This window comes from Microvirga pakistanensis, from assembly GCF_004458765.1.
Classification (GTDB): Bacteria; Pseudomonadota; Alphaproteobacteria; order Rhizobiales; family Beijerinckiaceae; genus Microvirga; species Microvirga pakistanensis.
Map to the genome: position 1 here is coordinate 111032 of NZ_SPJX01000410.1, position 40542 is coordinate 151573.

General features: G+C 63.6%; 32 protein-coding genes (1 of these 32 running past the window's edge). 11 read left to right on the top strand and 21 right to left on the bottom strand.

Translation table 11 applies throughout. From position 1 onward, the window contains the following. Positions 1–626, bottom strand: the 5' portion of a protein-coding gene (locus E4K09_RS19510) for an ABC transporter substrate-binding protein (protein ID WP_134499400.1). It extends 580 nt beyond the left edge of the window; 626 of the gene's 1206 nt are visible here — the first part of the coding sequence; its start codon is at positions 624–626; the stop codon falls past the left edge of the window. Positions 627–769: 143 nt separating this feature from the next. Here E4K09_RS19510 and E4K09_RS19515 point away from each other — a divergent pair, with 143 nt between their 5' ends. From E4K09_RS19515 to E4K09_RS19530, 4 genes are all read left to right on the top strand, one after another. Beyond that, positions 770–1972, top strand: a complete 1203-nt coding sequence (locus tag E4K09_RS19515; protein ID WP_342211359.1) for an amidase — start codon at positions 770–772, stop codon at positions 1970–1972. A gap of 76 nt (positions 1973–2048) precedes the next feature. After that, the gene (locus E4K09_RS19520; protein ID WP_134499401.1) at positions 2049–2930 is read left to right on the top strand and encodes an SMP-30/gluconolactonase/LRE family protein; all 882 of its coding nucleotides are present in this window, start codon (positions 2049–2051) and stop codon (positions 2928–2930) included. Positions 2931–2933: 3 nt separating this feature from the next. Beyond that, the gene (locus tag E4K09_RS19525) at positions 2934–3947 is read left to right on the top strand and encodes an aldose epimerase family protein (RefSeq protein WP_134499402.1); all 1014 of its coding nucleotides are present in this window, start codon (positions 2934–2936) and stop codon (positions 3945–3947) included. Between the two features lie 83 nt (positions 3948–4030). Further along, entirely contained in the window at positions 4031–4228 is a 198-nt protein-coding gene (locus E4K09_RS19530) for a hypothetical protein (RefSeq protein WP_134499403.1), read from the top strand. Positions 4229–4255: 27 nt separating this feature from the next. Here E4K09_RS19530 and E4K09_RS19535 read toward each other — a convergent pair whose 3' ends face one another. Continuing rightward, positions 4256–6316 carry a M3 family metallopeptidase gene (locus tag E4K09_RS19535; RefSeq protein WP_134499404.1) on the bottom strand — a complete coding sequence of 687 codons (2061 nt, stop codon included), beginning with the start codon at positions 6314–6316 and terminating at the stop codon, positions 4256–4258. Between the two features lie 48 nt (positions 6317–6364). Continuing rightward, positions 6365–7057, bottom strand: coding sequence for a dienelactone hydrolase family protein (locus E4K09_RS19540; RefSeq protein WP_134499405.1), 693 nt, complete (start codon positions 7055–7057; stop codon positions 6365–6367). 271 nt (positions 7058–7328) lie between these two features. Here E4K09_RS19540 and E4K09_RS19545 point away from each other — a divergent pair, with 271 nt between their 5' ends. Continuing rightward, positions 7329–9353, top strand: a complete 2025-nt coding sequence (locus tag E4K09_RS19545; protein ID WP_134499406.1) for an AI-2E family transporter — start codon at positions 7329–7331, stop codon at positions 9351–9353. 2 nt (positions 9354–9355) lie between these two features. Here the strand turns inward: E4K09_RS19545 and E4K09_RS19550 are convergent, their stop codons facing one another. The 10 genes from E4K09_RS19550 to bcsN form a co-directional block, all read right to left on the bottom strand. Beyond that, complete coding sequence (locus tag E4K09_RS19550; protein WP_134499407.1) at positions 9356–10339, bottom strand: peptide ABC transporter ATP-binding protein; 984 nt, start codon at positions 10337–10339, stop codon at positions 9356–9358. Further along, entirely contained in the window at positions 10336–11352 is a 1017-nt protein-coding gene (locus E4K09_RS19555; RefSeq protein ID WP_134499408.1) for an ABC transporter ATP-binding protein, read from the bottom strand. The genes E4K09_RS19550 and E4K09_RS19555 overlap by 4 nt, the downstream gene beginning before the upstream one ends. Positions 11353–11354: 2 nt before the next feature. Beyond that, positions 11355–12266 carry an ABC transporter permease subunit gene (locus tag E4K09_RS19560; protein WP_134499409.1) on the bottom strand — a complete coding sequence of 304 codons (912 nt, stop codon included), beginning with the start codon at positions 12264–12266 and terminating at the stop codon, positions 11355–11357. Beyond that, positions 12263–13273, bottom strand: coding sequence for an ABC transporter permease subunit (locus E4K09_RS19565; RefSeq protein WP_134499439.1), 1011 nt, complete (start codon positions 13271–13273; stop codon positions 12263–12265). The genes E4K09_RS19560 and E4K09_RS19565 overlap by 4 nt, the downstream gene beginning before the upstream one ends. Positions 13274–13336: 63 nt before the next feature. After that, complete coding sequence (locus E4K09_RS19570; RefSeq protein WP_134499410.1) at positions 13337–14938, bottom strand: ABC transporter substrate-binding protein; 1602 nt, start codon at positions 14936–14938, stop codon at positions 13337–13339. Between the two features lie 332 nt (positions 14939–15270). Then, positions 15271–17382, bottom strand: a complete 2112-nt coding sequence (locus tag E4K09_RS19575; protein ID WP_134499411.1) for a tetratricopeptide repeat protein — start codon at positions 17380–17382, stop codon at positions 15271–15273. After that, on the bottom strand, positions 17373–18470 hold the full coding sequence (locus E4K09_RS19580) for a family 8 glycosyl hydrolase (RefSeq protein ID WP_134499412.1): 1098 nt from the start codon (positions 18468–18470) through the stop codon (positions 17373–17375). Before E4K09_RS19580 ends, E4K09_RS19575 begins: the two co-directional genes overlap by 10 nt. Further along, the gene (locus E4K09_RS19585; RefSeq protein ID WP_134499413.1) at positions 18467–21007 is read right to left on the bottom strand and encodes a cellulose biosynthesis cyclic di-GMP-binding regulatory protein BcsB; all 2541 of its coding nucleotides are present in this window, start codon (positions 21005–21007) and stop codon (positions 18467–18469) included. Before E4K09_RS19585 ends, E4K09_RS19580 begins: the two co-directional genes overlap by 4 nt. Positions 21008–21016: 9 nt before the next feature. Next, positions 21017–23212: a UDP-forming cellulose synthase catalytic subunit gene (bcsA, locus tag E4K09_RS19590; protein WP_134499414.1), complete on the bottom strand. Its 2196-nt coding sequence runs from the start codon at positions 23210–23212 to the stop codon at positions 21017–21019. A gap of 176 nt (positions 23213–23388) precedes the next feature. Beyond that, positions 23389–24249, bottom strand: coding sequence for a cellulose biosynthesis protein BcsN (gene bcsN / locus E4K09_RS19595; RefSeq protein WP_166802417.1), 861 nt, complete (start codon positions 24247–24249; stop codon positions 23389–23391). 440 nt (positions 24250–24689) lie between these two features. Here bcsN and E4K09_RS19600 point away from each other — a divergent pair, with 440 nt between their 5' ends. After that, positions 24690–25877 (top strand): multidrug effflux MFS transporter, encoded by a 1188-nt coding sequence (locus tag E4K09_RS19600; protein WP_193557322.1) that lies wholly within the window; start codon positions 24690–24692, stop codon positions 25875–25877. Here the strand turns inward: E4K09_RS19600 and E4K09_RS19605 are convergent. Beyond that, entirely contained in the window at positions 25868–26764 is an 897-nt protein-coding gene (locus E4K09_RS19605) for a transcriptional regulator GcvA (RefSeq protein ID WP_134499417.1), read from the bottom strand. The two genes, E4K09_RS19600 and E4K09_RS19605, sit on opposite strands and share 10 nt — an antisense overlap. A 145-nt stretch (positions 26765–26909) precedes the next feature. On the opposite strand from E4K09_RS19605, the gene E4K09_RS19610 reads away from it, so the two are divergent. The 3 genes from E4K09_RS19610 to E4K09_RS19620 are packed head-to-tail and all read left to right on the top strand — an operon-like array spanning position 26910 to position 30108. Further along, complete coding sequence (locus tag E4K09_RS19610; RefSeq protein WP_134499418.1) at positions 26910–28109, top strand: acyl-CoA dehydrogenase; 1200 nt, start codon at positions 26910–26912, stop codon at positions 28107–28109. Between the two features lie 13 nt (positions 28110–28122). Next, the gene (dapB, locus tag E4K09_RS19615; protein WP_134499419.1) at positions 28123–28929 is read left to right on the top strand and encodes a 4-hydroxy-tetrahydrodipicolinate reductase; all 807 of its coding nucleotides are present in this window, start codon (positions 28123–28125) and stop codon (positions 28927–28929) included. 6 nt (positions 28930–28935) lie between these two features. After that, positions 28936–30108: a CaiB/BaiF CoA transferase family protein gene (locus E4K09_RS19620; RefSeq protein ID WP_134499420.1), complete on the top strand. Its 1173-nt coding sequence runs from the start codon at positions 28936–28938 to the stop codon at positions 30106–30108. Here E4K09_RS19620 and E4K09_RS19625 read toward each other — a convergent pair. Further along, positions 30105–30674, bottom strand: a complete 570-nt coding sequence (locus E4K09_RS19625; protein ID WP_134499421.1) for a TetR/AcrR family transcriptional regulator — start codon at positions 30672–30674, stop codon at positions 30105–30107. The two genes, E4K09_RS19620 and E4K09_RS19625, sit on opposite strands and share 4 nt — an antisense overlap. Before the next feature lie 144 nt (positions 30675–30818). Here E4K09_RS19625 and E4K09_RS19630 point away from each other — a divergent pair, with 144 nt between their 5' ends. Both E4K09_RS19630 and E4K09_RS19635 read left to right on the top strand, forming a co-directional pair. Then, entirely contained in the window at positions 30819–31952 is a 1134-nt protein-coding gene (locus E4K09_RS19630) for an efflux RND transporter periplasmic adaptor subunit (RefSeq protein WP_134499422.1), read from the top strand. Positions 31953–31961: 9 nt separating this feature from the next. Then, positions 31962–35045 carry an efflux RND transporter permease subunit gene (locus tag E4K09_RS19635; RefSeq protein WP_134499423.1) on the top strand — a complete coding sequence of 1028 codons (3084 nt, stop codon included), beginning with the start codon at positions 31962–31964 and terminating at the stop codon, positions 35043–35045. 96 nt (positions 35046–35141) lie between these two features. On the opposite strand, the gene E4K09_RS19640 is transcribed toward E4K09_RS19635, so the two are convergent. The 6 genes from E4K09_RS19640 to E4K09_RS19665 all read right to left on the bottom strand — a co-directional run. Next, positions 35142–35594 carry a Fur family transcriptional regulator gene (locus E4K09_RS19640; RefSeq protein WP_134499424.1) on the bottom strand — a complete coding sequence of 151 codons (453 nt, stop codon included), beginning with the start codon at positions 35592–35594 and terminating at the stop codon, positions 35142–35144. Between the two features lie 201 nt (positions 35595–35795). Continuing rightward, the gene (locus E4K09_RS19645) at positions 35796–36203 is read right to left on the bottom strand and encodes a Fur family transcriptional regulator (protein ID WP_134499425.1); all 408 of its coding nucleotides are present in this window, start codon (positions 36201–36203) and stop codon (positions 35796–35798) included. A gap of 152 nt (positions 36204–36355) precedes the next feature. Further along, the gene (locus tag E4K09_RS19650; RefSeq protein WP_134499426.1) at positions 36356–37531 is read right to left on the bottom strand and encodes a Gfo/Idh/MocA family protein; all 1176 of its coding nucleotides are present in this window, start codon (positions 37529–37531) and stop codon (positions 36356–36358) included. Between the two features lie 13 nt (positions 37532–37544). Then, the gene (locus E4K09_RS19655; protein ID WP_134499427.1) at positions 37545–38603 is read right to left on the bottom strand and encodes a sugar phosphate isomerase/epimerase family protein; all 1059 of its coding nucleotides are present in this window, start codon (positions 38601–38603) and stop codon (positions 37545–37547) included. Positions 38604–38727: 124 nt separating this feature from the next. Beyond that, entirely contained in the window at positions 38728–39678 is a 951-nt protein-coding gene (locus E4K09_RS19660) for an ABC transporter substrate-binding protein (RefSeq protein WP_134499428.1), read from the bottom strand. 65 nt (positions 39679–39743) lie between these two features. Beyond that, positions 39744–40542, bottom strand: a 799-nt coding sequence (locus E4K09_RS19665; RefSeq protein ID WP_134498058.1) for an ABC transporter permease, incomplete at its 5' end; no start/stop codon positions are given.

The window sequence follows — 40542 nt, forward strand, 5'->3', positions numbered from 1 at the left end:
ATCTTGCCCAGAGCGGGATATTGCTCGGCGACGATCTCGGCGCCGGGAACACGCTCCTTGATGAGCCGCTTGAACACGTCCGCCGCCGACTGGCCATACTCGTAATTCGGCGCAACGATGGCCCAGCGCTTCGCGCCGGAGGCCTTCGCCTGATCCACCAGCATGCCCACCTGCATGTAATTGCTGGGGCGAATGCGGAAGGTATAGCGGTTGCCCTGCGCCATGGTGACGGCATCGGTCAGCGGCTCGGCCGCGATATAGAGGATCTTCTTCTGGTTGGCGTAATCCGCCATGGCGATGCCGACATTCGACTGGAACGATCCGAAGAGAAGGGCTGCACCCTCGCGGGTCACCAGTTCATCCGCCACGCGAGTGGCATCGCCCGTGGTGGCGCCGTCGTCCCGCGAGACGATCTCGAGCTGGCGGCCGAGGACGCCGCCCTTGGCGTTGATCTCGTCCAGGGCCATCTGCCAGCCGTTGCGGTAAGGGACCGTGAAGGCGGCCCATCGGGCATAGGAGTTGAGCTCGCCTATCTTGATGGGAGCCTGCTGGGCTTGAGCCGCCGGAAAGGAGAGTGCAAGCGCCAGTCCGAGAGCCAGCCAGCGGGTCGTCGATGCCTTCGTCATGATCCGGTTCCTGTTGCGAGGATTAGCGTGGATGTAGGGCCAATCGCTCGTCGAAGAAAGGTCAAACCGCCAAGGTTGCTGGATTCATACCTTGCCTGTTCCAGGAGAGGAATGACACATTTGCTGACCCGTTCCCTAGCCCCATGGCCCCCATGCTCCTCGATGCCGATCCCGCTCGCGCCTTCATGCCTTATCCGGCCGTTGCCGTGCCACATGCGGAGCGCGGCCCGCTCTCGGGGCTGACCTTCGCCGCCAAGGACCTGTTCGACGTGGCAGGCTATCCTACCGGCTGCGGGTCGCCCCACATGCTCGCGATGTCGGGCATCAAGAGCCGCACCGCCCCGACCGTGCAGGGTCTCCTCGATGCCGGAGCGCGGCTCGTGGGCAAGACGATCACGGATGAGCTCGCCTTCTCCATGAGCGGCAAGAACGCCCATTTCGGCACGCCGGTGAACGGCGCCGCACCGGATCGCATTCCCGGCGGCTCGTCCTCCGGTTCGGCGGCCGCCGTCTCCCACGGCCTCTGCGATTTCGCTCTCGGGACGGATACCGGCGGCTCCGTGCGGGCTCCGGCCAGTCATTGCGGGCTCTTCGGCATCCGGCCCACCCATGGCCGGGTGAGCCTGGAACTCTGTCACGATCTCGCCCCCTCGTTCGATACATGCGGATATTTCACCCGCGACGGCGCCACCTTCGTTCGGGTGGGCGAGGTGCTTCTGGGCCAGGACGGCAATCCGCTCTCCTCCCATCCCCACGTTCTTCTGGCGAAGGATGCGTTCGGCCTTCTCGCTCAGGAGGTGAGGGAGGCTCTGGCTCCGGCGGTCCATCAGGTCGAGGCGGCGCTCGGGTCCCCCGAGAGCGTGACCGTTGCCCTGGAAGGCTTCACGTCGCTCTACTGGGCCATGCGCTACATCCAGAGCCGGGAGGCGTGGGCTGTCGACGGGCCGATGATCGAGCGCCACCGCCCGCCGCTGGGACCCGGCGTGGCCGACCGCTTCGAGTTCTCCCGGGCCGTCACCGATTCGCAGGTGACGGAGGCTCAGGTGATTCGCAGCGCCTTCCGGGCTCGGTTCAACGCCTTGCTGGCGCGGGACACGGTGCTCGTCCTCCCGACCATGCCGGACATCGCGCCGCTCCTCTCGGAGAGCGAGGAGGCGCTCAACGATTACCGCAACAGGGCTCTGAACCTGCTCTGCCTGTCGGTGCTCTCCGGCCTGCCGCAGGTGTCGATCCCGCTCGCATCCCGGCACGGCGCACCGCTGGGGCTGTCCCTCATGGGGCCGGCGGGCTCGGACCTGAGCCTCGTCACCCTGGCGCGCCGGATCGCCGACGGGGCATTGGCCTGAATGAACCGCTTCCGCCCCGTGCTCGTTACCGGCAGGCAAAGGGGCGGAAGACGGCCTGATCACAGAAGGGGACCTCATGACCAATCCCATTGTCCACCCTCAGACGCCGCATGTGGCTGTGGCAAGCGCCTGCCTGCTCGGTGAAGGACCCGTATGGGACGACCGCTCGGACACGCTGTTATGGGTCGACATCAAGAACCCGGCCGTCTGGCGCTATCATCCGGAGACGAGCGAGCACGCGCGGGTGGAAGCACCGGAGCGCATCGGATTCATTGCGCTCACGCCCGACCCCGACGTGGTGATCGCGGGCTTCAAATCAGGCCTCGGGCGGTTCAACCTCAGATCGGGCCAAGCTGAGCCCCTCGTCGCGCCGGAGAAGGACAAGCCCGGCAACCGCATCAACGATGGTCATGTGGGCCCGGACGGTGCGATCTATTTCGGCACCATGCATGATGACGAAACGGAGGAGAGCGGCTCGTTCTGGCGCTGGGACGGCAAGGAGCTGACGGAGTTCCATTCCGGCTTCATCGTGACCAACGGTCCTGCCTTCAGCCATGATGGGCAGACGCTCTACGGCACCGACACGGTCAACGGCATGATCTATGCCTTCGATGCGAACAAAGGTGCGATCGGTGAACCGCGCCGGTTCGCCCGTTTTGAGGGAGGGTGGGGGCACCCTGACGGCATGGCCGTGGATGCGGAAGGATATCTGTGGGTCTGCCACTGGGGGGGCTCGCGCATCACGCGTTTCGCGCCGGACGGCTCGGTGGAGCGCACCGTGCCGGTGCCGACGGCCCAGGTCACGAAATGCGCCTTCGGCGGGCCTGACCTGACGACGCTCTACATCACCACGGCCGCCATCGGACATGATCCTCATGTGGACCCGATGGCGGGCCATCTCTTCAAGGTCGAGACCGGGGACATCCGGGGCCTGAAGGCCAACGTCTTCGAAGGATGAGACATGGGAATCGAGCGCTTCGGCTCCGTCAACGGAGAGGATGTCCTGCAGGTGACCCTTGCCGGGCCTGACGGCATCGAGCTGCGCGTGCTCACCTGGGGCGCCGTCATGCGCGATCTCGTGGTGCCCACCGCCCATGGGCCCCAGGGTGTCCTGCTGGGGCTCAACTCGATCGAGGATTACGTGGCCCACTCGCCCTATTTCGGCGCCATCGTGGGCCGGCATGCCAACCGCATCGGTGGAGCGTGCTTCACCCTCAATGGCAAGACCTACAGGCTCGATGCCAACGAGCGGCCCAACCAGCTCCATGGCGGCTCAATGGGCTTCGGCACGCGTCTCTGGAGCATCGTCGACCACAGCGGGACGAGCGTGACGCTCGGCCTCGTCTCGGACGATGGAGACATGGGCTATCCAGGGCGCCTCGTCGCCACCTGCACCTACAATCTGCTTCCTTCGGCCACTCTGCGGATCGAATTGACGGCCGTGACCGACCAGCCGACGCCGGTCAATCTCACCACGCATGGCTACTTCAATCTCGACGGCAGCACCGACATCCTCTCCCATCATCTGATGATCGCAGCCGATTACATCACCCCGACGCGGCCGGACCTTATCCCCACGGGCGAGATCAAGCGCGTGGCGGGCACGCCATACGAGTTCACCACGCCCCGCCCGATCGGCGCGGCGGAGCTCATGCAGGACCGGACGATCTATGATACCAACTTCGTGCTGCGTGGCCCTTACGGAGTACTCCGCCAGGCGGCGACGCTCGCCTCGATGAGGAACAGGCTCACGATGGAGCTCTGGACAACCGAGCCAGGGCTTCAGTTCTACGCAGGCCACCTCATCAAAGTCCCGGTCCCAGGGCTCAACGGCACTCTCTACAGACCCCATGCGGGCCTTTGCCTGGAGCCTCAGCGGTTCCCGGACAGCCCCAATTATGCCCATTTTCCGGCGTCCATTCTCAATCCGGGGCAGGTTTCAAAGCAGGTCAGCGAGTTGAGGTTCTCAGGTTGAGCGGGAACTTTGCCACAAGTTGGCCGTTTTTCCTGCAGCGTTGCGTTTCCATAAAAACACCAACGAAGAGGCGGATGCTCCCCATGCCTGTGCTCGATGCGAAAGCCCTGGAAATCGATTCTCAAGGAATGGCTTTCCTGACAAGCGTCCTGCATCCACGTCCCGACGCCACCGTGCTCCAGCCGAATGAAGTACCCCAGCCGAAGAGGCTGCCGTACAATGTGCGGATGTATTTCCGCAGCGCGAGACGCACCAGGCAGCTCCTGACCCCTTTGGTGTAGCAGGCGTTTTCACGCCTGCCATTTCTTTCAGGCGGCCAGTCCGCGCTTGGCCAAAAGCGCGTCCGCCGTCGGAAGGCGGCCCCGGAATGCCGTGTAGGCTTCCGCCGGGTCACGAAGATTTCCCGCGGAATAGATGAAGCGCTTGAGCTTCTCCGCCATCTCCCCGTTGAAGGCGTCGCCCGTCTCCTCGAAGGCCGTGAAGGCGTCGGCGTCCAGAACCTCGGACCAGAGATAGCTGTAATAGCCCGAGGAATAGCCGTCGCCTGCGAACACATGGGTGAAGTGGGGCGTGCGATGGCGCATGATGATCTCCCGCGGCATGCCGATTTTCTCCAGCGTTTCCTTCTCGAAGGCGGAGATATCGAGACCCGTGACGTCCTTGCGGCGGTGGAGCTCCAGATCAACGAAGGCGGAGGCCAGGTACTCCACCGTCGCGAAGCCCTGGTTGAAGTTCCGTGCGGCCATGAGACGCTCGAGCAGCTCCTCGGGAATCGGCTCGCCTGTCCGGGAATGCGTGGCATAACGACGAAGAATGTCGGGCTGCGACAGCCAGTGTTCGTAGAGCTGTGAGGGCAATTCCACGAAATCGGTTGAGACCGCCGTTCCCGCGAGCAGGGGGTAGGTGACATCGGACAGAAGTCCGTGCAGCCCGTGGCCGAACTCGTGGAAGAGCGTGCGCGCATCGTCGAAGCTCAGGAGCGAAGGCTCGCCCGCGCCGGCTTTCGCGAAGTTCATCACATTGACGATGACGGGCCGCACGTCGCCCGTGAGCCTCTCCTGAGACCGGAAGGCGCTCATCCATGCGCCGCTGCGCTTGGAGGAGCGGGCGAAGTAATCGCCGATAAAGATGCCCACATGAGCCCCTTGGGAATCGAGCACCTGCCAGGCACGGATATCCGGATGATACTTCGGGAAGTCCTCCAGTTCCTGGAAACTCAACCCGAAGAGCCGCCGCGCCGTTTCGAAGGCTGCTTCGATGATTCGGTCGAGCTGGAAGTACGGCTTGATCGTCGCCTCGTCGAGATTGTGGCGCGCCATGCGCACCTGGTCCGCATAGAAGCGCCAGTCCCACGGCTCGATCACGATGTTGTCTCCCTGAGACTGGGCGAGGGCCTGCAGGTCGTCGCGCTCGGCCCCGGCACGGATCCGTGCAGGCGCCCACACCTCGTTCAGGAGCTTCAGCACCGCGTCCGGCGTCTTGGCCATGGTGTCGGAGAGCTTGAAATCGGCGAAGGTCTCATAGCCCAGCAGCCTCGCGCGTTCAGCGCGAAGCGCCGCCATCTCGGCGATGATCGCCTTGTTGTCGGTCGTTCCATGATTGTCGCCGCGCGAAGCCCAGGCCCTGAAGGCCTGCTCGCGCAGATCGCGCCGCTTGGAAAACTGCAGGAAGGGTTCGATGCTGGAGCGCGCCAGGGTAATGACGTACTTGCCCTTCAGGCCACGCTCCTCCGCCGCCTGAGCGGCGGCCTCTCGCAGGAAAGGAGGAAGTCCCGCGAGCTCCTCCTCCGTTTCAAGCACGAGCTGATAGGATTTCTCGTCGGCCAGCACATTCTGCGAGAACTGAGTGCCGAGGCTCGCGAGACGCTCCGTGACCGCGGCGAGGCGCTTCTTCTCGTCGGGCGCGAGTTTCGCACCCGCGCGCACGAAAATGGTGTGATAGCGGTCGAGAACACGCGCCTGCTCCGCATCGAGACCGAGGCTCTCGCGCGCGTCGTAGAGAGACGCGACGCGCCGGTAGAGCGCCTCGTTCATGAAGATGCTGTTCCGGTGCTTGGCGAGGATCGGCGCCATCTCGCGCTCGATCGCCTGAATGGCCTCGTTGGTATGTGAGCCTGCGAGATTGAAGAACACGCCCCCCACCCGTTTGAGCGCGGCACCGCTGCGCTCCAGGGCCTCGATGGTATTGGCGAAGGTGGGGGCCGCTTCGCTTCCGGCGATGGCCGCGATCTCGGCCTGCTGATCGGCCAGGGCGTGGTCGAAGGCAGGTTTGTAATGCTCGGGCGCGATGCTCTCGAAGGGTGGAAGGCCGAAAGGGGTGTTCCAGGTGGCAAGGAGAGGATTGCCAGAGAGATTCGCGCTGGACGTCATCGTTGAAGTGCTCCGCCTGATCGTTCGCTGTTTCGAGTCTTAGCCGCCTCAACCGTTCATCGGAAGAGGCGTGGTGTCGGTGCTGGTCAAATAGCGGCGCAGGAAGGCGAGCGCCCGCTGCGTGGCGTCCTTTTCCGCAGCGCCATGGAAGCCGTGCCCCTGGCCCGGATAAACCTTGACCTCATGCGGCACGTTCTGCTGGCGCAGGAGGGCCTCCACCGCATAGGCGTTGGCGACCGGCACGATTGGGTCGGCGGAGCCATGCAGCACGAGGGTCGGCGGCAGCCGAGAGGTCGTGGCGATGGCGCCCTGAGGCAGGGGACCGAAGTAGTTCACCAAGGTTTTCACGCGCCGATCCATGGAAGAGACGGCCAGGCCCAGCGCGGCGCCCAGGGAAACGCCGACGATGCCGATGCGGTCGGCATCCGCTCCCGGATAGCTGGACGCGAAGGTCAATGCATCCTGCACGGTATTCATCCAGGGCATGAAATTCTGGAAGAGGGTGGTGAAGGAGGCCCGCCTTTCGCCGGTCCGGTCCAGGTAATGGACAAGATGCACCTGATAGCCGGCGGCGGCCATGCCGCGGGCACCATCGCGGTATTGGGTGTTGTAGCTCAAGCCGTCCGCTCCATGCAGCATGAGCACGGCAGGGCGCCGAGCGGAGCCGGAGGGCTGAAAGGTCTCGACGGCAATGGACTTGCCGCCGCTCGTGAAGGCGTTGCGCTTTTCCGTCAGCGGCATCGTTCGGGCTTGATCCTGTTGGGCATGAAGGGAGGACGAGGCGGCGAGGGCCGCACCGGCCATAAGGCTGCGTCTCGTGAGCGACATGGAAGCTGGCATGCGAGGGAAGAAACCAAGGACAGCCCTGGAGATGGGAATGGGCGGCTTCGGCACCCAGATGGCAAAAGGTCCCATCCCGCGCCTTCGGGAAACGGCCAAGGATCGATTTGCCGGGTCCATACGTTGTTTGCTGAGGGGAAGAACCCCCACTGTGAGTAGAGACCGAACCGCGATGCCTCCTGCACCCTTGCCCGGGCCACCACTCCCAGAGACGGAGATCCAGCCCCCCGGCGTTCCGGGCCTGTCCGGACTGCTGACGCTGGCGGTGGGCGTTGTCGTGCTGGCAGGGCTCTATGTCGGTCGCGAGGTGTTCCTGCCCGTCGTCCTCGCCATCCTGCTCGCCTTCGTGCTCGCGCCCTTCGTGGATCTGATGCGCAAATGGCACCTGGGCCGGGTGCCCGCCGTCATCATCGCGGTATTGGTCACCCTCGGGATCATCGTGTCTCTCGGGGGGCTCATCGGTTTCCAGCTCGCTGGTCTGGCATCGGACATTCCGCGCTACCAGACCACGATCGAGCAGAAGGTCGGCTCCCTGCGGGAGGGGACGCTCGGCAAGCTGCCAGGCATGCTGCGCGACTTCGGTCGCCGGTTCGACCGGGCGGTCGGCGAGCAACCGCCCGAAGCAGCCTCCCCATCTCCGTCCAGCACGGCCGAGCCCGCCCCCGAGGAGCCGAAGCCCCTGCCGGTGGAGGTGCATGAGCCGGATCCGACGCCCGCGCAGGTCGCGCGCAACGTCCTGCTGCCCATGCTGGCGCCTCTCGCGACGATGGGCATCGTGTTCGTGGTGCTCGTTTTCATTCTCATGCAGCGCGAAGACCTGCGCGACCGCATGATCCGCCTGTTCGGCTCGAGCGACCTGCACCGGACCACGGCTGCCATGGACGATGCCGCACGGCGGTTGAGCCGCTACTTTCTCACCCAGCTTGCATTGAATGCGAGCTTCGGCGTCGTGGCCGGAGTCGGCCTGTGGCTGATCGGCGTGCCGAGCCCGGCCCTGTGGGGCGTTTTCGCGGCGCTGATGCGCTTCGTGCCCTATATCGGCTCCTTCGTGGCCGCCGCCCCTCCGATCCTTCTCGCCGCCGCCGTCGATCCCGGCTGGTCCATGGCCCTGATGGCCTTGGCTCTGTTCGTGATCGGCGAGCCTCTCATGGGGCATGTCGTCGAACCCATTGTCTATGGGCAGAGCACGGGCCTGTCTCCCTTCGCGGTTGTCATCTCGGCGATCTTCTGGACCTGGATCTGGGGACCCGTGGGCCTGCTCATCGCAACACCCCTGACCCTCTGCCTCGTAGTGCTGGGACGCCATGTGGAGAGGCTCGAATTTCTGGACGTCATGCTCGGCGACAGGCCCGCCCTGACCCCGGCGGAGAACCTCTACCAGCGCATGCTCGCCGGCGATCCCGACGAGGCGCTCGACTCGGCGGAGGTTCTGCTCAAGGAGCGCTCGCTCACATCCTATTACGACGAGGTGGCGCTCAAAGGGCTCCAGCTTGCGGCCAATGACGCGACGCGCGGCGTGCTCACCCATCGCCAGCTCGATCAGGTGAGAGACGTGATCAGGGCTCTCGTGCAGGATCTCGGCTCCCATGACGATGTCGAACCGCCGCCGCACGAGACCAGGGACGAGCCGGTGGCATCGCCCCAAAGCGAAAGGCCTGAGATCAAGGAGCCCGCCGTCGTTGGCGAGATGCCGCACGAGAGCAAGATCCCCGAGGCGTGGAAAGCGGAAGGTGCCGTCATGTGCATCGCCGGGCGCGGTCCTCTCGACGAGGCTGCGTCCGAGATGCTGGTGCAGCTTCTGAACAAGCACGGGCTCGGAAGCCGCTTGGTCCCTCACGAGGCCGTGTCACGTTCGGCCATCTACAATCTCGATACGACAGGCGTGCAGATGATCTGCATCAGCTATCTCGAGATCAGCGGCACGCCGGCGCATCTGCGCTACCTGCTGCGGCGATTGCGGAAGAAATCGCCCAAGGCGCCCATTCTCGTGGGCCTCTGGCCTGCCGAGGATGCGGTCTTGAAGAGTGAGTCGATGCGCTCGACCCTCGGAGCCGATTACTATGTCTCGTCCATGCGCGATGCAGTGGTGCGGTGCCTGAAGGTCGCAACCGGTGAGGAGGACCTGCCGCTCACGGTGACCTCCGATCAGGCCGCAAAGGGGGCAGCGGCGAGAAAGCGCCTGCCGCTGCCTGCCTGACTTCAGGCTGCCGTTTCCTTCAGAAAGTTTTCGGCATAATGGCAGGCGACCTGACGGCCGTCGAGCTCGCGCAGAGCCGGGCGCTCCACCTTGCAACGCTCCGTCACGTAGGGGCAGCGGGTCGAGAACACGCAGCCTTTCGGCGGATTGAGCGGTGAGGGGAGTTCGCCTTTCAGCACGATGCGCTTGCGCCGCACACCCGTGATTCCCGGCGTGGAGGAGAGGAGGGCCTGCGTATAGGGATGCAGCGGCCGCGCGTAGATCTTCTCCTTGGGCCCGTGCTCGACGGCATGGCCGAGATACATGACGAGCACGTCATGAGCGATGTGCCGGACCACGCCGAGATCGTGCGAGATGAAGAGATAGGCGAGGCCCATCTCCTGCTGAAGATCGGCGAGGAGGTTCAGCACCTGCGCCTGGATCGACACGTCGAGGGCGGAGACCGGCTCGTCCGCCACCACGAGCTTCGGCGAGAGCATCAGCGCGCGTGCGATCGCGATACGCTGGCGCTGGCCGCCGGAGAACATGTGCGGATAGCGGTTGTAGTGTTCGGGGCGAAGCCCCACCTTCGCCATCATCGCCCGCACCCGCTCCTTGCGCTCGTCAGAGGAAAGGTTGGTGTTGATGATGAGCGGCTCCTCCAGGATCGTTCCAACCTTCTTGCGGGGGTTGAGGGAGCCATAAGGATTCTGGAACACCAGCTGCACCATGCGGCGCAGCTCTTTGGTGTAGTTCGACGGCGGGTTGACCGCATCGATGCCATCGAGGGAAAGCTGTCCCTCGGTCGGCTTCTCGATCAGCGTCACCATGCGGGCGAGCGTGGACTTGCCGCAGCCGGATTCCCCCACTACGGCCAGTGTCTTGCCGGGTTCGATGGAGAAGGAGATTCCGCCGACCGCCTGCAAGGCCGCCGGCTCTTTGAACAGCCCGCGCTTGACCTTGTAGATCTGCTTCAGGCTCTTGGCTTCAACAACGGGAGCGCTCACGATGCAGTCTCCGTCCGAATGGGATGATCGTGCTGGATGGCGGCTGTCCGGTTCGGGTCGCCGAGCGGATAATGGCAGCGGATGTGCCCGCCGGCCCAGGGCCGCAGCTCTGGCCGCACATGGCGTGAATGCTCGGTGGCATAGGCGCAGCGCGGGCTGAACAGGCAGCCCTTCGGACGGTCGTAGAGGCCCGGCACCACGCCGGGAATCGTGGCAAGGCGTCCGCCTTCGCTGCGCTCCGGCAGGGCCGCGAGCAGGGCCGCCGTGTAGGGATGCTGCGGCGATGCGAAAAGATCCGCGGCGGAGCGCTCCTCCATGATCTGGCCCGCATACATCACCATCACGCGCTTGGCGGTATCGGCAACGACGCCCATGTTGTGTGTGATCATGACAAGGCCCATGTCGCGTTCCTTCTGGAGCGTCATGAGCAGGTCGAGGATCTGCGCCTGGATCGTCACGTCGAGCGCCGTGGTCGGCTCGTCGGCAATGAGGAGCTTGGGGTTGCAGGCGATCGCCATGGCGATCATCACGCGCTGGTTCATGCCGCCCGACATCTGATGCGGAAAGGCGGAGAGGCGGCTTTCAGGCGAGGGAATGCCCACCTGCTCGAGCAATTCGATGGCCCGGCGCCGCGCCGCCTTGCGATCCATGCCCTCGTGCAGGCGCAGCGTCTCCGTGAGCTGAAACCCGATGGTGAAGGACGGGTTCAGGCTCGTCATCGGCTCCTGGAAGATCATGGCGACGTCCTTGCCCGTGAGCTTGCGGCGCTCGCGTTCGGAGATCGTCAGGAGATCGCGGCCGTTGAAGATGAGCTTGTCCGCCTTCACGCGGCCAGGAAAGGGGATGAGGCCCATGAGGGCCAGCATCGTCACGCTTTTGCCGGATCCCGATTCGCCCACGACGCCGAGAACCTCGCCTTCCTCGAGCTTGAGGCTGACGCCGTCCACGGCACGCATGATGCCGCCTTGGGTCGGAAACTCGACCGATAGATTTTCAATTTCGACAAGAGCCATGATCAGCGCTTCAGTTTGGGATCCAGGGCGTCACGAAGGCCGTCGCCCAGAAGATTGAAGGCAAGAACCGTGATGAGGATCGCGAGGCCCGGGAAGGTCACGACCCACCACGCACGGAGCACGAACTCGCGGGCATCGGCCAGCATGGTGCCCCATTCGGGTGAGGGCGGCTGCGCACCGAGGCCCAGGAAGCCGAGAGCTGCGGCATCGAGGATGGCGGTGGAAATGCCGAGCGAGGCCTGCACGATCAGAGGTGCGGTGCAGTTCGGCAGAACTTCCTTGAACATCAGCCGTGTCGTCCCGGCTCCGCTCACGCGAGCCGCCATCACATAATCCTTGGAGGTTTCGGTGATGACCGCCGCGCGGGCAAGCCGCACGTAATGCGGCAAGATCACGAGGGCCACGGCGAGCATGGCGTTCATCAGGCCTGGGCCCAGCACCGCCACGATCACGATGGCGAGCAGAAGGCTCGGCAGCGTGAGGACGATATCCATCAGGCGCATGATGAAGATCTCGGTGAGGCCCCGGAAGAAGCCGGCGACGAGGCCGAGCACGGTGCCGATCACGATCGAGATCGCCACCACGGCGATGCCGATGAGAAGCGACAGGCGCGCACCGTGGATCAGGCGCGAGAGGATATCGCGTCCGATAGGATCGGTGCCCAGCGGATAAGCGATCGATCCGCCCTCCTGCCAGAACGGGGGCTTCAGAGCGAGGGCCGTGTTGGTTATGTTCGGATCATGCGGAGCGATCACCGGCGCCAGCAGGGCGACGAGGACGACGGCGACGATGATGACGAGGCCGGCAACGGCGCCGTGATTGGCGCTGAAATAGCCCCAGAACTCGCGAAGCGGATGGGGAGGGGTGGCCGTCGGAGCCGCGACGGCCGGAGCTTCCATGGTTTCAGTGGTCATCGCGTATGCCTGATGCGAGGATTGATGAGACCGTAGGCGAGGTCGACGAGAAGGTTCACACCCATCACCACGACGCCGAGCAGCAGAGCCCCGCCCTGCAGGACGGGATAGTCGCGGCGGAAGATGGCGTCGATGAGCCATTTGCCCACACCCGGCCAGGAGAAGATGGTCTCGGTGAGGATGGCGCCGGTAAACAGCACGCCGATCTGCAGGCCGATCACGGTCACGACCGGGATGAGGGCATTGCGCAGGGCGTGCAGGGCGACGATGCGCAGGCGCGAAAGCCCCTTGGCCTTGGCGGTTCGAATGTAGTCTTCGCCGAGAACCTCCAGCATCGCGGAGCGGGTCATGCGGGCGATCACGGCAAGCGGCACGGTTCCGAGAACGATCGTGGGAAGGATCAGGTGCTGGACGGCCGACCAGAATGCTCCTTCCTCCTCGGAGAGAAGCGTGTCGATCAGCAGGAAACCGGTGGTCGGCTCGATGTAATACAGAACGTCGATGCGACCGGAGACCGGGGTGAGATCGAACTGCACCGAAAAGATCAGGATGAGGATGAGTCCCCACCAGAAGATCGGCATGGAATAGCCCGTGAGCGAAATGCCCATCACGCCATGGTCGAAGATCGAATTTCGTCGAAGCGCCGCGATGATGCCTGCCGGAAGGCCAATGATCAGGGCGAAAAGGATCGCGCAGAGCGCCAGTTCGACGGTTGCCGGAAACAGGGCCCTGAACTCGTTCAGCACCGGCTCCTGCGTGATCATCGACTTGCCCAGGTCTCCCTGGAGCACGCGGGCCAGATAGATCCCGTACTGGACGATGATCGGCTTGTCGAAACCATATTCCTTGCGCAGTTGCTCATGGCGCGCGGGATCGATGCCGCGCTCGCCTGCAAGCGTTTCGATCGGATCGCCCGGCACGAGGCGGATCAGGAAAAAGGCGAGCAGCGTGATGCCGATGAAGGTCGGGATGATCAGGCTGACGCGGGTCAGGATGAATCTAAGCATGGCCAAAACGGAAAAAGGCGGAGCGGCCATGAGGCCGCTCCGCCAGGTTAACGGGATACGGGCTTACTTACCCTTGATGTCCACGCCGTAGAAGGTGTGGCGGCCGAACGGCGAGAGCTTGAAGTCGACCACTTCCTTGCGGACGGGCTTCAGCTGCACGGCGTGGGCAATGGTGAACCAGGGAGCCTGCTCCTTGAAGATCACCTGAGCCTGCTCGTAGAGCTTGGTGCGCTCGGCCTGATCGGTCACAACCTTCGCCTTCGTGACGAGGTCGTCGAACGGCTTGTGGCAGAACTTGGCGATGTTCGAGCCCGAAGCGCTCTGCGCCGAGGCGCAGCCCAGCAGGGTGTGCAGGAAGTTGTCCGGATCGCCGTTGTCGCCGGTCCAGCCCAGCTGAGCCATCTGATGCTCGCCGGCCTGAGCGCGCTTGCGGTACTCGCCCCACTCGAAGCTCTTGATCTCAGCCTTCACGCCGATCTTGGCGAGGTCGGCCTGCATGAGCTCCGCGATGCGGCGGGCGTTTGGGTTGTAGGGACGCTGCACCGGCATCGCCCACAGGTCGGTCTCGAGACCGTTCGGATAACCGGCTTCCGCCAGAAGCTTCTTGGCCGCTTCCGGGTTGTACTCGTCGTCCTTCACGGAGTCGTTGTACGACCACATGGACGGCGGGATCGGGTTCTTGGCCGGTACGCCCGAGCCGAGGAACACGGCGTCGACGATGGCCTTCTTGTTCATGGCCATGTTGAAGGCCTTGCGGACGCGCACGTCGTCAAAGGGCTTCTTCGTGGTCTGGTAAGCGAGATAGCCGACGTTCAGGCCCGGCTGCTCCATGAGCGTGACGTTCGGGTCCTTCTTGATGGCCTCGAGGTCAGCCGGGTTCGGGTACGGCATGACGTGGCACTCGCCCTTCTGGAGCTTCGCCCAGCGCACGGAGGCGTCCGGGGTAATCGAGAAGACGAGATCATCGATCGCAGCCTTGCCGCCCCAATACTCGGGGAAGGCCTTGAAGCGGACGATGGCGTCCTTCTGGTAGTTGACGAGGTAGAACGGGCCCGAACCGATCGGATCTTGGTCGATCTTCTCCGGAGTGCCGGCCTTCAGCATGGCGTCGGCATATTCCTTCGACTGAACGCCGGCCCACTGCATGGCCAGGTTCGACAGGAAGGGAGCCTCGGGACGGTTGAGGGTGATGCGAACCGTGTAGTCGTCAACCTTCTCCACCGACTTCAGCAGGGCAGGCATGCCCATGTCGCTGAAATAGGAATGGTTCGGGCTCGTGACCTTGAAGTAGGGATTCTCTTCCTTCCATTGACGCTCGAACATGAACACGATGTCGTCGGCGTTCAGGTTGCGGGTCGGCTTGAAGGCTTTATTGGAGTGGAACTTCGCGTTCTTGCGGATATGGAAGGTGTATACCGTACCGTCAGCCGAAATGTCCCATTTCTCGGCAAGGCCAGGAACAACCTTCGTGCCGCCGCGCTCGAAATCCACGATGTTGTCGTAGATATGCTCGTTCACGTCGAACGAGGTGCCGGTGGTGTTCACGCCGGGATAGAAGTTTTCCGGGCTGCCCTCGGAGCAGTACACGAGGGTTTTGGCGGCCAGCGGAGCCGCGGCCAGGAAAGCCGGAACGCAGATTGCTGCGAAAAGGGCTGATTTCTTCATTATCATGGTCCTCTGAGACGGCACTACTCGTGGCCGTTCTGTGACGAAGTTAAGGTGCGAAGCCCCAATAATGTCAATCTGTCCAGGCGACCTTGGCTAATTTTTGGAATAAATTTACCATTTCGTGCTGATTTCCGCAGTTTCCTTCACGTTTTCGTTCGCTTCAAATTTCTGAGATTATACGGGGTTTGGGCGCTTTGGACCCTGCGCCGTCCACAGGTCGGGCAAACGGATGGCTTCCCGCGTCCCAAATTGGGGCGGCGAGGTCAAATCTGCCGGATCGGGAGCATGGAGGCGGCATGTCTCCGGAGCAGCCTCAGGGGCAGGCTTCGTTACTGGCGGACGGGATACCGTGCTTCCAGGACGGCGTTCAGGCCCACGCTGGCTTCGTCCGAATAGCCCGTGCGCTGCACCGCGCGGAACACTTTTTCGGCATCGTTATACCGGCCGAGCTTGAAGTAGGACCAGCCTCGGATCAGCATCAGGTCTGTTTGCTCGGGGACGATCCGGGCCCGCTCGCTCAAAGCCAGGATGGCTTCCACGTAGCGCCCGTCACGATAGGCGGCGAGGGCCCGCTGTCCAAGGATGGAGGCGCTCAGCTCGACCCGCCGCGGGCCCGTCTGCGGAGCCTGGGCCGCCGCGACGGCGGCCTCCGAGGTCAGGTTCTTGCGCAGATAGGCGAGGGACTTGCCGTAGGCCGCTTCCTCCCGGGTGCGGGCGCTGCCTCTGCGAATGGCCTGATCGAAGGCGCTGGCGGCCTCCATGGGGCGGTTGGCTTCCATGAGGCACCAACCGAGGGCGAGCGCCGCATTGGGAGCCAGCCCGTCCGGGTTGCGGGTCATGAGGCAGTTGCGGCTTCCACTCGCGCGCGGCCCGGCGGTCGCGGTGGTGAAGCCCTGCTCCACTGCCGTGGTGGTGTGCTCGACGAACGCGCGCGGCGTCCCGGCTCGAACCGGGACGGAGCGCATGGATTCCTGCGGGCCGGGCTCCAAGGGTGCCATCGGCTGTGGCGGCGCAACGCGCTGCTGGGCGGCCCGGGGCGTGGTGCCGGCGGCAAGATCGGCGATCCGTTCCGAGCGGTCGCGCCATTGCGCGACGATCGCATTGAAAGCGGCTCGGTCGTTCAGGCGCTGGGTGGATAGAGCGAGGCCATAGGCGGATGGTTCGTCATCGGCTCTCCAGCTCAGAGCTTGGCGGAACCAGTCCCGGGCCGTCTGGAACTGGCTCGTGTTGTAGGAAAACCAGCCGAGCGCCTGGGCTCCGTCGGGAAAACGCTGACTCGTGACCACGGGCACGATGCGCGACACGATGCGGGTCTCGAGGCGCGGCGGCGGGTCCTGAGCCAGCAGAGCCGTTGCCACGTCGAGATAGATCTTCATGTTCTCGGGGGCCTTGTCGCGCCAGTCATACGCGAAGACTTCGGCCTCGGCGAGGCGTTCCAGCGCGCGCAGGGACATGGCATAACCCTCTGCGGCCTTGTTCCCGCCGTTGCGGTCGAGCGCCGTCTTGAACAGCTCCAGCGCCCGTGCAGGGTTGCCATGGTGATAGTTGTACCAGGCCAGGACCAGCACGGGTCCGGGTTCGTCCGAGTTGCGGGTCAGGCGCTCGACGGTCGCGAGATCCTCCGCAGACGCGGTCATCTTGTCGTCGTTTGCTGCCCGCTCCACCCGTCGACGCGCCAGCTCCTCGCGGATGGAATCGAAATTATCGGGCTCGTCGCCGGTCTTGCGCTCGAACTGAAGCAGGTCCGCCACCTGGTTGTCCGGCAAAAGGCTGAGGGCCTTCTGCAATGTTGCCAAGCGCTCGCCGGGGTTGGCGCAGTTGGTGAGGAGATAGGTATAGACGTCTCGCGTGCGGTTGGGCTGCTCGGTCTTGGCGAAGGCCTCGGCGACGCGCCAGAGCACGTCCACGTTCACGCAGGTCAGAAGGTTCGGGTTTTCGGTGGCGACGGAGAGAACCGTGCGCCATTGGCCCGAATCGGACGCGTTGGTGAGCCGCCGACGTGCCTCGACCGTGTCGAGGGCCGTGACCAGTTCCTCAGGCGGCTTCCAGTTCGGGTCCGAGGATTGGCGCTCGGCGATGGCCGCGCGCACCTCTGCGATCCGGTCCTCCTTGTAGAGGTTCCACAACCGCTCGACGATCGGGTCGATCGTGACGGTGCCGGCCGAGAGCTGGGACAGGTCGCTCGGTGGCGTCCAGTTCGGGTAGAGCGCGCGAAGACGGGCGATTTCCGCATTAACGCGGCGCGTGTCGCCCTGGGACGCAAAGTAGCGCAGGGCCGATTCGTCCACCTGCGGCTGATTGCCGGACGGGGCAGGGGCAGCATTAGGGGTGGGCGAGGGTGACGCCGGGGGTTGTCCGCCCGCAGGACTATCCTGCTGCGCGATCGCTGCGAAGCCCAGACCAAGGACCGCAATCGTTATGGCGCTGCTCGCTAGACGCATTGCGGATATTTTTCACCAAGCCAGGACTTCGTCATCAGATACAGGGTCGACGGATAATAGAGCTGCGGCTCGAACGCCTTCAGCGCTGCCGGAACGGGGGTTCCATCCAGGGCGCAGGCCAGTCCGGCCGCGAGGATGGCGTAGCCCTGGTCGTTCAACCGCTCCCGGACCTGTCCAGTCACGACATTCACGACGGCAACTCCTTCGTTCTCGGCAGACCAACGCTGCTTGAGCGCTCGCAACCACTCCAAATCGGTCATTCCTGCCCTGAGAAGGTAGAGGGGTATCCTTAAGGAGTTGTAACCGAACTCCGGCGGGAAGCCGTCGGCGGGCTTGGTCTGCATCCGCCGCTGGATGGAGATCCAGTCGGCAGGGAGCCGGATTCGGCCGGACGTCGTCTGCTGAAGCAGGTTGACTCCCTCTCGCCAGACGCGGTTCCATTCGTATTCGGGCGCGAGGCCCGCGAGCACCGGAAACGCTTCGAAGATCCAGTAGGAGAGATTGACCACGGGTCCGTCCGGGCGCTCACCTTCGTTGAAGCCTTCCGCCCCCGGCAGCAGGAAAACGGATCCGCCATCGCGGCCAAAGGTGTTCTTGCCGATGGCTTTGGCGAGTTTCTGCGCAGCCGCCGCATACCGGGGCTCCTTCCAGGCGGCTCCCGCCTTCGCCAGGGCATAGGCGAGGAGGATGTCCCCGTCGGTCGCGTTGTTGCGATCGGTCACCCGAGGTTTGGCGGAGGGATCCCATTTCCAGGCTGCGAGGCCATCGTCGCGGATCAGCAACTCCGTAAAGGTGAAGGTCCATATCTTTTCGAAGGTTACGCGGTCGTTGGCCGCCAGGGCGAGGAGGAGGCCATAGCCCTGTCCCTCGCTGTGGCTGATATTGCCATTGGCATTGTCGGCGATGCGCCCGTCGTCCTCGATGAAGCGCGTGCGGTAGGCGTCCCATTCCGCAGGCGAAAGGGTGCCGACCACGTTCAGAGTTTGCACGGTCAGACTCCAGGAGGGCGAGACCGAAGAGGCGAGGGCCAGCAGCCCCGCGAGCAGACAGGGCAGGAGGGCCGATCTGCGCTTTGCAAAGATCCTCATGAGGGCCGCCCCAGGCGTTTCAGGAGCAGATAGGTCGCCATCCCCAGAAGCAGACAGCACGCCACCATGAGCACGGCATAATGGAGAATGTTCGCCGACATCCAGTTCGCCGCGACGAGACGCAGGTTCATGAGCGAGAAGGGTTGCGTCTGGATGAAGTCGTAGTCCTGGATCGGCTCGACCTGGAGCTTGAATTCCCGTGGATCCAGCGCGACCGCACGGCCGGCGACCTTCGACCACAGGAGCGGGTCCGCCGCGCGGGCCATCTCCTCCGCCAGCGCCTCTTCCGTGCGGGCCGTCACAAGGGTCCAGACGCCTGCTTCAGGGGTTCGGTTCTGCGCGATGAGCAGGGTCGATCGCTGCGGCGGTTCATAAGGGGCGTCGATGCGCGCCCCGAGCGACAGAGAGTTGACGGACAGACTGAAGGTCTGCTCCATCCAGTCCTGAAGGGAGCCGAGCGTCTGCTGGAGGACGCCCTGTCTGCGGAACGACTCCGACCAGCGCTTGCGCACCTCGTCGGTGGAGGCCGTGCCGCTGCGATCTGCCGAGGAGGGGCCCAGGGTCATGGTGAAATCCGTGTTCGCAACCTGTTGAGAGGACGCGTCGGATTGGAAAGGGGTCGCAGGCCAGACCAGGCGCAGGTGCTCGGAAACCCGCACCCGACCGAGAAGCCCCGGTGGGATCTGCTCAACGGCGCCAATGAAGATGACGGAGGCGTCCTCCGCCGAGGTGGCACTGGCGAATTGGGTCCGCATGGGTGTGCCGGCGCTGCGTGCCATGCGCGCGAGGAATGTGCCGGCGGCAGCGATGTTCAGCGTGTCCGAGCGGCCCAGCACCACCGTCGTCGGACCGTCCTCGTTCGGGAAATGGCCGGTGCTCAGCACGCCGAGATCGGGCTGGCGCCCGATGCGTCCGAACTCCGGAAACTCAAGGCTGCTGGTGTCGAAGAGAACGAAGCGGTTGGTCTCCGACAGCGTCTCTCCCGGGGCGCAGCGATCATCCGCGTCGGTCAGGAGACCCACTTCCACCGTGACGCTGTTGAGACCGGCCTTGAAGTGCTTCAGCGGCAGCCTGATCGCGTGGCGCTTGACGACATCCCCCTGTGCCGTGATGACGAGCTGCGTGCTGATCTTGTCATTGACGAAGATGTTCACATGGCTGCCCGGCTTGACCGCACTGGTATAGGCCGCCTCGACGTTGAGCAGCGCCTCGCCGTATTCCGTCGCATAGAAATCCGGCGGAAGATTCAGCATGAAACGGCTCTTGAGGCGGCGTCCTGAAAACTCCTGGGTGGCGATGCCGAGATCCGCGAAGCGGAAGGAGTGGCGGCCGAACGCCGTCACGACCTCGGGCCAATGCCACGAGGCCGTATCGACGATGCCCTGATCGATTTTTCCCGTGTTGATGGCCTGTGTGCCGATAACGGCAATGGCGGAATCCAAATCGTTCCAGGTCGGCCCGGAGACCACGAGAGTGGAGCCGACGGATCCCGGTTCCTGCATCATCATGGTCAACGGCTGGGCCATCACGCTGTCCGGCACGCCCGGAAGAAGCCCGCGCAGTTCGCTGGCAAGGCCCATCACCACCTTGATCGTTCCCGCCGGCGAGCGGCCAGGATCGGATTCCACCACTTGAATGACGGGACGCGCATAGCGCCCGCGCAAGGCAATCATCTGCACGAGACGCAGCAGACGGTCGCGGATTTCGGGGCGGTAGACCTTGGGAGCCACGACCCGGATCGTCGTGACGCCCGACGCATCAACGCCGACGGCGGGAAGGTCCTCGAGGCTGCGCAGGGTCTTCGTGGCGCCCTCGGCGAAGATGAGGCGAGTGGATGCCGAATCCACATCGGTCCAAAGCTCATACGTAGCCGCGATGGTGCAATCGGTCCGGTGGCGCTGGACCGCTTCCGTGCGGATGAAGTTGGATCCCGCGCGCAGAAGTCCCGGCCGAATCTGGGCGGTCACAGGCCTGATATTGTCGGACGATTGGATCGGGGTGTCGATCACCGTCTCGCCGTTGATCACGATCCTGAGGCGCGAGCCTTCCGGCATCACCACGACCGCATTCTTATAGCCGACCGTGATCGAGGTGCCGCTCGACGCTTCATCCTGCGTCAGATGGAAGGTCCAGGACTGCGCATCGCTCTCGCCCTCGAGGCGAATTGTTTCGAACGGCAGGATCGGACGCTCGATGCGAGGAGCCGCGGGAGAGGCCGCTGTCGCGGCAACGGCAGGCCTGGACGAATCGCGTGGTGCCACCGCCCCTGGCGCGATCTGAAAAGATCCTGAAGCGTTCTTGGGAGCCAAGGGCGCGTTTTGCGGAGCCGCCGCCCGCGGGGCGGGGGAGGGGCCGCGGATGTCGAAGGTGGCTGGCGGAGCACCGCTTTGCGGAGGCCGAGCCTGTGCAGGGCGCTGCGCCGGCGCAGATGGTGTGGCAGGCGCGCCGTCCATGCTGAAAGGAGCGACCTGCGCTGTTGCCGTCCGCGCCCCCAGCATTTCGAAGGCGATGAGAAAGGGAATCAGAACGGAGCGCACGGCACGCCTCTATTTGACGACCGCTGGAACCGACGGAGTCGGCGGCTTGGACATGCCGATCCGCTGCAGGCCGAAGAGATAGGAAAGGCCTCGCCCCGTCTGGTAGAGGGAGACCATGAGAAACCAGAGCGTGCCACGCAGCACGCCGATATCCTGGTGGCGCCGCTTCTGGAACGCGCTCCACTGATCCGCATTCGCAAAGACGAGATCGGCCACGAGTTTGTGGTGCTCAGGGCTTTCGATCAGGAAGCGGCAGCCCAGTAGCAAGCCCTTGTCGTCCATGCCGACTTTGCGGATTTCGACCGGCATATGCTGGGTCGGCAGGTCGGCATGGGGCATGAATTCAAGAGTGCCGAGCGCTCCCTTCTTGAGCGTGGGCTCGTTGGAGGGCGCCACATGCAGCCGTGCGCCGCCCACGGAAATATCGCGCACCGACGCCTCGATGACGTCATCGCCGAGCAAGAACCGGCAGGTGCGATCGGTATGCACGCGGTGGCTCATGCGTCGAGAGGCGCGCTCCGACACGACTCCCAATGCGCAGCCCGCGATGATGAGATTGAGGATGTTCCAGGCGCCCGTCACCAGGGTCAGATCGGCTTTGTAGGGTTCGAGCCACACGCGGATGCCTGTCGCGACGACGCCCAGCAGGAGGATGCCGAAGATGATGAAATATGGCGTGCCGAGTTCCGAGACCCGGCTCTCAAGCATGGACTCGCCCTTGGACGTGACCTTGAAGGTCGGTTTCTTCGGATTGGCCATCACCGACAGAATCGCTGGAAGCAGGTAGATCGTCTGGATGTACTCGTACAGATCCGAAATCCACGGCCAGCGGTAACGGCCGTACAGATAGTTCTGCATCATGAAGTTCACCATCATGTAGGTGAACGTATAGGCCAGGAACTCGCCGCCCGATGCGGTGAAGATCTCCAGGGAGAAAAACAGGTAGCAGAGCGGCGACAGCAGAAACGCGAATCGCGAGAAGGGAAACAGCCAGAAAAGGGTGCTCGACATATAGGCGAGGCGCTGTGAGAGTTTCAGCCCGCGCTTCAGGGGCGGAAAGCTGAAGCGCAGGATCTGCATCATGCCTTGTGCCCAACGCGAGCGCTGGCCGATGAAGCTCGCGAAGGTATCGGGCTGGAGCCCTGCGATCAGCGGTTTGTCCACATACACGCTGCTCCAGCCGCGCGCATGAAGATCGAGTGCGGTCTCGCAATCCTCTGTGATGCTCAGGCCGCTGAACCCGTTCGTTTCCTGCAAGGCCTCGCGCCGGAGCACGGCAGCCGAGCCGCAAAAGAAGGCTGCATCCCATTTGTCCAGGCCGCGCTGGATGACGCCGTAGAACATTTCGTTCTCGGACGGCATGGTCTGGAAGGTGCCGAGATTGCGCTCGAGCGGATCGGGATTGATGAAGAAGTGCGGCGTCTGCACCAGGAACAGGTTCTTGTCGGCGGTGAAGAACCCGACGGTTTCCTCCAGAAAGCTCCGTGCGGGCGCATGGTCCGCATCGAAGACGGCGACGAGGTCGCCGGTGGAGTGCTCAAGGCCGTTGTTGAGGTTGCCTGCCTTTGCGTGAAGGTTGCGTGCGCGGGTGAGGTACTTGACGTCGAGAGCCGCGCAAAGAGCCTGCAGTTCGGAGCGGCGCGCGCGGGCAGCCGCTGCTGCATGTGCATTGTCCGAATGACATTTCTCGTCCGTGCCGCCATCGTCGAGGAGCCAGACGGTGAGTTTCTCAGCCGGATAACTCATGGCCTTGGCGGCCGCGAGGGTGGTGGCCAGAAGACTCGCATCCTCGTTGTAGCTCGGCACGAAGACGTCGACGGTCGGCAGGTTGTCCGGGTCGATTTGCGGCGACTTGCGCGAGGGCATCGGGCTCGACACCACGAACAGGCTTAAGAAAAGCATCATCACGCTGTACATCTCGGCGATGTAGAGCAGGATCGCGGGGATGAAGTTCGCCAACTCGGTGACGGGTGGGATCGTGCTCGTGGTGCGCCAGAAGACATAACGCAGGACGATTGCCGTGCCGAGAGCCAGCGCGATCACACGCCAGACGCCCTGAGCCCGAAAGAACTTCAGGACGATCATGCAAGCCACGACCACGAGGCCTGCGACGAGATGCGTCTGAAGGCTGATGGGAAGGGCGACCAGCAGGACGATGAGCATCGCCGCCACCGCCCAGAAGGCTACGAGTGCACCCCTACGCATCGTTTAAGGTCTCAGTCAAGGTTGTTATGCGCCGAGAGGCAGGCATAAGCTAACAGCTACTGAAGGTCTACCTCGGCGGAGGCAGTATTGATCCCGTGACTTTGGGTTTTTTGTCGCGCTAGTAAATTTTAATTGATGATACGCAATTCAATTACGTAGAAGAATCTGTCTCTTACTTACTGTGAAGGTGGCGGTGGCACCACCGGATAACCGGTCTGGGGCGAAGCGGCAGGCTCTTCGGGCACAGATATGCTGGGCTGAGCCGGTGCCGAGGGAAGAACCGTATCCTTGTCGATGACGGGGCCGGCCGCGCTCGGGCTGGTGGGCACCCGGATGCGCCGCTCGCGAATTACCGTCTGAGGGGCGCCGTTCATGCCGAGAGGATAGATCGGCGCATCGATCTGGCCCAGATGCTCGGGGACCCTGGGCGGCGCCCCATAGGGGTTCCAGGCTCCCGACATGTAATAGGCCGAGACGGTGAACCCGTACATGGTGCGCAGGAGCTGCTCCGGGGTCGCGGCTACGTCGCAAAGGCGAAGGCGAACGGAAATGACCCCGCCCGGTACCAGAACAGCCGGCTCGTTGGGTTCGATTCTCTGCCAGGCATAGAGGCACACGTCGCCGCCGGCGGAGCGGCCCGTGGCGAAGCCGAAGGGACCGTACTTGTTCTGCACATAGACGAGGGACGTCTGCATCTCGATCCCGGGCAGGCGCTCTTCCATTTCCCTCTGAAGCCTGTCCTCGGTCATCGACGGCAGGCTCAGGACGTCGTCGATCTCGGATTGCGGCACGGATCCGCTGGCAAGAGTCACATGGAAAGCGTTCTGGCCAGGCGTCAGGGAAGCCGTCGACAGGGCAATCTCCTGCGAGACGCCGTTCTGGTACTTGCGCTGCAGGACCGCAACGATGGCTGGTCCCCCCGGCGGCGGCACGATGATCGCCTGAGTGGCCGGAACCTCGTTCATGAGTGTGGCAAAGCCCAGTTCAGACCGGGTCGTGCAGGCGGTAGCCATGAGAGGGGCCAGGAGAACAGCCAATCTGATGCTCCGCCCCAGGCGCTCTTTCGAACCGGCGCGTATCCTGGGCGGTGCGACGCCCAAATCGGTCCGATCATGGAGGCGGGAGAACAGCATGAGAGGCGTCAATTCTGGCCGCGGGCCGGGTTATTGGATGGGCTTGTCCTCGGAAGGCTGCTCTTCCAGGGCCGGCGCATCCGGTGAATCTTTAACCAGACATGGACAAACATAGTTAACGAAAGGTAAGCGCCGGCGCGGTTCAGGGATTGGTGTCCTGGAAACTTGAGGGATCCGGCTTGACGGGGGGCCGGGGGAGCATAAAAGCAGGGTTGTGGCGCCAGCACATGGCTTTCAACCGACAGCCTTGGCGCGCTCCGAACGTAGCTTGCCCGACCTGGAGTCCCGGTCGGGCCGCTGTTGCGACTTTGCTTCACGAAGCCCCAGGCTTGAGAGCCTTTTCCATGCGATCCGCCTTTCTGCGCAATGCGCTCGTTCTCGGAATGCTGTCCGCCATCGGGCCGTTCGCCATCGATATGTATCTGCCGGCATTTCCGGCGATTGCGCGTGAGTTTCAGGTGGACGTGGGCGCCGTACAGATGAGCCTGATGAGCTTCTTCCTGGCAGTGGCCCTTTGCCAGCTGGCCTACGGCCCCCTCTCGGACCGATTCGGCCGCAAGCCGCCGCTCTATGGGGGCTTGGGGCTTTTCATCCTGGGGAGCGTCGGCTGCAGCTATGCTCCGAGCGTTGAAGCGCTGATCGCTTTCCGCTTCGTGCAAGGCGTCGGGTCTTGCGCCGCCATGGTGATTCCCCGGGCGATCATCCGCGATCTGCATACGGGCCACGAGGCCGCACGCCTGATGGCGACCACGATGCTGGTGTTCAGCGTGTCCCCGATTCTCGCCCCGCTCGCCGGCAGCGCCCTGACCGAGTTCTTCAGCTGGCGCTTCATCTTCTGGGCCATCGCAGCCATTGGCTTCGGCGGCATGGCCGTACTGCTGCTCCTGCTGCCGGAGACACGGCCCGAGGGTGCGGGGCAGCAGAGCCTCGGCCAGACATTTGCCGCCTACAAGGGGCTCCTGAGGGATCGCCGCTTCCGGAGCCTTGCCTTCATCGGCGGTTTCAGCCAGGCCAGCTTCTTTGCCTATCTGGCGGGCTCGTCCGTGATCTTCATCGAGCATTTCGGATTGTCGCCATCGCACTACAGCATGATCTTTGCGTCCAATGCGATCGCCTTCATCGGCAGCGCACAGTTCAACAGCACGTTCATGCGCCGCTTCGGCGCCGAGCGGGTGGTCCGCATTGCGATCTCAGCCTTCGCGGCTCTGGTGACCCTGCTGTTCATCCTGACCGTGGCCGGGGCCGACAACGCCTACATCCTCTGGGGTCTCCTGTTCCTGTCCTTCGGCTGCCTCGGCTATGTCATTCCCTCGACAGCGGTGCTGGCGCTGGAGGACCATGGATCGATCGCCGGAACGGCTTCTGCGCTCATGGGCACCCTGCAGCTCAGCACCGGCGCCGTGATGATCGCGCTGGTGAGCGCGCTTTACGACGGGACCTCCCTCTCGATGGTGGGCAGCATCTTCGTCTGCGGCTGGGTGGCCTTTGCCCTGAGCATGCGGACCCTGAAGGCGGCGCGTGCCTATCCTTGACGGCTTTCCGCGAGGATCCAGTCGCGGAAGGAGCGCACCAGGGGCGCTTCCGCCTTGTGTTCCGGATAGACGAGGTAATAGGCCCCGACGCTCAGGATGCTTTGCGGGAACAGAACCTCGAGACGCCCTGCCGCGAGTTCGTCCGCGATCAGGAATTTAGGGATGAGGCCGACGCCCAGACCCGCGGCTGCGGCCTGAGCCACCATGGCAAATTGCTCGAAGCGAGGCCCCCGCATCGGGTTGCCGACATCGACGCTCACGCTCGCGAACCATTCCGCCCAGGCGGTTGGCCGCGTGCTCTGCTGCAGCAGGGTGGCGCGGGCGAGGTCCTGCGGGGAGCGGATGCCTTCGCGCTCACGGTAGGCCGGGCTGCAGACGGGAACGGCTTCTTCGGTCCGCAGCAATTCGCAGACTGCCCCGGGCCAATGCGGCTCTCCGAAATGGATGGCGGCGTCGAAGGGCTCGGCGGAGAAATCGAAGGGCACGAGGCGGACGCCGAAATTGACCGTCGCGTTCGGATGCTTGGCCAGGAAATGAGGGATGCGCGGGATGAGCCATCGGGTGCCGAAGGTCGGCAGCGTAGCGAGATTCAGCACGCCGCTCGTGCCCGACAGCGCAATGGCCTGATGGGTGGCGTCCGAAAGTTCCGTGAGGGTGGCGCGGATCTGCGAGGCGTAGAGGCGCCCGACATCCGTCAGCATCACCCTCTGCCGGGAGCGGCTGAACAGGGACACGCCGAGCGAGTCCTCGAGCTGTTGGATCTGCCGAGACACGGCGCTCTGGGTCAGGCTCAGCTCATCGGCGGCCCGTGAGACGCTGCCGTGTCGTGCCGTGGCCTCGAAGGCGAGGAGATTGCCGATATTGGGCAGGAAGCCGCGACGGAGCACCAGTTCATTCCAAATTCGAATAACCTGCTGCGAAGATGTCGCTTTACTTCTCGCCTGTCCAGAGCGATTTTTCCGGCAAATTTCAACAGGTTTGCCCAGGTCTCCGGAATGACCTCCCGGGCTGTACCACAGAGGATTGCTCATCATGGCAGGTGCACATCAGGACATCGCGAAGCTCAAGTGGGACGACCCGCTCCTCCTCGACGAGCTGCTCACCGACGACGAGCGCATGATCCGCGATACGGCGCGTGCCTATGCCCAGGACAAGCTCCTGCCGCGGGTGATCGAGGCCTACCGCGAGGAGCGCACGGATCGCGAGATCTTCAACGAGATGGGTGAGCTCGGCCTGCTCGGCGTGACCCTGCCGGAGGATTACGGCTGCGCGGGAGCCTCTTACGTGGCCTACGGCCTTGTGGCCCGCGAGGTGGAGCGCGTCGATTCCGGCTACCGCTCCATGATGAGCGTGCAGTCCTCCCTCGTGATGTATCCGATCTATGCCTATGGCTCCGAGGAGCAGCGCCGCAAGTATCTGCCCAGGCTTGCGTCGGGCGAGTTCGTGGGCTGCTTCGGCCTGACCGAGCCGGATGCGGGCTCCGATCCGGCCGGCATGAAAACCCGCGCCGAGAAGATCGATGGCGGCTACCGCCTGAAGGGTTCGAAGATGTGGATCTCGAACTCCCCCATCGCGGACGTGTTCGTGGTGTGGGCGAAGTCGGAAGCCCATGACAACCAGATCCGCGGGTTCGTGCTGGACAAGGGCATGAAGGGGCTTTCCGCGCCGAAGATCGGCGGCAAGCTCAGCTTGCGCGCCTCGATCACGGGCGAGATCGTCATGGACGGAGTCGAGGTGGGCGAGGACGCGCTGCTGCCGAACGTCTCCGGCCTCAAGGGACCCTTCGGCTGCCTCAACCGCGCCCGTTACGGCATCTCCTGGGGGGCCATGGGTGCGGCGGAGGATTGCTGGCACAGGGCACGCCAGTACACGCTCGACCGCAAGCAGTTCGACAAGCCGCTCGCGGCAACCCAGCTCGTCCAGAAGAAGCTCGCCGACATGATGACCGAGATCACGCTCGGCCTCCATGCCTCGCTCCGCGTCGGCCGCCTCTTCGACGAGGGCCGCGTGGCGCCCGAGATGATCTCGCTCGTCAAGCGCAACAATTGCGGCAAGGCCCTGGAGATCGCCCGCACGGCCCGCGACATGCATGGCGGCAACGGCATCCAGGAGGAGTATCACGTGATGCGTCACGCGCAGAACCTGGAGACGGTGAACACCTATGAGGGCACGCATGACGTGCACGCTCTCATCCTGGGTCGCGCGCAGACAGGTCTGCAGGCCTTCTTCTGAGAAAGGGACGGGCATGGCTCTCCGGATCACCCTGGTAGGATCGACGGGCTGGGTCGGCAAGGCGCTGGTCGCAGCGATCGCCGCCTCGGACGACCTGGAACTCGTCAGCGCCGTCAGTCGCGGCGCGGCCGGCCGGGATGCCGGCGAAGCGGCCGGTCTGTCCCGTCTCGGCGTCGCGATCAGCGGGACCCTCGACGAGGCTTTGGCGGCACCCTCCGACGTGGTGATCGATTATACCAAGCCCGGAGCGGTCAAGGCCCATGCCCTCACGGCGCTGGCCCGGGGGCGCTCCGTGGTGATCGGCACATCGGGGCTCTCCGCCGAGGATTACGCGGAGATCGACAGGGTTGCCCTCGGGGTTGAGCGCGGGGTGCTCGCGGCCGGCAATTTCTCGATCACGGCGACTCTTCTCCGACGTTTCGCGCTGGAGGCCGCCCGTTATGTGCCGGATGTGGAGGTCATCGATTACGCTTCGGCGAAGAAGCCCGATACGCCCTCCGGCACGGCGCGGGAACTCGCCGAGCTCTTGAGCGAGATGCGCCTTCCGGCAACTTCGAAGCCTGTCGATGAGCTCGCTGGGGTGCGCGAAACCCGCGGCGGCGCTCTCGGGGCGAGGCAGCCGGTGCAGGTCCATTCGTTGCGCATGCCGTCCTTCGTGCTGTCATGCGAGGCGGTGTTCGGCGCAGACAACGAGCGCCTCGTGATCCGTCATGATGCCGGATCCTCGGCGGCGCCTTACGTCGCCGGCACCCTTTTGGCGGCGCGCCGTGTCTGTTCCTTCGTCGGATTGAAGCGCGGCCTTGATGCCGTAATGGATTGATCTTGCATGAAACCGCTTGCAGGCCTGAAGGTTCTGGAACTCGCCCGCATTCTCGCCGGCCCTTGGGTCGGGCAGATGCTCGCCGATCTCGGCGCCGACGTGGTGAAGGTGGAGCGCCCCGGTGCGGGCGATGACACCCGTGGCTGGGGGCCTCCTTTCGTGGAGGCCGCCGATGGGGGCGATCTCTCGGCTGCCTATTTCCACTCCTGCAATCGCGGCAAGCGCTCCATCGCGGTCGATTTCGAGAGCGCCGAAGGTCAGGCCCTGGTGCGCAAGCTCGCGGCGCATGCGGATGTGGTGATCGAGAACTTCAAAGTCGGCGGGCTGAAGAAATACGGCCTCGATTACGAGAGCCTGAAAGGCGTCAATCCGCGCCTCGTCTACTGCTCCATCACCGGCTTCGGCCAGACCGGCCCTTACGCCTCGCGCGCAGGCTACGATTTCATGATCCAGGGTCTTGGCGGCATCATGGACCTGACCGGCGACCCCGACGGGGAGCCGCAGAAGATCGGTGTCGCTTATGTGGATATCTTCACCGGCGTCTATTCGGTGGTCGGCATTCTCGCGGCTCTTCGCCGCCGCGACCAGACGGGGGAGGGCGCGCATCTCGACATGGCGCTTCTCGACGTGCAGACCAGCGTGCTCGCCAACCAGGCGATGAATTATCTCGCGTCCGGCACGTCGCCTCGGCGCATGGGCAACGCGCATCCCAACATCGTGCCCTACCAGGTTTTTCCGGTCTCCGACGGCCATGTGATCGTGGCGGTGGGCAATGACGGGCAATTCTCCCGCTTCGTTGCCGTTCTGGGGCAACCCGAACTCGCGCAGGACGAGCGCTTCGCCACCAATGCAGGCCGGGTGCGGCACCGCGCCGAACTCGTGCCGATCCTGACTACGCTCACGCTTCGATCCACGCGAGAGGCCTTGCTCGCGGCGCTCGAGAAGCAAGGCGTGCCGGCGGGTCCCATCAACACGGTGGCGGATGTGTTCGCCGATCCACAGGTCATCGCCCGTGGCATGAGGATCGATCTTCCCGCATCCGCCGCGAAGGACGGAGCGATCCCTTCCGTGCGCTCGCCTGTGGTCATCAACGGCGAGCCGATGGCGACTGCACGCCCGTCGCCACGTTTGGGCGAGCATACGGACGAGGTGCTGAACGACCCGTCATGGGTCGGTTAAGGCGCGATGCCCTTGATGAGCAGGCGGTTGATCATGCCCACGATCTGCTCGCGATCCTGATCGGAGAAGGGGCTTAGTTTGTGCATCTCGAGGTTGCTGAGGCCCTCGACGGCAAGCCAGCCGAGCAGCGCGGCCTCGACATCATCCGAATTGGCTTTGAGCTGTTCCACCGTTGCGGCGATCACCTGCCGAACGGGGTCGAGCAGTCGCGGGTTTTCGGCGGCCGCTGCCATCATGCCGGTGGCGACCTCCTGCATCTTGCCGCCGCAGCACATGTTCAGCAGGCTCGTCGTGGCCACGCGCGCGTCCAGATTGGGTCCGGGCTCCATTTGAGTGCGCAGGGCCTCCTTGGATTCGGAGACCTGATCGATCATGCGCTGGATCATGGCTTGCAGCAGCGCATCCTTGCTGGGAAAATTGTAGAGAAGCCCGCCCTTGCTGAGCCCGGCGCGCTCCGCCACGGCATCGAGCGTGAGGCGCCCTGCGCCGATCTCGGCGACAAGCTCCGCGGCCGCGTCAAGAATTTTTTCGCGGGAGCTCCTGCGGCCACGGGCATTTTCGAACATTGGCAACTCTTGCAACTAAACCGTCCGGTCGGTATATAAATGGTGCCGCGGCCTTGGCGTCAAGGGCAAGTTGAGCTATTGCCGCACCTCCATCTTGTAAGTCTGTAGCCCCGCAAGCGGGCGCGTAACTCTCGGAAGAAGCCCATGAAACGGCGCATCGTAGTCGGCCTCGTCTTCACTCTTGCGATCCTGCTCTGTGCCGGGCTGATTTGGTTCAACTTCTTCCGAGACAAGATGATCGCTGACTTCTTCGCCAATATGCAGCCGCCGCCGCAGGTGGTAACGGCGGTCAAGGTTGAAGCAAAGACCTGGACACCCAGCATCAGCGCCATCGGTACCGCCAGGGCGGCAAACGGCGTCGAGCTGGCCTTCGAGACTCCCGGCATCGTCAAGGAGATCAAGTTCAAGGCCAACCAGAACATCCGTGCGGGCGACATCCTCGTCCAGCTCGACGATACGGTCGAGCGCGCCGATATCCAGGACGTTCAAGCCGCCGTGAAGACGGCGGAGAGCGCCTATGAGCGTGCCAGGACCCTCTCGACCCGCGGCTATGGCACGGAGGCCAATCTCGATCAGGCGAGCGCGGTGCTCGCGGCGGCACGCTCGCGTCTGGCGCGCCTCGAGGCGACGCTTGAGCAGAAGGCCCTGAAGGCTCCCTTCTCCGGCGTGATCGGCATTCCGCGGATCGATGTCGGACAGTATTTGCAGCCCGGATCCGTCATCGCGAGCTTCCAGGATCTCGATTCGATGAAGGTCGACTTCACGGTGCCCGAACAGCTTGCCGATCAGGTCAAGTTGGATCAGGAGGTTCGCTTGGGCGTCAACGAGGGCAATCTGCCTTACAAGGGCCGCGTGATCGGCAAGGATCCCCGCGTCGATCCCAAGACCCGTCTGGTCTCCGTGCAGGCTCTCATCGACGACAACAAGACCAGGGCGATCCTGCCGGGTCAGTTCCTCCACGTGGAGGTCGTCCTGCCGGAACAACCCAACGTCATCACCGTGCCACAGACGGCTGTCATCACGAGCCTGTACGGGGATTACGTCTACACGATCGAGCAGGAAGAGCGGGCGGGCAATCAGGTCCAGGCGGTCAAGCAGGTTTTCGTGAAGACCGGTCGCCGCCGCGGCGGAGTGCTTGAAATCCAATCGGGCATCCAGCCGGGCCAGCAGGTCGTCGCCTCGGGCCAGAACAAGCTCCAGTCCGGTGCGGTCGTCAAAATCGACAACACCATTGATGTGACAAAGTTCCAAGCGACGAAGATCGCAGTCGGGCAGTAGGCATAAGCCATGAGTTTCACCGAGCTTTTCATTCGCCGCCCCGTCTTGTCGATGGTGGTCAGCCTCCTGATCCTGCTGCTCGGCGCGCAGGGTCTGATGAACCTGCAGGTGCGCCAGTACCCGGAGGTCAAGGAGACCACGATCACGGTCACGACGACCTATGTGGGTGCCAGTGCCGACCTCATTCAGGGCTTCATCAGCACGCCCATCGCCAAATCCGTGTCGAGCGCGGAAGGCGTGGATTATGTGACCACGCAGAGCCGCCAGGGCGTCAGCACGGTCTCCGTGCGCATGCGCCTGAACACGGACCCGAACGCGGCGCTCACCGAGGTCACCGCCAAGGTGCAGCAGGTGCGCGCGCAGCTTCCCTCCGAAGCCGAAGACCCGGTGATCGTGAAGGGGACGGGCCAGAGCTTCGCCCTCATGTACATCACCTTCGCCAGCACGGAGATGAACCCGGAGCAGGTCTCCGAGTTCTTGACACGCGTCGTGCAGCCGCGTTTCGCGACGCTCGAGGGCGTCGGCAACGCCGAGATCCTCGGCGGGCGCGATTTCGCCATGCGCGTGTGGATTGATCCCGTGCGGCTCGCCGCCCGCGGCGTGACGGCGGGCGATGTGGTGCAGGCGATCAACGCCAACAACTTCCTGGCCGCTCCCGGCAAGACGAAGAACGAGTACGTGGCCTACACGCTCGACATGCAGACCACGCTGCAGACGCCCGAAACCTTCGGGGCGCTGCCGATCCGCTCGAACGGCGATCAGGTCGTGCGCCTGCGTGACGTGGCCGAAGTGGAGCTGGGGCCGGAGAGCACGGACACGATCGTCAGCTTCAACGGCAGCGAGGGGACCTTCATCGGCATCACGCCGACCCCGTCGGCCAATCCCCTGACCGTCGCCGAGGAGGTGACGAGGGCCATCGATTCGATCAGGCCGACCCTGCCCAAGGGCATGACGGTCGAGATCGTCTACGATGCCTCGAACTTCATCTCGGCTTCGATCGAGGAAGTGTTCAAGACCATCGGCGAAGCGGCGCTCATCGTCGTGGTGGTGATCCTGCTGTTCCTCGGCTCGTTCCGGTCGGTTCTGATACCCGTGGTGACGATCCCGCTCTCCCTTGTGGGCGTATGCTTCTTCCTCTACGCGCTGGGATACTCGATCAACCTTCTGACCCTGCTGGCCATGGTGCTGGCCATCGGTCTCGTGGTGGACGACGCCATCGTGGTGCTGGAGAACATCCATCGCCACATCGAAGAGGGGCTCAAGCCCGTCGAGGCGGCCATCGTGGGCATGAAGGAGATCTTCCTGCCCATCGTGTCGATGACCATCACGCTCGCGGCGGTTTATGCACCCATCGGCTTCACTCAGGGACTGACGGGCTCGCTCTTCCGCGAGTTTGCCTTCACCTTGGCGGGCTCGGTGATCATCTCCGGCATCATCGCCGTGACGCTCTCGCCGATGATGTCCTCGAAGCTCCTGAAGTCGCATGGTTCGCAGGGCCGGTTCGCGGCTTTCGTGGACCGCACCTTCACGCGGCTCGAGAACTGGTATGCGCGACGCCTCAAAGGCTCGCTCGACTATCGGGCCGTGACGCTCGTGATCGTTGCGGTTCTGCTCGGCACCACGGTTTTCCTGTTCACGAAGACCAGTTCCGAACTGGCGCCGGAAGAGGATCAGGGCGCCTATCTCGGCATCCTGAACGTGCCGAAATATGCGACTCCCGAATACACTCAGGCGTTCTCCAAACAGTTCACCAATGCAGCCGAGAAGATCCCTGAGATCGACGACAGCTTCCTGATCATCGGCATCGACGGCGGTGGCGGCGGCTTCTTCGGCTTCAAGCTCAAGGAATGGAGCGAGCGCGAGAAGAAGGGCGAGGCCACCAAGCAGGATATTCAGAACCTGTTGAATGAGAATGCCGGTGTTCAGGCCTTCGCATTCGCGCCTCCGTCCCTGCCAGGTGGCGGTGACGGTCTGCCGGTTCAATATGTGCTGCGCACGATCGGCGATTCCGCTCAGGCCTTCGAGGTTGCTGAGCAGATCCGCCAGCGTGCCATGAAGTCCGGCAAGTTCATCGTGGTGCAGAACTCGATCTCCTATGAGACACCGCGCGCACGGATCATCATCGACCGTGACCGGGCCGCCGCGCTCGGCGTGCAGGTCTCCGAGATCGGCAACACACTGGGTGCACTGGTTGGTGGTGCATCGATCTCGAAGTTCGACCGCGACAACCGCAGCTACGACGTGGTGAGCCAGGTGCGCCAGCAGGATCGCCTCAATCCGGAGCGTCTGGCCGAGTACTACGTGCGCGCCTCAGACGGCTCCATGGTGCCACTCTCCGCCCTCGTCAGCATCAAGACGGATGCGGCGCCTGCGGTGATCGAACAGTTCAACCAGCTCAACGCGGCTACCGTCTCGGCATTGCCTCTGCCTGGCGTGACCACGTCAGAGGGCCTGGCCACCCTGCGCTCGATCGGGCAGGAGGTTATGCCCCAGGGCTTCTATGAGGACTACGCCGGTCAGTCGCGGCTCGAGGTGCAGGAAGGAAGCTCCATCTTTCTCGCCTTCGGCCTTGCCATCATCGTGATCTACCTGGTGCTGGCGGCCCAGTTCGAGAGCTTCCGCGACCCCTTCATCATCATGATGTCGGTGCCGCTCTCCATGTTCGGCGCCATGATCTTCCTGAACCTGGGCCTGGCAACGCTCAACATCTACACCCAGGTGGGTCTGATTACCCTGGTGGGCCTGATCACGAAGCACGGCATCCTGATGGTGGAGTTCGCCAATGAACTGAAGGAGAAGCGCGGCGTCAGCAAGCGCGAGGCCATTCAGGAAGCCGCGCGTGTCCGCCTGCGCCCGATTCTCATGACGACGGCCGCCATGGTGCTCGGTGTCGCCCCGCTGCTTTATGCGAGCGGCGCCGGTGCGGCGGCTCGCTTCTCGATGGGCCTCGTGATCGCGTCGGGCATGTCTATCGGCACGATTTTCACGCTCTTCGTGGTGCCGATGTTCTACACCTACATATCGAAGGAAACCGCGAGGAGCGAACGGGTAAGCGAAGCGCCCGCCCCCCATCGGGCGCTTGCGGCGGAGTAAACAGCAAAAGGCCGGACAGTGTCCGGCCTTTTCGCATTTCTCTTAGAGGGCTGGGGCGATCGGCGCCTCGACCCTGTGGATGTGGTCACGTCAACCTTAGCGGCTCAGCTCGCCTTCGACTTCCATGAAGGGCGAGACCGACTTGAACCCGGCCTGCTCGGCAGCCTTGCGGACGGCCTCTGCCACTTCCGTGGAGTGGACCTCGATAGTCTCGCCCGTCTTCGAATCGACGAACATGATCTTCATGGCGTTCACGTCCGGCTGGCCGTGGGAGACCACATAGGAGTTCTGCGTGGCGAGACGGTGAACGAGGCCGGCATCGCGCAGGAAGTCGAGGGCACGATAAATCGTGACCGGCGCCAGACGCTTCTTGTCGCTGCTGAGGCGGTCGACCAAATCATAGGCACCCACGGGGCCACCGCTCTGGACCAGCTCGCGGTAAACACGCTCGCGAATTGGCGTCAGGCGAAGATTGTTCTGGCGGCAAAGGTCATCCGCACGACGAAGGAGGTTCTCTTCTTCTTCCTTCCTGAGGGCTCTTGTGCTCATGGACCACACTCCTGTTATTTCAAAACCTATTCATTCATATAGGGGAACCGGTTCTTGAACAATGTGCTATCGTTGCAACCAGGCCTTGCAATTCTGCATTTTCCCCAGAAGAATCTGGCGAAATAGCAGACGACACTCTCTTACGTCGAATTGCCGCTAAGTAATAACATTACGTAAAACGACAAGTTCCAAAATGTCGCATCACTTGGAGCAGACCTCGCATAAACCGCGGATTTCAACCGTAACCTTCTTTGAACAGAAGGAATGGTCGTCGCTCCATTGGGTCAGTCGCTCATTGATACTGGGATCGCTGAACTCTGTGACGATCCCGCAATTCTCGCAAATGGCAAAGGCTGCCATCTCATGATGATGAGGGTGCTTGCACACCACATAGGCGTTCAGGCTCTCCAGCCGGTGGGCCAGCCCTTTCTCGATGAGTTTGTCGAGGGAGCGGTAGACGGTCGGGGGCGTCACGGGTCCCTTGGCCCGCAGCCTGTCGAGCACTTCGTAGGCCGACAGGGGATTCTGGGCGGCGCTCAGAATCCGATGCACGCGCTTTTGCGTGTCGTTCAATTCCTCGAGGGCGTGGTGATGATGGTTCGCGGCCATGACGGGATCGGTTTATGGAGAAGGCTGGTCAGCCTTATACGTCATGATTGCGGGGTCGAATTCAAGGCGTAAGACCTCAGGCCTTGCCCGACGGATCGGGAATGTGCCAGGGTCGGAGCCGTCCCGCCTCGACGGGACGGCGCCCCATCGGGTCAAATCTCCACCCAGGCAGCTTTCTCCTGCGAAGACCGAACGGCCGCTTCGATGAAGCGCACCCCGCGCACTCCGTCCTCGACGGTGGGCACCTGAAGCGAGAACGGGTTGGGCTCACGCCCTTCCATCCGGGCGGCGATCTGCTCCGCCACGTCAGCATAGAGCTGAGCGAAGCCTTCGAGATAACCCTCAGGATGCCCGCCGGGAATGCGCGAGGCCGCGCGCGATACTTCGTTTGCGCCATAGCCATTGCGGCGAATGATCCGAGGCGGCTCGCCGAGAGGCGAAAACAGCAGAAGATTCGGATTCTCCTGGTGCCACTCGAGGCCTGCCTTATCGCCATAGACGCGAATCCGCAGGCCGTTCTCCAGACCTGACGCAACCTGGCTGCACCAGAGCATCCCCCTCGCTCCGGAAGCAAAGCGCAGCATCATATGAGCATTGTCATCGAGCCTGCGGCCCTGCACGAAGGTGTGGAGCTCGGCTGACAAGGAAGCGACCTCGTCGCCGGTGATGAATTCGGCGAGATTGAAGGCATGGGTGCCGATATCGCCGACGGCTCCGGCAGGACCGGAACGAGAGGGATCCGTGCGCCACTCGGCCTGTTTGCTGCCGGTTTCCTCGACACGCGTCGCGAGCCAATCCTGCGCGTACTCCACCTGCACCACGCGGATCGCGCCGAGCTCGCCTCCCGCCACCATGGCGCGGGCCTGACGCACCAGCGGATAGCCGGTGTAATTGTGCGTGACGGCGAAGATCAGTCCGGACTCGCGCGCGAGCTGCGCAAGCCTGTCGGCTTCCTGCCGCGTCGTGGTCAGAGGCTTGTCGCAGATCACATGAATGCCGGCTTTGAGGAACGCTTCGGCAGCGGCGGCATGCGCATGGTTCGGCGTGACGATAGCGACCGCGTCGATGCCGTCCTCACGCTCCGCTTCGCGCTGCGCCATGTCCTGGAAGCTGCCGTAGCTGCGGTCTGTCGGCAGGAGCAGATCCTCTCCCGAAAGGCGGGCCCGCTCCGGGTCCGACGAAAGCGCGCCGGCGACCAACTCCCAGCGGTCGTCGAGCCGGGCGGCGATGCGGTGCACGGCGCCGATGAAGGCGCCGCGCCCGCCGCCGACCATTCCCAAGCGGAGGCGGCGGTTGAGTTTCTGGTCGCGCGATCCTGCAATGGTCATGGCGTCATCTCCCTCACGCGCTGATGCCCAGCAGCCGGCGATTGGCTGCCTCGTCCGTGCCGCCCGCCGCGAAATCGTCGAAGGCTTTTTCCGTCACGCGGATGATATGCGCCTTGATGAACTCCGCGCCTTCCCGCGCCCCGTCCTCCGGATGCTTCAGGGCGCATTCCCATTCCAGCACCGCCCAGGAATTGTAATCGTACTGCGCGAGCTTGGAGAAGATGGCGTTGAAATCCACCTGACCATCGCCGAGCGAGCGGAAGCGGCCTGCGCGATTGATCCAGCTCTCGTAGCCGCCATAGACGCCGATGCGACCCGATGGGTTGAACTCCGCATCCTTGGCATGAAACGCCTTGATGCGCTCGTGATAGAGATCGATGAAGGCGATGTAATCGAGCTGCTGCAGCAGGAAGTGACTGGGATCGTAGTTGATGCAGGCGCGCCTGTGTCCACCGACCGCATCCACGAAGCGCTCGAAGGTCGCGCCGTCATGGATGTCCTCTCCCGGATGGATCTCGTAGCAGACGTCGCAATCCGCTTCCTCATAGGCATCGAGAATGGGCCTCCAGCGACGTCCCAGCTCTTCGAAGGCCGTTTCGATCAGTCCGGCGGGACGTTGCGGCCAAGGGTACATGAATGGCCAGGCGAGCGCGCCGGGAAAGGTGACGCTGGCTTTTAGTCCCAGGCGCTTGGAGGCTTTCGCGGCCATCGTCATCTGCTCCACGGCCCAGGCCTGCCGCACCCTCGGATTGCCGCGCACTTCGGGAGCGGCGAACCCCTCGAAGGCTTCGTCATAGGCGGGGTGAACGGCGACGAGCTGCCCCTGCAGGTGGGTCGACAGTTCCGTGATCTCCATTCCATGCGAGCGGACGACACCTTGGATTTCATCGCAATAGGCTTCCGAGTCGGAGGCCTTCTTCAGGTCGAAGAGGCGCGCATCCCAGGTGGGAATCTGGACGCCCTTATAGCCGAGGGAGGCAGCCCAGCGGCAGATCGAATCGAGCGAATTGAAAGGCGCTTCATCGCCTGCGAATTGCGCGAGGAAGAGGCCTGGGCCCTTCATGGTCTTCATGGGTGAACTCCCAAAGCTGTGGCTGCGAAAGAAGGCGAAACAGGCAAGGGGAAGCCGCTTGCGGAGAGCAGGCAGCTTGCCGTTGCCTCGCCCCTCGGCGAGGAGGGGCGAGAGCCCGCAGCCGTTAGAACGGCGAGTCGGGGAAGAAGTGCTCCTTGGCGTTGTCCTTGGTGATCAGCTGAGCGTTGAGCACGTAGGTGCCGCGCATGGGGGCGTTCGTATAGAAATGCGCCGCGGTCACGCCCATCGCCGTGGAGATCATCGACGGCGGATAGGACACGTCGGCCGGGATCATCTTGTCGCCGTCCATCACCTTCTTGATCATGTCCTTCATGCCAGCGCCGCCGAGAACGAACTTGATATCCTCGCGCTTGGCCTGACGGATCGCCTCCATGACGCCGAGTGCCATGTCATCGTCGGACGCCCAGACGGCGTCGATCTTCGGGTGCTTCGACAGGAAGTCCTGCATCACCTTGAAGGCGTCGTCGCGGTTCCAGTTGGCGTATTGCTTGTCGATCACCTTCACGCCCGAGCCCTCAAGCGCCTTCTCGAAGTTCGACACGCGTTCCTCGTCGATCACTGTCGGAATGCCGCGGAAGACGACCACGTTGCCCTGCTTCAGGTTGTCGACGAAGTACTTGCCCGCCACGCGGCCGAATTCCGGATTGTTGCCGGCCACGTAGATGTCCTGGATCGACGGGTCCTTCAGGCCACGGTCCACGACTGTGATGAAGGTGCCGCGCTTCTTCACTTCACGGGCCGGGTTCGTCAGCTCGTCCGAGTTGAAGGGCAGGACGACCAGCGCATCGACCTTTTGAGCCATCAGATCGTCAAGGGCGTTCGCCTGGGATGCGCCATCGGGCGAGGTCTTCACGATCACCTTCAGACCCGGATAGCCTTTTTCGAGCTGCTTGGCGGTTTCCTGCGCATGATAGACCACGCCGCCGGTCCAGCCGTGCGTGGCGGCCGGAATCGAGACGGCGATCGTCACGTTCTTCTGCTGCGCCATCGCACCCGTCGCCAAGCCTGTCATCAGGCCTGCGGCGAGAGCGAATTTCAGTGCCGTTGCTTTCATCTGTTCCTCCCAGAAGGGTTTGGCTTCAAACCTTGTGTCCTTTGATCCGGAGACTTCGCCCCGGTTCATCGCCCGCGGTGGACGGACCGCTGCACGAGCATGGCGATAATGATGATGGCACCTTGAACCGCGCCCACGAGGAACTCGGAGACGAAGTTCGACAGCACCATGATATTGGCGACGAGTTCGAGGATCACCGCACCGACGACGGTTCCCCAGATACGGCCGACGCCGCCCCTGAGAGCGGTGCCGCCGATGACGACGGCGGTGATGGCCTGCAGTTCCCACAGGAGACCGGTGGTTGGTGTGGCGGAGCCGAGGCGGGGTACATAGACGAGCACCGCGATGCCGACGCAGATGCCTTGAATGATGTAGGTGAGCGTGCGCACCCGCCAGATCGGCACACCCGAATAGCGAGCGACATCCTCGTTCGAGCCGAGCGCCACCACATGGCGGCCGAACGAGGTGCGGTAGAGGATCAGGGCGCCGATGGCGGCCACAACCAGAAAGGCGATGATCGGCACCGGAATGCCGAACACGCTGCCGAAATAGACTGGGCGGTAGAGCTCGCGCAGCTCGAAATTGCGCATGGTGATGGTGCCGCCCGCCGCCAGCCACACCACGAGCGAGCGGAAGATGCCCATCGTGCCGAGCGTCACGATGAAAGGTTCGATCCTCCCGAAGGTGACGATCAATCCGTTCGCCATGCCGCATGCGGCGCTCAGGCCAACGGCCGCCAGCATGCCGAGCGCAAGCGTGCTCACATCCGCTGCGCCGAGCGAGTTGAGGGTCAGGATCATCACGCCCGCCGTGAGGGCCGCCATGGAGCCTACGGAGAGGTCGAGACCGCCACCGGCGATCACG

Excerpts from the sequence above, each read along its gene's own strand:
- E4K09_RS19515 (WP_342211359.1), top strand. The coding sequence starts at position 770 with ATGGCCCCCATGCTCCTCGATGCCGATCCCGCTCGCGCCTTCATGCCT.
- E4K09_RS19520 (WP_134499401.1), top strand. The coding sequence starts at position 2,049 with ATGACCAATCCCATTGTCCACCCTCAGACGCCGCATGTGGCTGTGGCA.
- E4K09_RS19525 (WP_134499402.1), top strand. The coding sequence starts at position 2,934 with ATGGGAATCGAGCGCTTCGGCTCCGTCAACGGAGAGGATGTCCTGCAG.
- E4K09_RS19530 (WP_134499403.1), top strand. The coding sequence starts at position 4,031 with ATGCCTGTGCTCGATGCGAAAGCCCTGGAAATCGATTCTCAAGGAATG.
- E4K09_RS19535 (WP_134499404.1), bottom strand. The coding sequence starts at position 6,316 with ATGACGTCCAGCGCGAATCTCTCTGGCAATCCTCTCCTTGCCACCTGG.
- E4K09_RS19540 (WP_134499405.1), bottom strand. The coding sequence starts at position 7,057 with ATGCCGCTGACGGAAAAGCGCAACGCCTTCACGAGCGGCGGCAAGTCC.
- E4K09_RS19545 (WP_134499406.1), top strand. The coding sequence starts at position 7,329 with ATGCCTCCTGCACCCTTGCCCGGGCCACCACTCCCAGAGACGGAGATC.
- E4K09_RS19555 (WP_134499408.1), bottom strand. The coding sequence starts at position 11,352 with ATGGCTCTTGTCGAAATTGAAAATCTATCGGTCGAGTTTCCGACCCAA.
- E4K09_RS19560 (WP_134499409.1), bottom strand. The coding sequence starts at position 12,266 with ATGACCACTGAAACCATGGAAGCTCCGGCCGTCGCGGCTCCGACGGCC.
- E4K09_RS19565 (WP_134499439.1), bottom strand. The coding sequence starts at position 13,273 with ATGCTTAGATTCATCCTGACCCGCGTCAGCCTGATCATCCCGACCTTC.
- E4K09_RS19570 (WP_134499410.1), bottom strand. The coding sequence starts at position 14,938 with ATGAAGAAATCAGCCCTTTTCGCAGCAATCTGCGTTCCGGCTTTCCTG.
- E4K09_RS19575 (WP_134499411.1), bottom strand. The coding sequence starts at position 17,382 with ATGCGTCTAGCGAGCAGCGCCATAACGATTGCGGTCCTTGGTCTGGGC.
- E4K09_RS19580 (WP_134499412.1), bottom strand. The coding sequence starts at position 18,470 with ATGAGGATCTTTGCAAAGCGCAGATCGGCCCTCCTGCCCTGTCTGCTC.
- bcsA (WP_134499414.1), bottom strand. The coding sequence starts at position 23,212 with ATGCGTAGGGGTGCACTCGTAGCCTTCTGGGCGGTGGCGGCGATGCTC.
- E4K09_RS19600 (WP_193557322.1), top strand. The coding sequence starts at position 24,690 with ATGCGATCCGCCTTTCTGCGCAATGCGCTCGTTCTCGGAATGCTGTCC.
- E4K09_RS19610 (WP_134499418.1), top strand. The coding sequence starts at position 26,910 with ATGGCAGGTGCACATCAGGACATCGCGAAGCTCAAGTGGGACGACCCG.
- dapB (WP_134499419.1), top strand. The coding sequence starts at position 28,123 with ATGGCTCTCCGGATCACCCTGGTAGGATCGACGGGCTGGGTCGGCAAG.
- E4K09_RS19620 (WP_134499420.1), top strand. The coding sequence starts at position 28,936 with ATGAAACCGCTTGCAGGCCTGAAGGTTCTGGAACTCGCCCGCATTCTC.
- E4K09_RS19625 (WP_134499421.1), bottom strand. The coding sequence starts at position 30,674 with ATGTTCGAAAATGCCCGTGGCCGCAGGAGCTCCCGCGAAAAAATTCTT.
- E4K09_RS19630 (WP_134499422.1), top strand. The coding sequence starts at position 30,819 with ATGAAACGGCGCATCGTAGTCGGCCTCGTCTTCACTCTTGCGATCCTG.
- E4K09_RS19635 (WP_134499423.1), top strand. The coding sequence starts at position 31,962 with ATGAGTTTCACCGAGCTTTTCATTCGCCGCCCCGTCTTGTCGATGGTG.
- E4K09_RS19640 (WP_134499424.1), bottom strand. The coding sequence starts at position 35,594 with ATGAGCACAAGAGCCCTCAGGAAGGAAGAAGAAGAGAACCTCCTTCGT.
- E4K09_RS19645 (WP_134499425.1), bottom strand. The coding sequence starts at position 36,203 with ATGGCCGCGAACCATCATCACCACGCCCTCGAGGAATTGAACGACACG.
- E4K09_RS19650 (WP_134499426.1), bottom strand. The coding sequence starts at position 37,531 with ATGACCATTGCAGGATCGCGCGACCAGAAACTCAACCGCCGCCTCCGC.
- E4K09_RS19655 (WP_134499427.1), bottom strand. The coding sequence starts at position 38,603 with ATGAAGACCATGAAGGGCCCAGGCCTCTTCCTCGCGCAATTCGCAGGC.
- E4K09_RS19660 (WP_134499428.1), bottom strand. The coding sequence starts at position 39,678 with ATGAAAGCAACGGCACTGAAATTCGCTCTCGCCGCAGGCCTGATGACA.